Annotated in this window: 49 protein-coding genes and 1 pseudogene (1 of these 50 running past the window's edge); 13 read left to right on the forward strand and 37 right to left on the reverse strand. The window is 68.1% G+C overall.

Features of this window, described 5'->3' with window-relative positions; translation table 11 throughout:
* The 3 genes in view from AB0B45_RS30950 to AB0B45_RS30960 are tightly spaced (at most 52 nt apart) and all read left to right on the forward strand, a layout consistent with a single transcriptional unit that may run on beyond the window.
* Positions 1–630, forward strand: partial view of an acyltransferase gene (locus AB0B45_RS30950; protein ID WP_358137720.1) — the 3' portion only. It extends 453 nt beyond the left edge of the window; only the last 630 of its 1,083 coding nucleotides appear in the window; the start codon falls outside the window, past its left edge; it ends in the stop codon at positions 628–630.
* A gap of 52 nt (positions 631–682) precedes the next feature.
* Positions 683–883 (forward strand): hypothetical protein, encoded by a 201-nt coding sequence (locus tag AB0B45_RS30955; RefSeq protein ID WP_358137723.1) that lies wholly within the window; start codon positions 683–685, stop codon positions 881–883.
* A complete protein-coding gene (locus AB0B45_RS30960; RefSeq protein ID WP_358137726.1) occupies positions 823–1,197 on the forward strand; it encodes a type II toxin-antitoxin system PemK/MazF family toxin in 375 nt (124 codons plus the stop codon). Before AB0B45_RS30955 ends, AB0B45_RS30960 begins: the two co-directional genes overlap by 61 nt.
* Here the strand turns inward: AB0B45_RS30960 and AB0B45_RS30965 are convergent.
* The 11 genes from AB0B45_RS30965 to dacB all read right to left on the reverse strand — a co-directional run bounded on the left by AB0B45_RS30965 (position 1,182) and on the right by dacB (position 11,164).
* On the reverse strand, positions 1,182–1,643 hold the full coding sequence (locus AB0B45_RS30965; protein WP_358137729.1) for a DUF3180 domain-containing protein: 462 nt from the start codon (positions 1,641–1,643) through the stop codon (positions 1,182–1,184). The genes AB0B45_RS30960 and AB0B45_RS30965 overlap by 16 nt on opposite strands.
* Positions 1,640–2,143 (reverse strand): 2-amino-4-hydroxy-6-hydroxymethyldihydropteridine diphosphokinase, encoded by a 504-nt coding sequence (folK, locus tag AB0B45_RS30970; protein ID WP_358137731.1) that lies wholly within the window; start codon positions 2,141–2,143, stop codon positions 1,640–1,642. The genes AB0B45_RS30965 and folK overlap by 4 nt, the downstream gene beginning before the upstream one ends.
* Positions 2,140–2,505 (reverse strand): dihydroneopterin aldolase, encoded by a 366-nt coding sequence (folB, locus tag AB0B45_RS30975; protein ID WP_358137734.1) that lies wholly within the window; start codon positions 2,503–2,505, stop codon positions 2,140–2,142. The genes folK and folB overlap by 4 nt, the downstream gene beginning before the upstream one ends.
* The gene (locus tag AB0B45_RS30980) at positions 2,495–2,944 is read right to left on the reverse strand and encodes a nuclear transport factor 2 family protein (RefSeq protein ID WP_358137736.1); all 450 of its coding nucleotides are present in this window, start codon (positions 2,942–2,944) and stop codon (positions 2,495–2,497) included. The genes folB and AB0B45_RS30980 overlap by 11 nt, the downstream gene beginning before the upstream one ends.
* A complete protein-coding gene (gene folP / locus AB0B45_RS30985; protein WP_358137852.1) occupies positions 2,941–3,744 on the reverse strand; it encodes a dihydropteroate synthase in 804 nt (267 codons plus the stop codon). Before folP ends, AB0B45_RS30980 begins: the two co-directional genes overlap by 4 nt.
* 238 nt (positions 3,745–3,982) lie before the next feature.
* On the reverse strand, positions 3,983–4,561 hold the full coding sequence (gene folE, locus AB0B45_RS30990) for a GTP cyclohydrolase I FolE (RefSeq protein ID WP_358137738.1): 579 nt from the start codon (positions 4,559–4,561) through the stop codon (positions 3,983–3,985).
* Entirely contained in the window at positions 4,558–6,552 is a 1,995-nt protein-coding gene (gene ftsH, locus AB0B45_RS30995; RefSeq protein ID WP_358137741.1) for an ATP-dependent zinc metalloprotease FtsH, read from the reverse strand. The genes folE and ftsH overlap by 4 nt, the downstream gene beginning before the upstream one ends.
* 235 nt (positions 6,553–6,787) lie before the next feature.
* Positions 6,788–7,342 carry a hypoxanthine phosphoribosyltransferase gene (gene hpt / locus AB0B45_RS31000; RefSeq protein ID WP_358137743.1) on the reverse strand — a complete coding sequence of 185 codons (555 nt, stop codon included), beginning with the start codon at positions 7,340–7,342 and terminating at the stop codon, positions 6,788–6,790.
* 10 nt (positions 7,343–7,352) lie between these two features.
* Entirely contained in the window at positions 7,353–8,351 is a 999-nt protein-coding gene (gene tilS / locus AB0B45_RS31005; protein ID WP_358137746.1) for a tRNA lysidine(34) synthetase TilS, read from the reverse strand.
* 162 nt (positions 8,352–8,513) lie between these two features.
* Positions 8,514–9,620: a zinc-dependent metalloprotease gene (locus AB0B45_RS31010; RefSeq protein ID WP_358137749.1), complete on the reverse strand. Its 1,107-nt coding sequence runs from the start codon at positions 9,618–9,620 to the stop codon at positions 8,514–8,516.
* Between the two features lie 155 nt (positions 9,621–9,775).
* On the reverse strand, positions 9,776–11,164 hold the full coding sequence (gene dacB, locus AB0B45_RS31015; RefSeq protein ID WP_358137752.1) for a D-alanyl-D-alanine carboxypeptidase/D-alanyl-D-alanine-endopeptidase: 1,389 nt from the start codon (positions 11,162–11,164) through the stop codon (positions 9,776–9,778).
* An 83-nt stretch (positions 11,165–11,247) separates the two neighbouring features.
* Between dacB and AB0B45_RS31020 the strand changes: the two genes are divergently transcribed.
* Positions 11,248–11,745 carry an inorganic diphosphatase gene (locus AB0B45_RS31020; protein ID WP_358137755.1) on the forward strand — a complete coding sequence of 166 codons (498 nt, stop codon included), beginning with the start codon at positions 11,248–11,250 and terminating at the stop codon, positions 11,743–11,745.
* Positions 11,746–11,861: 116 nt separating this feature from the next.
* Here the strand turns inward: AB0B45_RS31020 and AB0B45_RS31025 are convergent, their stop codons facing one another.
* The 8 genes from AB0B45_RS31025 to AB0B45_RS31060 all read right to left on the reverse strand — a co-directional run bounded on the left by AB0B45_RS31025 (position 11,862) and on the right by AB0B45_RS31060 (position 19,453).
* On the reverse strand, positions 11,862–13,010 hold the full coding sequence (locus AB0B45_RS31025; RefSeq protein WP_358137757.1) for an NlpC/P60 family protein: 1,149 nt from the start codon (positions 13,008–13,010) through the stop codon (positions 11,862–11,864).
* Between the two features lie 87 nt (positions 13,011–13,097).
* Positions 13,098–13,739, reverse strand: coding sequence for a hypothetical protein (locus AB0B45_RS31030; RefSeq protein ID WP_358137760.1), 642 nt, complete (start codon positions 13,737–13,739; stop codon positions 13,098–13,100).
* Positions 13,740–13,744: 5 nt separating this feature from the next.
* Positions 13,745–15,415, reverse strand: coding sequence for a sigma-70 family RNA polymerase sigma factor (locus AB0B45_RS31035; RefSeq protein ID WP_358137762.1), 1,671 nt, complete (start codon positions 15,413–15,415; stop codon positions 13,745–13,747).
* 389 nt (positions 15,416–15,804) lie between these two features.
* A complete protein-coding gene (locus AB0B45_RS31040; protein WP_358137765.1) occupies positions 15,805–16,602 on the reverse strand; it encodes a hypothetical protein in 798 nt (265 codons plus the stop codon).
* 94 nt (positions 16,603–16,696) lie between these two features.
* A complete protein-coding gene (locus tag AB0B45_RS31045; RefSeq protein WP_358137767.1) occupies positions 16,697–18,307 on the reverse strand; it encodes an ATP-binding cassette domain-containing protein in 1,611 nt (536 codons plus the stop codon).
* A 99-nt stretch (positions 18,308–18,406) separates the two neighbouring features.
* Entirely contained in the window at positions 18,407–18,832 is a 426-nt protein-coding gene (locus AB0B45_RS31050; protein ID WP_358137770.1) for a PIN domain-containing protein, read from the reverse strand.
* Positions 18,829–19,053 (reverse strand): hypothetical protein, encoded by a 225-nt coding sequence (locus AB0B45_RS31055; protein WP_358137773.1) that lies wholly within the window; start codon positions 19,051–19,053, stop codon positions 18,829–18,831. Before AB0B45_RS31055 ends, AB0B45_RS31050 begins: the two co-directional genes overlap by 4 nt.
* 178 nt (positions 19,054–19,231) lie before the next feature.
* Positions 19,232–19,453, reverse strand: a complete 222-nt coding sequence (locus tag AB0B45_RS31060) for a PIN domain-containing protein (RefSeq protein ID WP_358137776.1) — start codon at positions 19,451–19,453, stop codon at positions 19,232–19,234.
* On the opposite strand from AB0B45_RS31060, the gene AB0B45_RS31065 reads away from it, so the two are divergent.
* Entirely contained in the window at positions 19,431–19,586 is a 156-nt protein-coding gene (locus AB0B45_RS31065) for a hypothetical protein (protein ID WP_358137857.1), read from the forward strand. The genes AB0B45_RS31060 and AB0B45_RS31065 overlap by 23 nt on opposite strands.
* A gap of 428 nt (positions 19,587–20,014) precedes the next feature.
* On the opposite strand, the gene AB0B45_RS31070 is transcribed toward AB0B45_RS31065, so the two are convergent.
* Positions 20,015–20,743 carry a hypothetical protein gene (locus tag AB0B45_RS31070; protein WP_358137778.1) on the reverse strand — a complete coding sequence of 243 codons (729 nt, stop codon included), beginning with the start codon at positions 20,741–20,743 and terminating at the stop codon, positions 20,015–20,017.
* Between the two features lie 84 nt (positions 20,744–20,827).
* Between AB0B45_RS31070 and AB0B45_RS31075 the strand changes: the two genes are divergently transcribed.
* The 3 genes from AB0B45_RS31075 to AB0B45_RS31085 are packed head-to-tail and all read left to right on the forward strand — an operon-like array spanning position 20,828 to position 23,639.
* Entirely contained in the window at positions 20,828–21,931 is a 1,104-nt protein-coding gene (locus tag AB0B45_RS31075) for a DUF4185 domain-containing protein (RefSeq protein ID WP_358137780.1), read from the forward strand.
* A complete protein-coding gene (locus AB0B45_RS31080; RefSeq protein WP_358137783.1) occupies positions 21,928–22,878 on the forward strand; it encodes a DUF4432 family protein in 951 nt (316 codons plus the stop codon). Before AB0B45_RS31075 ends, AB0B45_RS31080 begins: the two co-directional genes overlap by 4 nt.
* Positions 22,875–23,639 (forward strand): SDR family oxidoreductase, encoded by a 765-nt coding sequence (locus AB0B45_RS31085; protein ID WP_358137786.1) that lies wholly within the window; start codon positions 22,875–22,877, stop codon positions 23,637–23,639. The genes AB0B45_RS31080 and AB0B45_RS31085 overlap by 4 nt, the downstream gene beginning before the upstream one ends.
* Before the next feature lie 36 nt (positions 23,640–23,675).
* Here the strand turns inward: AB0B45_RS31085 and AB0B45_RS31090 are convergent, their stop codons facing one another.
* Positions 23,676–24,125: a MarR family transcriptional regulator gene (locus tag AB0B45_RS31090; RefSeq protein ID WP_358137789.1), complete on the reverse strand. Its 450-nt coding sequence runs from the start codon at positions 24,123–24,125 to the stop codon at positions 23,676–23,678.
* Positions 24,126–24,181: 56 nt separating this feature from the next.
* Between AB0B45_RS31090 and AB0B45_RS31095 the strand changes: the two genes are divergently transcribed.
* Positions 24,182–24,994 carry an alpha/beta hydrolase gene (locus AB0B45_RS31095; protein ID WP_358137791.1) on the forward strand — a complete coding sequence of 271 codons (813 nt, stop codon included), beginning with the start codon at positions 24,182–24,184 and terminating at the stop codon, positions 24,992–24,994.
* A gap of 2 nt (positions 24,995–24,996) precedes the next feature.
* On the opposite strand, the gene AB0B45_RS31100 is transcribed toward AB0B45_RS31095, so the two are convergent.
* From AB0B45_RS31100 to AB0B45_RS31125, 6 genes are read right to left on the reverse strand one after another with little or no spacing between them, the layout of a single operon-like run.
* Positions 24,997–26,217 carry an enolase C-terminal domain-like protein gene (locus AB0B45_RS31100; RefSeq protein WP_358137794.1) on the reverse strand — a complete coding sequence of 407 codons (1,221 nt, stop codon included), beginning with the start codon at positions 26,215–26,217 and terminating at the stop codon, positions 24,997–24,999.
* Complete coding sequence (locus AB0B45_RS31105; protein ID WP_358137797.1) at positions 26,204–29,158, reverse strand: glycoside hydrolase family 38 C-terminal domain-containing protein; 2,955 nt, start codon at positions 29,156–29,158, stop codon at positions 26,204–26,206. The genes AB0B45_RS31100 and AB0B45_RS31105 overlap by 14 nt, the downstream gene beginning before the upstream one ends.
* A complete protein-coding gene (locus AB0B45_RS31110; RefSeq protein ID WP_358137799.1) occupies positions 29,155–29,967 on the reverse strand; it encodes a carbohydrate ABC transporter permease in 813 nt (270 codons plus the stop codon). The genes AB0B45_RS31105 and AB0B45_RS31110 overlap by 4 nt, the downstream gene beginning before the upstream one ends.
* Positions 29,964–30,809, reverse strand: a complete 846-nt coding sequence (locus AB0B45_RS31115) for a sugar ABC transporter permease (RefSeq protein WP_358137802.1) — start codon at positions 30,807–30,809, stop codon at positions 29,964–29,966. Before AB0B45_RS31115 ends, AB0B45_RS31110 begins: the two co-directional genes overlap by 4 nt.
* Complete coding sequence (locus AB0B45_RS31120; protein ID WP_358137804.1) at positions 30,806–32,035, reverse strand: ABC transporter substrate-binding protein; 1,230 nt, start codon at positions 32,033–32,035, stop codon at positions 30,806–30,808. The genes AB0B45_RS31115 and AB0B45_RS31120 overlap by 4 nt, the downstream gene beginning before the upstream one ends.
* A gap of 15 nt (positions 32,036–32,050) precedes the next feature.
* Positions 32,051–32,728, reverse strand: a complete 678-nt coding sequence (locus AB0B45_RS31125) for an FCD domain-containing protein (protein ID WP_358137807.1) — start codon at positions 32,726–32,728, stop codon at positions 32,051–32,053.
* A gap of 38 nt (positions 32,729–32,766) precedes the next feature.
* Here AB0B45_RS31125 and AB0B45_RS31130 point away from each other — a divergent pair, with 38 nt between their 5' ends.
* Positions 32,767–33,867, forward strand: a complete 1,101-nt coding sequence (locus tag AB0B45_RS31130) for an alpha/beta hydrolase (protein WP_358137810.1) — start codon at positions 32,767–32,769, stop codon at positions 33,865–33,867.
* Between the two features lie 167 nt (positions 33,868–34,034).
* On the opposite strand, the gene AB0B45_RS31135 is transcribed toward AB0B45_RS31130, so the two are convergent.
* The 4 genes from AB0B45_RS31135 to AB0B45_RS31150 form a co-directional block, all read right to left on the reverse strand.
* Positions 34,035–34,550: a DUF305 domain-containing protein gene (locus AB0B45_RS31135; protein WP_358137813.1), complete on the reverse strand. Its 516-nt coding sequence runs from the start codon at positions 34,548–34,550 to the stop codon at positions 34,035–34,037.
* Positions 34,541–35,383 carry a lytic polysaccharide monooxygenase gene (locus AB0B45_RS31140; RefSeq protein ID WP_358137816.1) on the reverse strand — a complete coding sequence of 281 codons (843 nt, stop codon included), beginning with the start codon at positions 35,381–35,383 and terminating at the stop codon, positions 34,541–34,543. Before AB0B45_RS31140 ends, AB0B45_RS31135 begins: the two co-directional genes overlap by 10 nt.
* A 79-nt stretch (positions 35,384–35,462) precedes the next feature.
* Positions 35,463–35,636 carry a hypothetical protein gene (locus AB0B45_RS31145; protein ID WP_358137818.1) on the reverse strand — a complete coding sequence of 58 codons (174 nt, stop codon included), beginning with the start codon at positions 35,634–35,636 and terminating at the stop codon, positions 35,463–35,465.
* Positions 35,637–35,776: 140 nt separating this feature from the next.
* Positions 35,777–37,255, reverse strand: coding sequence for an MDR family MFS transporter (locus tag AB0B45_RS31150; protein WP_358137820.1), 1,479 nt, complete (start codon positions 37,253–37,255; stop codon positions 35,777–35,779).
* Positions 37,256–38,108: 853 nt separating this feature from the next.
* Here AB0B45_RS31150 and AB0B45_RS31155 point away from each other — a divergent pair.
* A complete protein-coding gene (locus AB0B45_RS31155; protein ID WP_358137823.1) occupies positions 38,109–39,152 on the forward strand; it encodes a methyltransferase in 1,044 nt (347 codons plus the stop codon).
* A 396-nt stretch (positions 39,153–39,548) separates the two neighbouring features.
* On the opposite strand, the gene AB0B45_RS31160 is transcribed toward AB0B45_RS31155, so the two are convergent.
* Positions 39,549–39,953: a hypothetical protein gene (locus AB0B45_RS31160; protein ID WP_358137825.1), complete on the reverse strand. Its 405-nt coding sequence runs from the start codon at positions 39,951–39,953 to the stop codon at positions 39,549–39,551.
* Between the two features lie 342 nt (positions 39,954–40,295).
* Between AB0B45_RS31160 and AB0B45_RS31165 the strand changes: the two genes are divergently transcribed.
* Positions 40,296–40,634: a tyrosine-type recombinase/integrase gene (locus AB0B45_RS31165; protein WP_358137827.1), complete on the forward strand. Its 339-nt coding sequence runs from the start codon at positions 40,296–40,298 to the stop codon at positions 40,632–40,634.
* Between the two features lie 135 nt (positions 40,635–40,769).
* On the opposite strand, the pseudogene AB0B45_RS31170 reads toward AB0B45_RS31165, so the two are convergent.
* From AB0B45_RS31170 to AB0B45_RS31190, 5 genes and pseudogenes are all read right to left on the reverse strand, one after another.
* Positions 40,770–41,150, reverse strand: a pseudogene (locus AB0B45_RS31170) (GNAT family N-acetyltransferase); the annotation flags it as partial.
* Positions 41,151–41,858: 708 nt separating this feature from the next.
* Complete coding sequence (locus AB0B45_RS31175) at positions 41,859–43,070, reverse strand: hypothetical protein (protein ID WP_358137830.1); 1,212 nt, start codon at positions 43,068–43,070, stop codon at positions 41,859–41,861.
* 259 nt (positions 43,071–43,329) lie between these two features.
* The gene (locus AB0B45_RS31180) at positions 43,330–43,725 is read right to left on the reverse strand and encodes a GntR family transcriptional regulator (RefSeq protein WP_358137831.1); all 396 of its coding nucleotides are present in this window, start codon (positions 43,723–43,725) and stop codon (positions 43,330–43,332) included.
* Between the two features lie 205 nt (positions 43,726–43,930).
* Positions 43,931–45,034, reverse strand: coding sequence for an alanine racemase (locus AB0B45_RS31185; RefSeq protein ID WP_358137833.1), 1,104 nt, complete (start codon positions 45,032–45,034; stop codon positions 43,931–43,933).
* 40 nt (positions 45,035–45,074) lie between these two features.
* Positions 45,075–45,839 carry a GntR family transcriptional regulator gene (locus AB0B45_RS31190; protein ID WP_358137835.1) on the reverse strand — a complete coding sequence of 255 codons (765 nt, stop codon included), beginning with the start codon at positions 45,837–45,839 and terminating at the stop codon, positions 45,075–45,077.
* Between the two features lie 385 nt (positions 45,840–46,224).
* Here AB0B45_RS31190 and AB0B45_RS31195 point away from each other — a divergent pair, with 385 nt between their 5' ends.
* Positions 46,225–46,485 carry a hypothetical protein gene (locus tag AB0B45_RS31195; protein WP_358137837.1) on the forward strand — a complete coding sequence of 87 codons (261 nt, stop codon included), beginning with the start codon at positions 46,225–46,227 and terminating at the stop codon, positions 46,483–46,485.
* The last annotated feature ends 172 nt before the right edge of the window (positions 46,486–46,657 follow it).

Here is a 46,657-nt window from a genome sequence, read left to right on the forward strand (position 1 = left end):
CGCTACGACGTGCTCGCCCTCATCTGGCTCGGCGGCGCCGCCCTGGTCGTCGACGTCATCCGGCTGCGCTACCACGTCGAGTGGGTCGGCTGGCTCAACATGATCCTGGTGTGGGGCCTGGCCCACCAGGCCGGCTTCTTCTACGACAGGGTCGTCATCCTGCCCCGCCGCTACGACTTCGCCGTCCTGTGGACCGGCCTGTTCGGCCTGTTCGGTCTGGTCTACTCGGGCCTGTACCCGGGGTCGATGGTCGGCGTGCCCGGCGACAAGCTGTCGAACATGGCCCCGCCCACCTTCGTCATCGTGGCGCTGCTCATCTTCCAGATCGGCCTGGTGGAGGTGCTCAGACCGACGATGGAGCGGGTGCTTGAGCGGCCCCGATGGAAACGGGCCAACGAGATCGTCAACCGGTTCGCGCTGCCGCTGTTCCTGTTCCACACCACGGGCATGGCGATCGCGCTGGGAGCGTGGTGGGGGCTGTTCGGCTTCCCCGCGGCCGATCCGCGGCCGAACCTGATGTGGTGGCTGGAGCGGCCCTTCGCCATCGTCGGCCCCCTGCTGTGCACCCTCCCGGTCATCTACCTCTTCTCCAGGGGAAAGCGCGTAGACCGCACCCCCACACCCACCTAGGGTGCACAACAAATGCATGACAGATGTTGAACGCCGAAGCTAAAATCAAGCCATGATGGCGAACATCGGGTTCCGGGCGACATCCGAGGACGAGGAAATCATCAGGGCGGCCATGCGGGAGGGCGAACGGACCAGCGACGTCATCCGCCGCGCGCTCCGCCTCCTCGAACGCGAGGTCTGGCGCGAGCGGGCATGGGCGGACATGGAACGGCTCGCCGACGAAGACCTTTCCGACGAAGAGGACGCCTGGTGATACGCGGCGCGGTCTACCGGGTCGACCTCGGAGAATCGAAACGCGGACACGAACAACGCGGCCGTCGATATGGGCTCGTGCTGAGCCATTCACCCGACGCCTGGAGCGTTGCCACCATCATCCCCACCTCCACCAAGGCACAGCCGACCGTGTTCCGCCCCCAGATCGAGCTCTGCGGGACGATGACGTGCTTCCTCGTCGACCAGATCCGGAGTGTGGACACCGCGTTCATCCATGGCGCGCCCGTCTGCTACCTGGGAAGAGATGAGATGGCCGAGATCGAGGACGCCGTCGGGCGCTACCTCGGCCTCTGAAGCTCGTCCTCGGGGTCCTTGGGGACGCGGCAGGAGTTCTCCAGGTAGAGGGCCGCGGCGATCAGCGCCACGAAGGACAGCAACGACCCCGTGGAGACGAAGAACTCCCCGCGCGGCGTCTCCCTGGTCAGCAGCTGGACCGTCGTCAGCGAGAACCCGGCGAAGATCCCCGCGAAGACCGCGCCGACGTACGCCGAGGCCTTCCCCAGCGCCGCGAGACGGGCCACGGCCAGCGGCTCCACCGGCTTGGTGTCGGGCTTGCGGGCGATGCGCGCACGCGTCATCCAGCCGCTGTAGAACTCGCCGACGGCCAGCAGCAGCACGGTGGGGATCGCCGTCCACGGCACCAGCGGCAGGCTGGCGTAGAACTGCTTGACGATCAGCCAGGACACCAGGGCGACGACGACCAGGACGCCGATCAGGACAGCGGGACGGGTGGGCTTCAATCCGGCCCCTGCAGCTTGAGGTCCTGGCGCAGCCGTACGCCCGACTGGTCGAGGGCCGCCAGCAGGTCGGCGACAGGGCCGCGACCGGGCACGACCGCCGAGGGGTCGGCGTTCGACCACGGCACCAGCACGAAGGCGCGCTCGTGGCAGCGGGGGTGCGGCAACGTCAGGTCCGGGTCATCGGAGACGACGTCGCCCGCGGCGATGATGTCGACGTCGAGCGTGCGCGGGCCCCAGCGCTCGGCGCGGATCCTGCCGAAGGCGTTCTCGACGCTCTGGGCGCGGTCGAGAAGCGTTTCGGGGGTGAGCTTGGACTCGGCGATGACGATCGCGTTGAGGTACGGCTTCTGGTCGTCAGGACCGCCGACAGGGTCGGTCTCGTAGACCGGCGAGACCGCGACGAAGCGCAGCCCCGGCGCGTCGAACAGGGAGTCGATCGCGCCCTGGAGGGTCTCGAACCGGCTTCCCAGGTTGCTGCCGAGAGCGAGGACCACTTTCATACACGGCTCCGCAGGATCGTGACGGCCACGTCGTCGAAGGGCAGCGGGATCGGGGCCGACGGCTTGTGCACCGTGATCTCGGCTGCCTGGACGGCCTCGTCGGCGAGGCAGAGCTCGGCCAGGCGTTCGGCGAGCGTCTCGATCAGGTTGACCGGCTCGCCCTCGACGATCTTCGTCAGGTCCTGGGCCAGCTCGCCGTAGTGAACGGTCCTGGTGACGTCGTCGGTGTCGGCGGCGGGCCTGGTGTCGAGGAAGAGCGTCGCGTCGATCACGAACTCCTGGCCGAGCTCGCGTTCGGCGGGCAGCACGCCGTGGCGGCCCCGCGCCCGCAGCCCCTTGAGAGTGATCCGGTCAGCGGTCACGTTCGGCTTCCTCCTCCTCGTCCTCGTCCTCGCTCTGCAGCACGGGCGAGCCGTGGTGCATCCACAGCCGCCAGCCCCTGCTCGACCTGACATAGACGTTGCTGGCCACGACCTTGCCCGCGGCGAAGCTGGCCTCACCCTCCTCGCCCGCGGTCAGGATGTTCTCCACGCAGGTGAGCACCGCCAGGTCGCCCAGCACGGTCGTCTGGACGTCGGTGAGCACGAACTGGATGTAGGTCGTGTTGGCCATGATGAGCGCCCACGAGCGCAGCACCTCGGCCCTGCCCGCCAGCATCGACCAGCCCGGATGCACGCACGAGACGCGGCCGTCTGCCGTGTCCTCGGCCCAGATCTCGGTCATCTTGTCGAGGTCGGCATCCTCGATCGCGGTGTAGAAGGCCTGGTTGACCGTCTCGATCGCAGCGGTGTCGACGCTCATCGGCCTCCTCCTCGCTTCCAGGCGGCCGCCACACGGACGGCGTCGGCGTTGGGACCCACCTCGTGCACCCGCACGCACCACGCGCCCGCCCGCGCGGCCAGCGCCGTGACCGCGGTCGTGGCGTGGTCGCTGCGGCTGAAGGAGCGCGGAGTGCCGTCGGGATCGGCCAGCAGCCTGCCGAGGAACCTCTTGCGCGAAGCCCCGACCAGCAGCGGGAAGCCCAGCTCGGCCAGCTTGTCGATGCCGGCCAGCAGCGCCCAGTTGTGCTCGGCGTTCTTCGCGAAACCCAGCCCGGGATCCAGCACGATCTGGCTCTCCGCGACGCCCTCCGCCATCACGAGCGCGACCCGCTTGGCCAGCTCCTCGCGCACCTCGGCGACGACGTCGGAGTAGACCGCCCTGCTCTCCATCTCGTGACTGTGGCCCCGCCAGTGCATCACGACGTACGGCACGCCCGTCGCGGCCACCACCCTCGACATGTCAGGGTCGGCCAGGCCGCCGCTCACGTCGTTGACGAGCGTGGCGCCCGCCTCGACCGCCGCCCGCGCCACCTCGGCCCGCATCGTGTCGACGCTCACCGTGACGCCCTCGGCCGTCAGCGCGCGGATCACGGGGACGACCCTGGCGAGCTCCTCCTCCTGCGACACCCGCGCCGCGCCGGGTCTGGTGGACTCGCCGCCGACGTCGACCAGGTCGGCGCCCTCCTGGACCAGCTCGAGACCGTGACGGACGGCAGCGCGCTCGTCGAACCACAGGCCGCCGTCGGAGAAGGAGTCAGGCGTCACGTTGACCACGCCCATGACGAGACAGCGCTCCTCAACTGGCAGCCCCATCTTCATGTCCCCAAGCCTAGGTGTATCACTCGTGTCGTCTCCCCGCCGGGTCTCCCCTTTGTGGATAACGATCTGGGTCCGTCGCCCACCCCGGCCACGCGCGCTCGGTGACGCGTATCCCTGGACAGACGCCGGCCACGTGCGGTGAGCGGCGCCTGTCCTGGCTTGCCGTACAGGGTGAGAAACGGACCGAGGGAAGAAAGGGTCAGCGAGCCATGATGAGGGCCATCGCCTCGGCGCGGGTCTTCTCGCTGGTACGGAAGTCACCCCGCACCGCGGACGTCAGGGTCTTCGCGCCAGGCTTGCGGACCCCTCGCATGGTCATGCACAGGTGCTCGCAATCCAGCACCACGATCACGCCGCGCGGCTCCAGCACCCGCATGAGCGCGTCGGCGATCTGCGAGGTCATCCGCTCCTGCACCTGCGGCCTTCTGGCGAAGACGTCGACCAGGCGGGCCAGCTTCGACAGCCCCGTGACCTGGCCCTTGTCGTTGGGGATGTAGCCGACGTGGGCCATCCCGAAGAAGGGGACCAGGTGGTGCTCGCACGTCGAGTAGACCTCGATGTCGCGGACGAGCACCATCTCGTCGTGGTCCACGTCGAACACCTTGTTCAGCACGTCCTCGGGGCGCTGGTTCAGCCCCGAGAACTGCTCGGCGTACGCGCGGGCCACCCTGGAGGGAGTGTCGAGCAGGCCGTCACGGTCCGGATCCTCGCCGATGGCGTAGAGGATCTCCCGGACGGCCTTCTCGATCCGAGCGTGGTCGACGTCGCGCGGCTTCACGCACCCTCGCCAGAGGGGAGAGCGTTGTCCGCGTGACCGGCGGTCAGAGCACCGTTGCCGGACTGCTCCTTCGGGGTCAGCACCGGCGGGCGGTCCGACGGGAGCCGCTTGCCGTAGCCCGCGTAGGACGGGCGGTGCTCCCTGACGACGACCGAGGAGAAGATCTCCACCACCTGCTGGCGGGAGAGGGTCTCCTTCTCCATCAGCTCGAGCACCAGGTTGTCGAGGACGTCGCGATACTCGACCAGGATGTCCCACGCCTGGTCGTGTGCCGTCTCGATCATCCGGCGGACTTCCTCGTCGATCGTGGAGGCGATCTTCTCGGAGTAGTCGCGCTCGTGGCCCATCTCGCGGCCGAGGAAGACCTCGGCGTTGCCGGTGCCGAACTTGCGGGCGCCGAGCTGCTCGCTCATGCCGTACTCGGTGACCATGCGGCGGGCGACGGCGGTGGCCTTCTCGATGTCGTTGGAGGCGCCGGTGGTGGGCTCGTGGAAGACGAGCTCCTCCGCCGCGCGGCCGCCGAGCAGCATCGCGAGCTGGTCCATCATCTCCGACCGCGTGGCGAGGAACTTGTCCTCCATCGGCAGGGTCATGGTGTAGCCGAGCGCGCGGCCACGGGAGAGAATCGTGATCTTGTGCACGGGGTCGCTGTTCGGCAACGCGTGCGCCACGAGCGCGTGACCGCCCTCGTGGTAGGCGATCATCTTCTTCTCCTTGTCGGACATGACCCGGGTCTTGCGCTCCGGGCCCGCCATGACGCGGTCGATCGACTCCTCGAGGATCTCCATCGTGATCAGCTTCTGGTCGGCGCGTGCGGTGAGCAGCGCGGCCTCGTTGATCACGTTGGCCAGGTCGGCGCCGGTGAAGCCGGGCGTGCGGCGCGCGATGACGTCCAGCTCGACGTCGGGCGCGAACGGCTTGCCGCGGCCGTGGACCTTGAGGATGCCCTTGCGGCCCTCGAGGTCGGGACGGTCGACGGTGACCTGGCGGTCGAACCGGCCAGGGCGCAGCAGCGCGGGGTCAAGGATGTCGGGCCTGTTCGTCGCGGCGATGAGGATCACGCCGCCCTTGACGTCGAAGCCGTCCATCTCGACGAGCAGCTGGTTCAGCGTCTGCTCGCGCTCGTCGTGACCACCGCCGAGGCCTGCGCCGCGGTGGCGGCCGACGGCGTCGATCTCGTCGATGAAGATGATCGCCGGGGCGTTCGCCTTGGCCTGCTCGAACAGGTCGCGAACACGGCTGGCGCCCACACCCACGAACATCTCGACGAAGTCGGAGCCGGAGATGGAGTAGAACGGCACGCCCGCCTCACCCGCGACCGCGCGGGCGAGCAGGGTCTTGCCGGTACCGGGCGGGCCGTACAGCAGCACGCCCTTGGGAATCTTGGCGCCGATCGCCTGGAACTTGGCCGGAGCCTGCAGGAACTCCTTGATCTCCTGCAGTTCCTCGATGGCCTCGTCCGCGCCGGCGACGTCGGCGAAAGTGGTCTTGGGAGTGTCCTTGGTGATCAGCTTCGCCTTGGACTTGCCGAAGTTCATCACCCGGCTGCCGCCGCCCTGCATCTGGTTCATGATGAACAGGAAGATGAGCACGATGATGACGATCGGCAGGAAGCTGACGAGGAGGCCGATCAGGAAGTTCTCCTGCGGCACCTCGACGTTGAAGCCGTTCTTGAGCTTGCCGGCCTGATCCTGCTTCTCCAGCTCGTCGACGAGCTGGACGCCCTGCCCCGCGACCCAGCTCGACTGGATGCGGTTGGTGGAGGCGTCGCCGACCGTGATCGGGCTGTTGAGAGTGAGCTCGATGCGCTGGTCCTTGTCGACGACCTTCGCGTTGGAGACATTGCCGTCGCGGATCTGCTTGAGCACCGTGGACGTGTCGGCAGTCTTGAAGTTGCCGTCACCGCTCCACATAGTGGTGACAAGCAGGAGCAGCACGACGATGCCCAGGATCCACAGCAGTGGCCCACGTGTAAATCGCTTGAGATCCATCCGATGCGGAACCCCTGCGGGCCCGTCCCTTCCTGACCATGGCCTGGAACCCCGGAGCTATCCGGGGCTGCGGCATCCGACACCGCTCCTACTGACTACCAGGGGGCGACACGCGGTCATCCCGTTGGTGTTCAGAAGGTACACCGGGGGAGGCGCAGGGTCACTGCCCGCTCCTCCGGCCTTGCCCTACCAACGTACGTCAGGTCGCTCGATGTTCCCGGCTATTCCCCCTCTGTCAACCGTTGTAGACGTGAGGAGCCAGTGTCCCGATGAAGGGAAGGTTGCGGTAGCGCTCGGCGTAGTCGAGGCCGTAGCCGATGACGAACTCGTTGGGAATGTCGAAACCGACGTACTTCACCTCGATCGGCACCTTGATGGCATCGGGCTTGCGCAGTGCCGTGCAGATCTCCAGCGAGGCGGGGTTGCGCGACTTCAGGTTGTCGAGCAGCCAGCTCAGCGTCAGGCCGGAGTCGATGATGTCCTCGACGATCAGCACGTGGCGGTTGGTGATGTCGGTGTCGAGGTCCTTCAGGATCCGCACCACACCCGACGACTTGGTGCCCGCGCCGTACGAGGACACCGCCATCCAGTCGGTCTGCACCGGCAGGTGCAGGGATCTTGCCAGGTCGGCCACCACCATCACCGCGCCCTTGAGCACGCCGACGAGCAGCAGGTCCTTGCCTGAGTAGTCTGCGTCGATCTGAGCCGCCAACTCCTTGATCTTGGCCTGGAGCTCGTCTTCGGAGATGAGGACCTTCTCGAGGTCCTTGCCCATGTCGGCTGCGTCCACCTGGGTGTCCTTACGCTTGGTTCTCGGGCGCGGGGGCGAACACAAGGGTGCCATACCGTCGAACCACACCAACTCCCCCGGGTAGGTCCGCCTTTCCCTGCCCTCTCCAGGCCGTGATCAGCCGTTCCGCGGCCATCACGTGGCCGGCCGACAGCGCTCCCGAGGGCGCGCCCGCGGCGATCGCCGCCCGCCGCAGCACCCGCCGCCTGACGGCGGCGGGAAGGCCTTCGAGCGCCGGTACGGCAAGCGTCACGGCTCCCCCGATATCGCTAAGAGCGCAATCGTCGAAGGCTCTCGCGGCCCATTCGTCAAGGGCGTCGGAGTCGTCCCTCGCCAGATCGGCGGTCCTCGCGAGCGCCCGGGCGACGCCGGGACCGAGCTCCTTCTCCAGCACGGGCAGGACCCGCGTGCGAACCCTCACCCGCGTGTAGCGGGTGTCGGCGTTGTGCGGGTCGTCCCAGAAGTCGAGCCCGAGCGCTTCGCAGGCGTTCTCGGTGGCGTCCCTGCCCAGGTGGAGGAACGGCCTGCGGTAGCGGCCCGCCCGTCGCGCCATCCCCGACAGCGACCTCGGCCCGCTGCCCCTCGCCAGGCCCAGCAGGACGGTTTCGGCCTGGTCGTCACGCGTGTGGGCGAGCAGGACCGCCTCGGCGCCCAACCGGTCGGCCGCCTCGGCCAGCGCGTGGTAGCGGGCGTCGCGGGCGGCGGCTTCGGGGCCGCCTGCCGTGCCGACGTGGACGGTGAGGACCTCGACGGGGTCCAGGCCCCACGCCTTCCCCGTCTCGGCGACCTTGTCGGCCCTGTCCTTCGAACCGTCCTGCAGCTGGTGGTCGACGGTGAGGAGACCGGCGCGGATGTTCGCCCTCGGCGCAACGAAAGCCAGGGCGGCGGCCAGCGCGAGCGAGTCCGCGCCGCCGCTGCACGCCGCCACGACGAGGTCGCCGGGGCTGAGGTCGGCCAGCGCCTCCCTGACGGCTCGCCGTACGTCCGCGACGGCGGGGTGTGGACCCATGCCCACCATTCTCGCGGCCCCGCCCGCCCACGACCACTCAGGTGAACGGCACCACCGCAGAACGCCGGTGAACCGCCGGCACGCGCCCGTACCACCGGACCTTCACCCGGTCACCTGGATCCCGAAAGACCGGCTCCCCTCGTGAAGGTCCGGGAGGAGAGGTCAGGCCTCAGGCTCAGGGGCCTGCGCCGGGATGGCGGGCGGGCCCTGCGGGACGACGCGCGCGATCCACCGGTCGGGCTGCGCGATCTCGTCCGACATCGGCAGCGTGTCAGGCGAGGTCCAGATGCGGTTGAACCCGTCCATCCCCACCTGGCCGACCACGTGACGGACGAACGCCGACCCCTCGGCGTACTGCTTCATCTTCATCTCGAGACCCAGCAGCTTGCGCACCGTGCGGTCGAGGCGGGAGGTCCCCTCGCGGCGCTGGCTGAACTTCGCCCTGATGTCGGCCACGGACGGCACCACGGCAGGGCCGACCGCGTCCATCACGAAGTCGCCGTGCCCCTCCAGCAGCGTCATCACCGCGGTGAGCCGGTCGAGGATCTCCTTCTGCTCCGGCGTCTGGATCACGTCGATGAGGTTGCCGTCGCCGGTGCCGCGCACCACGTCGGCCACGGTGTCGGCGGCGGCGCGCAGCCGTTCGAGCAGGGTGGTCAGGTCGAGGTCGGAGGCGAGCAGGAACTCGGTCATCTGCGACCTGACGTACTCGCGCAGCCACGGCACCCCGGTGAACTGCACCCTGTGGGTCTCCTCGTGCAGGCAGACCCACAGGCGGAAGTCACGCGGGTGGACGCCCATCTCGCGCTCGGCGTTGACGATGTTCGGCGCGACGAGGGTGAGGCGCCCGATCGGCTCGACTCCCGTCGGGTCCGGCGGGAGGAACAGCTCGTACTGCCCGAGCACGCGCGAGGCGAGGAACGCGAGCACGGCGCCCACCTCGACGCCGGTGATACGGGAGCCCACGGCGCTGACGATGGCGGGCGGCGGGTTGTCGCGGTTGGCCATCCGCTCGGTGAGCGGTTCGAGCACGACGCGGAACCCCTCGACGTTGGCCCTGATCCAGCCGGGCCTGTCGACGATGGTGGCGGGCTGCGGCGGAGTGGCCGCATCTATCTTGGTGAACTCGCGGACGTGGCCCTCCGCCTCTCGCGAGAGCGTGCGCAGTTCGGTGACGGCATGGCGGGCCTCCTCACGACTCACCTGTGGTCCGGGGCGCACGAGGCGCGTTCCGGTGGAGACGGCCAGATCCCAGTCGATCACCTGCATACCGTCCACCGTACGTGCTTCGCTCGTCGGCTGCGAAGAACTGACCCGTCGTCCTGTGCCGAGCGGGCCCCTGGCCGAAGTCGACGGCGGCTCACCTGCGGATTTCCGGGCGAGGACCGCGCGCGACGGGGCTCCGGCGGGCCGGGGTTCGCCGGTCAGGAACGGGCGACGATGGCGGCGAGGCGGTCGAGGATGGGTTCGGCGGTGTAGGGGACCTTGTCGGCCATGAACGCGAACGTGACCAGCCGCCCCGTGCGGGTGGTGGCGAAGCCCGCGAGCGTGTTGACGTTGTTGAGGGTGCCGGTCTTGCCGCGGACCAGGCCGACCTCCGTCTTGCTGTACGCGTCGGTGAAGCGGTGGCCGAGCGTGCCGGTGAACCCCGCGACCGGCATGCCGGACAGAAGGGGCCGCAGCGCCTCGTCCTTGGTCGCGATGGCCAGCAGGCGGGCCAGGGCGTCGGCGCTGATCCTGTTCCTGATGGACAGCCCCGACCCGTCGGTGACGACGACGCCCTTGTCGCCGCCCAACCGCTTGAGCACCGACAGGACCGCGCGGGAGGCCCCCTCGAAGGAGGCGGGCTGGCCCTCCTTGATGGCCACGTGCCTGGCCAGCGCCTCGGCGAGGTCGTTGTCGCTGCGCGTCAGCGTGCGTTCGACGAGCGCGTAGACGGGCGCGGACTCGACCGTGGCGAGCGCGTCCGCGCCGGGGGTCGCCTTCGCGGGGCGGATCGACTTGCCGACGCCGATGCCGTACTTGCCGAGGGTTCTCGCGAACGCGGAGGCCGCGGAGGCGGCCGGGTCGGCGGCGCGAGGGCTGGAGGAGGACGGGTTCTGACGGCCCTCGTCGATCTCCAGCGCGTGGACGGGAGCGACCTCGCCCTCGGGGATGTAGTTGGGCTTCCAGCCGGGCGCCGAGGAGCCGCCGGTGAAGAGGGAGGCGTCGTAGGACAGCGTGACCTTGGTGACGCCCGAGGCCTTGAGCGCGGCGGCGGTGCGGGAGGCGAGCTGGACCAGCGACGCCTGCTTGGGATAGGCGCCCGGCTTGGCGGAAGGGCCCGCGAGCGTCGGGTCGCCGCCGCCGACGAGGACGATCGAGTCGCGCTTCGCGCCCTGGACGACGGAGGTCTTCAGGCGGGCGTCGGGACCGAGGGAGGCGAGCGCCGCGACACAGGTCACCACCTTGGTGGTGGAAGCGGGGGTGATGCCGGTGGCCGCGTTCGAGGCGAAGATCTGCTGACCGGTCGCGGCGTCGATGACGACCGCGCCGACCCTGTCGCCGAGCGCTTCGTCACCCAGGGCGTCGGTGAGCCGCGCGGCCAAAGTACCCTTGGTGGGGAGAGGTCCGTCTCCACCTGTGGCCAGCACTGGCCCCGAGGTGACCACAGGGACGGGCGAAGGCTCAGCACGCTCGGTCGGAAGTGGCTCAGGCCTCGTCAGCGCGCCCAGGCTGAAGTCGTTCGTCATCGCATAAGCGCCGATGACGATCGTCACCGCCTGGAGCATGGCGAGTGTGGTCAACGCCACCCATCGCTCGCGCCGCACCACGTCGCCGACCTCTCTCTCAGTTCGCCTACGAGACATTAACGCCCAACCGGGGTTGCCCGGGGGGCTCGAGCGGAGGAACCGCGGTGGAGTTCGACGTTGTCGTTGAAATTCCGAAGGGACAACGGAACAAGTACGAAGTGGACCACGAGACCGGAAAGATCAGGCTTGACCGGCTCCTGTTCACCTCCACGCAGTACCCCGCCGACTACGGCTTCATCGAGCACACCCTCGGTGAGGACGGCGACCCGCTCGACGCACTGGTGCTGTTGCAGGAGCCGACCTTTCCCGGCTGCTACATCACCTGCCGCGCGGTCGGCATGTTCCGCATGACCGACGAGAAGGGCGGCGACGACAAGGTCCTGTGCGTGCCCGCCACCGACCCGCGGATGGAGCACATCCGTGACATCCACCACGTGGCCGAGTTCGACCGGCTGGAGATCCAGCACTTCTTCGAGGTGTACAAGGACCTCGAGCCCGGCAAGTCGGTCGAAGGCGCCAACTGGGTGGGTCGCGTCGAGGCCGAGGCCGAGATCGTGCGCTCGTTCCAGCGGGCCAAGGACCAGGGCTACACCGCTCACTGATCGTTCTCCCGTGGGACGCGGGGTTTCGTGACGACTCGCGTCTCACGGAACCTCCCGTCACGCGGGCCCCTCCGTCCGCGCAGGCCGTGCGCGGCTCCCTGTTCACCATGAGCGGGCTAGCGGGGACGGGTCGCGCCGACCAGGTCCCTGCGCCACATGGAGGCGACGCGGACCACGTCTCCCGTCTGCGGAGCGTGCACCATCATCCCGTCCCCGATGAAGAGCCCCACGTGGTGGATGTCGCCGGGATTGCTCGTGGCCCTGCCGTAGAACAGCAGGTCACCCCGCTTCAGCTGGTTCAGAGGGATGTGCGGCCCCGAGGTCCACTGGGTGCCGGTCCAGTGGTCTATCCGAACCCCGACCTTCTCCCACGCCCGCATCGTGAGCCCCGAGCAGTCGTAGCTCGCCGGCCCGTCCGCCGCCCACGCGTACGGCTTGCCGAGCTGCGAGAGCGCCCAGTTGGCCGCGATGTCCCCTGCCGACTCGCTTGAAGTCATCCACCTGGCCGCCACTCCGCCGGTGCCTGCCCGACCCAGCCTGGCCTGCTCCAGCGCCGCCGCCCGTTGCCTGTCCAGCCGTTCGGCCTGGGTGCGCGCCGCGTCGGCGCGTTCCTCCAGCTCCGCCTTCTCAGCCTTGATCAGCTCGGCCTCTCGCTGCTGCCTGGCCACCGCCGCCTCGGCCGCTGCCTTGGCCTGCTCGGCCTGCGCCGCGGCCTGTTGCTGTTCGGTGTAGGCGTCGGCGGCCTGCGCGCGCAGCACGGCAGCCACCTGTTGGGTGTCGCGCACCTGTTTCAGCTTCTCGCTCTGCTCGTGGCCGATGGATTCGAGCATGGCCGCCCTGTGCAGGTAGCCCTCGAATCCCCCGCCGCCGCTGAACAGGCTGACCATGGGATTGCTGAGATCCATGCCGCCGTAGGACTGGGCCGCAAGCATCGAGACGGCCGCCTTGGTCTCGTTCACCTTGGCCTCGGCGGCCTTCAGGCGTTCCATGGCGATGGCGTGACGCTGCTGCGCCTCCGCCAGCCGTACGAGCTGGCCGTTGTACGCCTCCACCAGCCGTCCCGCCTCGGCGTTCAGTTCGTCCAGGCGGGTGTTGGCGGCGGCCAGCCGTACGCTGGCGTCGCCGAGGGCCTTGGCCCTCGCCTGCACGGTGGCGCGCGCCCTCGCGACCTCCCCCGCGGATGGCGCGGGTTCGGCGGCGGCCGGCGGGCACATCGTCACCACCAAGTAGCAGGCGATCGTCAGCCGGGTCTTGACGGTGTGCATAAGGTTCCCCCTTGCGCATGCGTCGTCACTCTATGCACACAATTCCCAGTGGTAACACTCCGCACACATGAAACTCACGTAACGTAATCATCGCAGGCGAAACAGGCGTTCCATCCACGGCCGAAGTCCTGTTGGGGCAGGTATCGCACCCCTCGGATAGGCGAAAACGGGAGCCTCGCTCCCATACGCAGCGTGAAGTTCGGCGGCCTTGCACCAGTCGGCGGTGACGCGGGCGGCGGCCCACGCCGCGGCGATCGCGGGCCGCGCGTCGGGGTGGCGGTCGTAGGTCTGGTAGAGGGTCATCGTGGCGTGGGCGGCCTGGTGGCCGACGCGGGGATAGGCCGCTCCCGCGAGGTAGGGGGCGGTGACCCTGCCGCCGTAGGTGGTGCCGAGCACCCAGGTCCAGTCGGCGACGACGAGCGCGAGGACGGGGTCGGGGACGAGGGCGGCGGCGCCGTACATGCGCTCCTGGCGGGGACCCGTCAGCCTGCGCCTGGTCCACAGCCAGTCGAGGTCGGCGGGCTGATCGCCGAGGGCCAGCCACGAGAGCGTGGCCAGCGAGCGCGCGGTGAGCAGGCGGGACAGGTCGAGCACGTCCCGCAGCATGCGGGGGCCAGGGTCGAGCCAGGTCGGCCAGTCGATCTCATGGACGCGGGGCACCAGGTCGGCCAGTTCCCCTGGGACGGGGAGAGGGCAGACCCGGTGCCCCTTGACGGTGAAGCGCTCCACCGGGCTTACGCGTTCTCCTGCGTGGACGACTCGTTGAGGACCTGGGGCTCCCCTGCGGCCGTGACGACGGGCGCGCTACCACCGCCGGACCCGTCCGAGCCGCCGGACCCGCCCTGGCCCGCGGAGCCGCCGGAGCCGGAGCCTGAGCCGCCCGATCCTCCGGAGGCCCCCGAGGCCGAGCCGGAGCCGCCCGAGCTCTGCTGCGGGTCCTTCGTCGCCGGTGGGTCGCTCGGTGCGGGCGTCGGTGTGGGGTCGGGGTTGGGGGGCTCCGTCGGCACCCGCGGGGCCGTCGGCCCCGTTGTGGGCGTCACGATCGGCGGGGGCGGAGGTGTCGGCGTCGGGGTGGAGGGAGGCGTCGGCCGGGGGGTCGGCGTTCTCGAGGGGCACGGTGTCCTGGTCGGCCTGCCGTGGTGGTCACGCGGCGGGTACGGCGAAGGCGACTCCCCCGGCGACAGCGTCGGCGGCGGCTCGCCCGGCCCCGTCGGCCGGGGCCCTGTCGGCGCTGGCCCCGGCCCGGTGCGGGTCGGCCAGGGCACGGGGTTGTCGCGGGGCGGCGCGGGCACGGGGTCCGGTGTCGTCACGGTCATCGGCGCCGTCGACCGGTACGCCCCGATCGGGTAGGTCGCCGAGCTGTCGAGGATGGGCTCCACCATGATCGGCGTCTCCTGCGGCTCGGGCATCCACGGCAGCCTGATCCCCGGCGGCTGACCGGTCGCGGGAAACGCCCCCGAGGCGATGCCCGTGATCCCGTCGCCCTCCTTGCCGAAGTAGCTGAAGATCATCCCGATGGCGGCGACGGTGGCGACCGCCGCGAGCGCACCCGCCAGCGCCTGCGACCAGCGGCGCCCCCTCCCCTCTCCGGTCTGGGGAAATCCGGCCGCGTCCAGCGCCGCCGACCTGCGCGCCACATAGCTCCTGTACGGCAGCAGCTCAGGGTCGACGAAGCAGCTCATCACCCTGACCCTGAGCGTCTCCGGCAGCACCACGGTCGGCAACAGCTCGAAGACCTTCGCGATCGCGACCTGCCTGGACCTGTGCGGCGCGCAGATCTCGCACCTGCCCAGGTGGAGGACCACCTGCTCACGCATCTCCGCGGTCAGCTCGCCGGAGAAGCCGGTGAGGATGGCGGCCCGCTGGGCGCAGTCGTAGAGCTCCTTCCGCGCGAGGACCTCGGCGGTGATCGCGTCGCCGAGCCTTTCGCGCGCACTCTCGTGGGCGACCTCGATCTGGCGCGGCGTGACCCCGAGAACCGCCGCCACATCGGAGGTGGACAGACCGTGCCTGGCGGTCAGTTCGAGCAGTTCGGTCTCTGCCGCCGTCAGGCTGCGGACGGCGTTCCACGCCATGAAGCGCAGGTCGGCGTCGGCGGGGTCGGCGACGGGAGGAACCGCGACCAGCGTCTCGGTCACGTCCTCGACCGCGGCGGTGCGTCGTCGCAGGCATTCCTGCCTGGCCAGCGCGTAGAGCCAGCCGCGCAGCCTGTCGGGCTCGGCCAGCGCGCCGACGTGGGCGTCGGCGGCGATCAGGGTGTCGCGCAGGGCGACCTGGGCGCTGTCGGGACTGTTGAGGAGGGTCCAGCAATATCGGTAGATGCTCTCGGCATGCGAGTCGTAGAGCGCTGCGAGGGCACCTGGGTCGCGGGCGCGGAGAGCCTCGACCAGGACACGGTCGTTCATCTGTTGTGTGGCGCGAAGCCCATGACGTCAGGGCAGGGGGAAGCGCCACCCTCCTTTCGACGCTCTTGCGGCAGGTGTGGTTTCCCGGCGGGCCTGCCGTACAGGCCCTGGTGCGGCGCCACGGACGCGCACACGTGACCGGCCTCCCTTCAGCCAGAGGGACCGCGAAGGCAAGTTGCCGACGTGACCGAAGGTAATGGATTGGTAACTTGTAGTTCTACCCTTTCATTCGTGTCCGCAAAGAAAACCCTTCCCGCATGACCGATTTATCGGCTTATCGGCGAGCGGACCACGAAAGAAAACCAATCCGGAAATTTCCTGAGCGAAGGCGCAAAAATATGGCCCGCGGAAAACCGCGGGCCATCGTCGTGAGGTCAGTCACGGAGTCTTCACGGCTTGCTCCCGCCCGGCAGCACCTGGCGACCCCTGTCCTTCGCGAACGGCGCGGTGGTCGGCTTGACCGTGTGCACGGGCACCGCCCCGCCCAGCGCCAGCTCCTCGTAAGGCCGCCCGGTCGAACCCCAGGTCCTGGCCACCACCTCCGTCTTCGCCACCTGGGCCGAGGTCGGCAGCCCCTCGACGGTCAGGATGAAGCGCGGATTCTTGCCCTGCTTCACGTCATCGACGAACGTGCTCGCGCCGCCCAACAGCTTGCCCGCCTTGTCGCGCAGCAGCGCGCTGACGACGAGGCTGCTCGCGGGCAGCACGTACGGATTGCCGACCTCACCGGTGATCAGGTACGTGCCGTCCTTCTGCTTGAAGGTCTGCACCCTGGTCACGGGGAACTTGCGCAGTGACGACGGAACACGCGCCACCTGCCGCCACTGCGTCGAGCGGTACTGGATCGTCACGTTCACCGGCTTGGCCGAGGCCAGCGCCTGCCCGGTGAACGCCAGCGTCCCCGCGGGCGGCACCGCGTCGAGCGGCTGGTCCATGTGGACCACCTCGGCCCCCTTGGCGTCGCGCCCGACGACGGTCGCGACGACGTGCTCGCCGAAGTGCCACGGGTTGCTGTTGGACAGTACGCCCGCCCAGTTCACGACGTACCCGTCGGCACTCTTGGCGACCGTCGAAGCCTGCTCCTTGAGAACGAGCGGCTTCATCTGGACGGGCGGCTTCTCCGCCGCGGAGCAACCCGTCACGAGGACCAGGGCAAGGGCGGCGATGGTACGGATACGCGGGATCACTGTGCCGTGATAACCGGTTTCATGGGTACGGCAAGCGCGGACACGCGCCTGCCGTACCAACTCTTTAATGTGCCCGCACTAGCGCCCTATAACGTCAGCGCTGACGGACCACGCGAGTTTCGTCCCATACCGGCTCGGGCGATTCGTACACATTTCCATCGGAGCCGAACACCAGAAACCTATCGAAATCATCGGCGAACCAGCGGTCGTGCGTGACCGCGACCACGGTGCCGTCGAAAGCGTTCAGCCCGTCCTGGAGCGCCTCGGCGCTGGCCAGGTCGAGGTTGTCGGTCGGCTCGTCGAGCAGCAGCAGCGTCGCGCCCGACAGTTCGAGCAGCAGGATTTGCAACCGCGCCTGCTGCCCTCCCGACAGCGTCTCGAAGCGCTGGTCGGCGATGAGCCCGGCGAGCTCGTAGCGGGCCAGGATCTTCATGGCCTCGTTCTTGAGCCTGGCGTGCTCCGTCATGACGATCTCGCACGGCGTGCGGCCGTGCAGCTCGGGGCGGGCGTGCGTCTGCGCGAAGTGACCGGGGACGACGCGCGCGCCGAGCCTGGCCACGCCCGTGTGCCTGACCTTGTCCTCGGCGAGCAGGCGGAGGAAATGCGACTTTCCCGATCCGTTCGAGCCGAGGACGGCGACGCGCTCGCCGTACCAGACCTCCAGGTCGAACGGCTTCATCAGCCCGGTCAGCTCCAGGCTCTCGCAGATCACCGCGCGCTTGCCCGTGCGGCCACCGCGCAGGCGCATGTTGATCTTCTGGTCGCCCGGCGCCGACTCGGGCGGCCCCGCCTCCTCGAACCTGCGCAGCCGCGTCTGCGCCGCGTGGTAGGCGGGCGCCATGCCGTCGTTGTACCTGGCCTTGTTCTTGAGCATGTTGACCAGGGCCTTGAGCTTGGCGTGCTCTTCGTCCCACCGCTTGCGCAGCTCGTCGAGGCGCTCGTTGCGGGCTCTGCGAGCCTCGGCGTAGGTGCCGAACCCGCCACCATGGATCCAGATGTTTCCTGACTCGACGGTGACGATGCGGTCGGCGGAGTTCGCCAGCAGCCGCCGGTCGTGGCTGACCAGCACCACGGTCTTGGGCGTCTCCTTGAGCTGCTGCTCCAGCCAGATCTTGCCGGGCACGTCGAGGTAGTTGTCCGGCTCGTCCAGCAGCAGCGTCTGGTCGGGCCCGCGCAGCAGCGCCTCCAGGACCAGCCGCTTCTGCTCGCCGCCCGACAGCGTGGACGTCTCCCGATACTTCACCCTGTCGTACGGCACGCCGAGCGCCGCGATCGTGCAGGTGTCCCAGAGCACCTCGATCTCGTAGCCCCCGGCGTCGGTGTAGTCCGTGATCGCCTGGGCGTAGCGCATCTGGGTCTTCTCGTCGTCGCGCTCCATCATCGCCAGCTCGGCCTTGTCGAGCTTGTCCGCCGCCTGCCGTACCGCGGGAGGGGCGACGCTGAGCAGCAGGTCGTGCACCGTGCTGCCGTCGCGGATGCTGCCGATGAACTGGCGCATCACGCCCAGCCCTCCCGAGCCGGCCACGCTGCCCTCGACCGGCTGCAGATCGCCGGCGATCAGGCGCATCAGCGTGGTCTTGCCCGCGCCGTTCGGCCCGACGAGCGCGGCCTTGACGCCCTCGCCGATCCGGAAGGACACGTCGTTGAGCAGCGGCCGCCCGTCGGGCAGGACGTAGGTGAGGTGTCCTACCTCGACGTGTCCCATGGCGATTCCCTCCTGAGGTCCTCGCGCAGGGTATCTGCCGGTTTCAGGGTTCGGCATCCGAATATCCAGCGGGACGGCAGCGCTGCTCGCTACACGACCTCAGAAACCAGGCAGAAGCGTGAGCGCCGGCACGTGTGATGGACGAACCACGGAGAAATCCCTCGTGTCGAGGGTGAGCACGGCTGCGATGTGGAAGCGCTCCGCCACAGCCACGACCGAAGCATCCGCGGCGCCGAGTGGCAGGTTGGGATACCGCTCCACAAGCGTCGCAATCCGCGCCAGGTCTCCCCGGGTCAGATCGATCTGGGTGAACCAGCCCGACTCCAGAGAACGCAGAAAATCTGCTTCTGCCTCTGGCCCGCCAAGCTTGGCGAGCATGTAACACACTTCACCGGCTACGAAGCTCGGCACGAACAGGGGAGAGCGCGCCTTTCTCAGCCGTGCGAACTCGGCGACGCAACGCTCATGATCATTGTCGTCGCCAAAGGCGGCCGCAACAATGGGACCGGTATCGACAACGATCAACGCTCCTGCCCGTACCCCTCGCGAAGGATTTCTTCCGTTGCCCGAGCGGCATCCGTGCGACCCGCCCGGTAGCGACCGAACCACAAGGGAAGATCATTCTCATCGGCTTCCATCTGAGACCGGACCATGCTCAGAACCTGAGCGTGCGCGACCCGCAACTGGTCCGGCGTCAGCTCGTCGACCAGCCGGTGCATGTCTTCATAATCCGGAGCGGCGGTCATGTGTCTGAGTGTACGTGCCGCATGTCCACGGCCAGGAGAAGAACGACCTTATCGATGGCAGGAGTTTCATGAGGGTCATAGCTTGCACGTGGGGTCCTACCTCGACGTGTCCAATGACGATTTCCTCCTGAGTCCTCGCGCAGGCTACAGGGGCGAATCGCGGGTGGGCATCCGATTTTCAGCTCCTGCGATCGACCACACCTCGGAGAAGTTCGGTCTTCACGACTCCCTCGACCGCGTGGCAGAGCTTGGCATCGGTTGTGAGCAACGGAATAGCTCTGTCGAGCGCCAGTTGGGCGAAGATCGCGTCATACATGCGGAGGGTGAGCCGCACCGCCAGAGCGGCGGCTCTCTCGAGCCTGTCTACGTCGACCTTGGTGGACGCGAACCCCGAACTCATCAATGACCCGAACGGCCGCGACGAACTCCTCAGCCGTCAGGCGATCGGCGAGAAGCCCCTTCTTCCCCAAGACGCCCGCGACTTCGATGCGTCCGGGCATCCCGATTTCCGCCGAGTACGGCACAGCCGGTGAGGCGCTTTCGACAAGATCGACGCGACGGTAAGCCGGAGCCTATGTGTCGACCCTGTCACCCAACGTAGCGAACTTGCGAATCTTGCATGATATCTATGAGGGCAACCCCGCCGGCGCTGCTGCCCCTGCTACGATCCAACACTGTTGGCGAGATGCTCGCCTGGCTGTACCTCCATCCGGAGAGCGGATACTCCACGACCGACCTCGCCACGCACGTGGGCGCGTCGCAGTCGACAGTGAGCCGCGAGGCGGATCGGCTCTCCGGCGCCGGGCTGACCGTTGAGAGACGGCATGGCAACCTGCGTCTCATCCGCGCCGACATGGACACCATCGTCGCGAAACCACTCACGGACCTCCTGGCGGTGACGTACGGCCCGGCAGCCGTCCTCCCGCCTCTTCTCGAGGGCCGGCGCCATCAGTGGCGGCACTTACCGGGGCTGTCCGGAGCGGAGTTGGCCGAGCGGGACCAGGGCCGCCGCCACCAGGTACGGCAGCGCCCCCCACGAAAGCCCGCACAGGACCGCGGGCACCAGCAGCACGAGCCCCGAGAGCACGCCGGCCACGCGGCGGCCGGTGAAGTGGCACGCGGCCACCATCACCGGGAGCACGGCGGCCCAGAAGAAGCCCGTCTCGATCAGGATGTTTCGCCAGGTGAGCTCCAGAATGATGCCGTCACCGGGGGCAGCGAGGATGCCACTGGGCGGGATCGCGGGGTAGAGGTTCGCGAGCGGCGGCCACAGCACGGCGAGGTAGGCGACCGCCCAGGCGGCAATGGCCGCGAGTCCGGGCGGCTGGGTGACGAGGGGCCGTCGCCACAGCACCACCAGGGCCGCCAGCGCCGCCGCGTGGCAGGCGATCGTCGGCCAGTTGAGAGCGCCCGATGTCCCCAGGACCGGTGTAAGGATCTCCAGTGCCAGCGCCACGGCGGTCACGGGGGCGCCGAGGGGGCCGAGCCATCGAGGTCGCCCGATCGCCAGGGCCGCGAGGAGGGCGGGCAGCACCCGTTCCAGCCACGACAGCGCTTCCCACGCGATCGACTCCCAGACCGGGGGCTCCGGCATGGGGACGTAGGCGAACCACCCAACCTGCACGACGAGGAACGGCCCGATCAACACGGGGGCGGCGGACAGGAAGATCGCGGCCAGGGCTAACGGCATAAGCCGTTTTACCAGAACTCCTGGACAATAAGTGATCTGATGACTAGAACTATGAGGACATCCCCCAGCCGATAGGGGCCTGTGATGCGGCGACTCCTGCTCTCCCTCGTCCTCGTCCTCACCACTCTGACCAGCACCCCCGCAGCAGCACTCGCGACGACCTGCGACCTGCCCACCTTCCAGGGCGCGGGCACCGACGCCAGGCTGACCTCCCTCTTCACCGCGTACGGCAACGACAACGGCCGGCTCGACGACTGGACGGGCGCCGACGGCACCTACTCCGTCAGGCTCCCTGACGGCAAGGAGCTGTGGGTGTTCTCCGACACCTTCCTCGGCCAGGTCAATCCCGACGGCTCCAGGCCGCCGGTCAGGGAGGAGGGCGGTACGACCGTCTTCCTCAACAACACCTTCGCCGTGGAGAAGAGCGGCAGGCTGTCGACGATCTACGGCGGCACCCCCGAAGACCCCAAGGCCGTGATGCCGCCCCGCGACAAGGACCACTGGTACTGGGCGGGCGACGCCACCCTCGCCGGCGGCGTCGTCGAGGTGACCTACCAGGAGTACGAGCGGTACGGCACCGGTCCATGGGACTGGCGCTGGCACCGCAACGTGGTCGCCCGCTTCGCCCCCGGGCGGCTCGACCGGCCGATCAGCGTGCACGACCTGCCCTCGGACCACAAGGTGGCGTGGGCGTCCGGCATCCACAGGGACGCCCGCTTCACCTACGTCTACGGGGTGGAGGACCTGGGCTCGCCCAAGTACATGCATCTCGCCAGGGTCAGGGGCAGCAGCCTGCTCGGCACGTGGGAGTACCTGAAGGCAGACGGCACCTGGTCGAGGAACCAGGCCGACTCCGCCCGCGTGATGGAGGGGGTGGCCAACGAGTACTCGGTCAGCCGCGTCGGGAGCGGGTACGTCCTGATCACGCATGACACGACGGAGGTCCTGAGCTCCAGGATCGTCGCCTACACCGCCTGCACGCCGTACGGGCCGTTCGGGAACAAGACCACCGTGTACACCACCCCCGAGACCGGCGGGAACATCTTCACCTACAACGCCCACGCGCACCCCGAGGTCGCCGGGCCAGGGCTCGTGGTCTCCTACAACGTCAACAGCTTCGTCAACACCGACCACTACCGCGATGTGACGATCTACCGGCCGCGATTCCTGGACCTGACGTTCGGGTGACGCGCAACTGGGCCGCCAGGCTGCGGGAGATCACGATCGAGGGCATGCGCGCGCTCGTCCTTGAGAACGAGCGGCTGCGGGTGACCGTGCTGGCCGACAAGGGCGGCGACGTCGTGGAGTTCCTGCACAAGCCGACCGACACCGACCTGGTGTGGCTCTCGCCGCAGGGGCTGCGCAGGCCGCTCCCGCAGCAGGCGGCCGATGACGTGGGCGCGTTCCTCGACCACTACGAGGGCGGCTGGCAGGAGGTGTTCCCCAACGGCGGCGCGCCCAGCGTCTACCGGGGCGCGCGGCTGGCCCAGCACGGGGAGGTCGCCGGGCTGCCGTGGTCGGTCGAGGTGCTGTCCGACTCGCCCGACGAGGTGGCGGTACGGCTGGCGGTGCGCACGCGGCGCCTGCCGTACCGGGTGGAGAAGGTCTTCAGGATCGCCTCGGGAACGGCCGCGCTAGAGGTCGAGGGGCGGGTGACGAACGAGGCGGGGGTGGCGCTGCACGCGATGTGGGGCCACCATCTCGTCTACGGCAGGCCGTTCCTGCGGCCGGGCGCGCGGATCAGGGTGCCCGAGGGGGTGACGGTGATCCCGCACGCCTCCTCCATCGACCCGCTCGGGCGACGGGCGGCGGAGCTGTTCGTGGCGCCGCCCGAGGGCGCGCCGAGTGAGATCGTCTATCTGACGGGCTTCGACGACGGCTGGTACGAGGTGCTCGCCGACATCGGGGTGCGGGTGGAGTGGGACGCGGACGTCATGCCGTACCTGTGGCTGTGGCAGGAGGTCGGCGCGTCGAAGGACTGGCCGTGGTGGGGCAGGGCGTACGTGCTCGGGCTCGAGCCGTTCTCCAGCATGCCGACCGACGGCCTGTCCACCGCTGTGGACAACGGGACCGCGATGCTCCTCGGGCCCGGCGAGTCGAGAACCGCGCGGTTGCGGGCAGAGGTGATCACATGAGCGAGTTCGACGGCAAGGTGGCCCTGGTGACGGGCGGGTCGCTGGGCATCGGGAAGGCGGTCGTCGACCGGCTGGCCTCGGCCGGCGCGTCCGTCGTCTACTGCGGGATGGAGGCGCCCTTCGAGGGCGAGCGCGTCACGGGCGTCGTGGCGGACGTGCGCGACGCCGGGCGGATGCGCGACCTGGTGGACCTGGCCGAGACCAGGTACGGCGGGCTCGACATCGTGGCGACCTGCGCGGGCGTTCAGCGCTACGGCACCGTGGAGGACACGCCCGTCGAGGTGTGGGACGAGGTGCTCGACATCAACCTCAAGGGCGTGTTCCTGACGTGCAAGGCGGCCGTGCCCGCGCTGCGCAGGCGCGGCGGCGGGTCGATCGTCGTCATGTCGTCCGTGCAGGCCTTCGCCTCCCAGGCGCAGGTGGCCGCCTACACCGCCAGCAAGGCCGCGCTGAACGGCCTGACCAGGGCGATGGCGCTCGACCACGCTCCCGACGGGATCAGGGTGAACGTCGTCTGCCCCGGCTCGGTGGACACGCCGATGCTGCGCTGGGCCGCCGACCTGTGGCGGGGGCCGATGTCGCAGGAGGAGCAGATCGAGCAGTGGGGCCGCGCCCACCCGCTGGGCAGGGTGGCCAAGCCCGAGGAGGTGGCCGAACTGGTCGCCTTCCTCGCCGGACCGCGCTCGTCGTTCATCACCGGCGCCGAGCACCGCGTCGACGGCGGCCTGCTCGCCCGCAACCCCGCCGCCCTGCCCGACTGATCTCGGCGCCCGACTGACGTCACCGCCTGCCTGCCCTCACCGCAGCCTCGCCACCGAGCCGGGCGTCAGCCGGTGGGCGAGCTTGTCCAGAAGCGCGATCACCTCGCCGATCTCGTCGGGGTCCGTGGTGCCCAGCGCCGTGGCGAGCGGGCCCTCGATCGGCGCGGATCGCACCTCCGCCACCCTGGCGGACAGCTCGGGGGCGTGCTTGATCACCTGACGCCGCCGGTCGGCGGGATCGGGTTCGGTCACGATCGAGCCCGCCTCCTTCAGCCTGGCGACGGCCGCCGACACCGCGCTCTGCGGCAGCCCCGTGCGGGCCGCGACCTCGCCGACCGTGGTCTCGGGGTGGGCGCGCAGGTCGCTGACGACGATCAGCACCGTGCGCACGCTCGTGGTCCGGGGGCCGATCCCTTCGGTCGGCATGCTCTCCTCGCCGATCTTCATCAGCGTGCGGCCCAGCAGGAACAGCTCCACTCCATCCATGTCTCCATATTACATCAGGCTTGATGCATCAGGTTTGATGCTTTATGGTGAGACTCATGACGAACCACACGATGCGGGTGCCGGGCGCGGAGATCTACTACGAGGTCAGGGGCCAAGGGCCCGTGCTGCTGCTCGGGCAGAGCGGCGAAGGCGACGCCGACAGGGGCAAGGATTTGGCCGACCGCCTGGTGGCCGACTTCACCGTCGTCACCTACGACCGCAGGGGGCTCTCGCGCAGCACGCTCGACGACCCCGCGGTCACCATGGCGGTCCACGCCGACGACGTGCGCAGGCTCCTCGCGGAGGTGACCGACGAGCCCGCGGCCATGCTCGGCTGCAGCTTCGGCGCCGCGCTCGGGCTCCACGTGGCCGCCAGGTACCCGGGGCTGCTGCACACGCTCATCGCGCACGAACCCGTCGCGCCCTGGCTGCTGCCCGACGCCGCGAGGGAGCTCCACGTGCGGGAGCTGGCCGAGGTGCAGGAGGTCTTCGAGCGCGAGGGGCTGGCACCCGCGATCAAGCAGGTGGCCGAGATCCTCGGCATCGACCCTCACAGCACCGACAAGGAGCCTGGGCTCTCCGCGTTCCCCATGACGCCACAGCGGGTCGCCAACTTCGCGTTCTTCCTGCGCCACGACCTCACCGCGATCAGGGAGGACATGCTCGACCCCGAGGCGGTGCGGGCGACCTCAACGCGGATCGTCCCCGTCGCCGGCCGTACGACGCCTCGGGGGGTGTTCGACTACCTGTGCGCCGTGGAACTGGCCGGACTGGTCGGCGCCGAGCTGGAGGAACTACCCGGCGGCCACAACGGCAACCTGACCCATCCGCGGGCGTACGCGGACGGGATCAGGCGGCTGCTCGGCTGAGCTCAGGGCCCCGCCTCGGGGTCGGCGAAACGCTCGTTGGGCACCTGGGCGTACCAGCCTGGCCTGCCGGGATCGCGGTCGTACGGGTATCCGCCCAGCTCCCTGTAGAGCTCGGCGTAGCGCTCCAGCCGCTCCCTGTCCAGGCGCACTCCGAGACCGGGCCCGTCCGGTACGGCGATGCGCCCGTCCCTGTAGGCCAACTTCCCTCCTGTGATGACGTCGTCGACGAGATGGTGGTAGTGGGCGTCGGCCGCGTAGGTGAGGTTGGGCAACACGGCGCCCAGGTGGAGCATGGTCGCCAGCTGGATGCCCAGCTCGCCCGAGGAGTGCACGGCCACGCCGAGCTGGAACGTCTCGCACACCGCCGCCGCCTTGACGCACGGCCTGATGCCGCCCCAGAAGGTGGTGTCGAGCAGCACGACGTCGGCGCCCCTCCGCAGCACGTTGGCGGCCAGCTGCTCGAAGTTCACCACGACGGTGTTCGTCGCGAGAGGCACGTTGACCCGCTCGCGGATCAGCCGCAGCCCTTCGAGCCCGAGGACCGGATCCTCCAGGTAGTCGTTGTCGAGGTCCTCGATCGCCCTGCCGAAGCGCAGCCCCTCGGCCATGGACAGCACCGCGTTCGGGTCGAAGCGCAGCCGGTCGCCGGGGAAGGCGGCGGCCAGCGCCTTGTAGCACTCCAGCTCGTAGTCGGGCGGGAACACCCCGCCCTTGAGCTTGTGGACGGTGAAGCCGTGCACCCGCTTCAGCGCCCTCGCGTGCTCGACGAGCTGGTCGGGCGTGCGCACCTCGGCCGCCCCTTCGCTCTGGTAGCGGAAGAAGAGATAGGAGGCGAACGGCACCGACTCCCTGATCTTCCCGCCGAGCAGGTCGTGCACGGGCACGCCGAGGTGCTGCCCGATCAGGTCGAGGCAGGCGAACTCCAGCGCGGCCAGCAACTGGGTCCGGTTGTTGTACAGCGAGGCCGTCGGATTGGCGATCTTGAAGCGGAGCGCTTCGAGCTGGAAGGGGTCGTGGCCCGCCAGGTAGTCGAGCAGCCCGCGGAACGCGGCGGAGGCGCCCTCTCCCCCGCCGCCCATCTCGCCGAGCCCCACCAGGCCGTTGTCCGTCTCGACCTCGACGATGGTCCTGACGAATCTGCCCCAGTGGGCGCCGTTGCTGTGCCGCAGCGGCGCTTCGAGCGGGACGGCCACCGTGGTGGCCCTGATGTCAACGATCTTCACAAGCCCCCCAAACGGCGGCCACCCCGCAGGCGGGCAGCCGTACCTTGACCTGTTCCTCGTGGACCTCCAGCGGCGTCCCGCCGACCACGGCGGACCGCAGCCCGCGCAGCCCGACCGTGACCTCCACCTCGGTAGCGGCCAGCGACTGGAGCCGCACGACGATCCCCTCGTTCGTACGGCCGAGCGAGGTGATCTGGACCTCGGGGTGGTCCACGGTCGCGAAGACGCCCTCCTTGCTGGGTTCGGCGGTCCCCGTCGCGAGGATGCCGAGAAAGGGATCGGTGATCCCGGAGGCCGCCAGCGGGCCGAGCACCCTGCTCTTCATGGTCGAGGAGGAGGTGACCGCGTAGCGGAAGGTCGTCTCCCCCTGCTGCTGGGTGGGGAAGTTGGTGTCCCAGATGTTGTTGAGCGCCCAGGAGTAGATCGTCCCAGGCTCCTCGTCGAGCGTGGCGGGGAAGGGCGCGTAGGGCATGTGGATGGTGCCGAGCTGCACCAGCGGCGCTTCGAGCGTCGCCCACGCCACCGAGAGCTCGGGGTCGTCGAAGGCGATCCAGTGCCTGATCGGCAGCATGTAGGCGGCCGAGCCTGGCACGCTGGGGCCGCCGCCCACCCCTCCGGTGAGCTCCCACGCCGTGGGCGGCCCCGCGCAGGCGAACGGGAAGGCCAGGAAGACCGCCTCCTTGGCGGGAGTGCCCTGCTTGGCCAGCTGGTAGGTCAGGTCGACCCTGGGCACCCCGTCGTAGAGCTCGATCGTCGTGCGCACCCAGTCGACGCCCTTGGCCTGCAGCTCCACGACCAGCTTCTCGCCGATGGCGGTCCGTTCGGCCTTGACGACCGCGGCGTGGCGGCCGATCGCCCGGTCGCCGAGCAGGGTCCTGTCGTGCGCGCCGACGTGCCCCGACATGTGGTTGAAGTGGGGCGCGGTGGCGTAGCGGTCGTAGACGTACTGCCCGAACCCCGCGGCGGCGTCGGCGTTGACCAGGTCCCTGCCCGCCGCCTTGTCGAAGATCGAGCGGATGTAGCCCTCCTTGACGTCGTAGACGACGCGGTAGAACTCGTTCTCGATCGTCTCCTCGATGTCGCTGGTCGTGACGGCCTCGCCGGGCCTGATCGACACGAACGCGTAGCCGTACCCGGGAAGGTCGCGGATGACCGCGCTGACGTGGCGGCCGATGGGCCGCGTGGGCCAGTCGACGGGGTGCACGACCTCCTCGTGGTGCGGGACCCGCTCGCCCGTCCGCTCGTCCACCAGCGAGATCGGCTCATCCAGCGGCACCACGTCACGCGGCAGGAAGGCCCGCACCACGTCCGTGCGCCGCTGCGTGCCGGGGTTGACGACGACGAAGCCCGTGCCGCCGAAGCGCCGGCCGAACCTGCGCATGCCCGCCTGCAGCAGGTCGGCGGAGTCGTCCTGCGCGTCGTAGGCGCCGGCCGACTTGCGCGTCCACTGCAGCCCGCCCGAGTCGCCCGCCTCCTCGGCGTCCTCCCACGGGTTGGCCGCGCCCCAGGTGTGCTCGTTGAACAGCGCCACCTTGTCGTAGGCCAGGTTGATCGGCTCGGTCGCGTCCGCGCCGGCCAGCGTGTGCAGCGTCTCGGCGGCGCGCAGCGCGCTCTGCGCCCTGCGGACGTAGCCGAGCGGGCGCGCGCCCGAACCGAGCCCGTCGGCCCACCAGTCGGTCCAGTCGCCCTCGTGTACGGCCAGGCGGTCGTGGTAGCGCTCCTCGACGTGCGCGAAGAAGTCGCTGTTGATCGCCGAGCGCAGACGGGGATAGGCCCACTTGGCGTTCCACTCGCGCACGATCGAGGCGGGCACGATCGAGGGCCCCGCGTTGTCCGCGTGCGCCCCCTGCACCCGCAGGTGCAGCGCGTCCAGCGCGTACGGCTCCCGCTCCGCGTCCGGCCCCTGCCAGCCGAACGTGCCGGGGCCGTACGGATAGCCCCTGCCCGCCAGCGCGCACAGGTAGCGCGGCAGCAGGTCGTCGGCCAGCTCGAAGGAGTCGGCGAGACCGACCGTGTTGCCCTCCATGTAGGCCATGCCGTGCGGCGTGTCGGTGAACCAGACCAGCAGCTCGTTCCCGCTGGGCGCCCGCCACCTGAACGGCCTGGTCAGCTTGTCCCCGCCGTGCAGGTACGGCACCGACCGCCCCGCCCAGTTGTGCGCCGCCGCGAGGTAGCGCACCCCCACCGAGTTCAGCGCGTCGACCAGCCCGACGACCGCGCCGGGCACGTCGGTGTGCATCGCCGAACGGGCGGGCAGCTCCTCGGTGAAGCGCAGCTGCCGGTAGAGCTCCTCGGTCGAACAGGCCTCGGTGTGCAGCTGGAACGGCAGCGCGGTCACCTCGATCAGCCCCTCGCGCACCCGCTCCTTGAACGCCTCCACCAGGTCGCGGGGCCGCAGCTCGAGCCAGCGCAACGCGGGCATCGACGACTCCACGGTCCACCGGAACTTCGCGTCGTCGGGCCAGTCCGCGCTCTCCTCGGTCAGCCGCAGCGCCGCGTCCAGATAGTCGAGGTGGTGGCGCAGCACGGTGCCCTGCGGATCGGTGTAGCCGATGTCGAGATGGGAGTGGTGGACGACGAAGACGTCCCAGTGGCGCTGCGGCATGACGGTGATCACCGCCTCGCCGATCAACCCTTCACCGTCGCGCAACTCCAGCGTGAAGTCCTGCGGCTGCGACACCTCGGGCACGAGCAGCGTCACGTCGGCGCCCTCGGCCCTGTCCACCCCGACCAGGACGTGTTCCAGGTACGCGGGCACCAGGCCGGTCACCGACACCCTGACCGCCTGACGGCCGTCATGGGTGATCAAAGGCAGCACCGAGGCCCTCGCCTCCAGGCCCCTGACGGAGATCACCGGAGTCGAGGTGTCCTCGCGCAACGCCTGCCGTATGCCGTCGTAGTCGGGGGAACCAAGGCTCGGCTGCAGCAGCCGACTCGTCATGACAGACCTCCAAGGGCGAGTCCACGGGCGAACATCCGCTGGGTGGCCACGAACAGCACCACCGTGGGCAGTGACACGACCAGCCCCGCCGCCAGGCCGACAGGCACGGGCGTACCCGCGTAGACGTCGGTCAGCAGCCCGGCCAGCGCGGTCATCACCGGCCGGACCTCGGCGGTCTGCGACAGCGTCAGCCCGAAGAGCAGGTCGTTCCAGATGAAGGTGAAGTTGAGGATGAAGACGGCGGCCAGCGCGCTGACGGCCAGCGGCAGGTAGACGCGGAAGAAGATGCGCAGGGTGGACGCGCCGTCCATCCTGGCCGCCTCGAAGATCGAGAAGGCCACTCCGGTGAAGAAGTTGCGCAGCACGAAGGCCGACAGCGGCACGCTGATCGCCGTGTACACGATGATCATCCCAAGGCGCGTGTCGTACAGCCCCGCGTCGCTGTAGCCGACGAAGAGCGGGACGAGCAGCATCTGGGACGGGAAGACCGTGCCGCCGAAGATGACCATGAACCAGAAGAAGCCGTGGCGCAGCCGCAGCACCACGATCGTGTACCCGGCCAGCGCGCCGATCAGCACGCCGATCGCCGGGGAGACGACGCTGTAGAGGGCGGTGCTGGCCAGGCTCTGCGAGAGATCGGCCGCGTCCCATGCCCGGAAGAAGTTCTCGATCAGCGCGAAGTCGGGCGAGGGGACCCAGGCCCGCGAGGGGTCGTAGGTGTCGGCGGGCCGCGCGGCGTTGACGAGCAGCAGGTACGTGGGGCCGAGCCAGATCAGTCCCAGCACGACGAGGACGAACCGCCTGATCATGCGCGCCTCCGCAGATACAGGTAAGAGGCGAGGCCCGTGACGACCGTCAGCACGACGGCGACGGCTGAGCCGTACCCGTATTCGCTGGCCACGAACGTGTCGCGGTACATCGTGACGGCCAGCGTCTCCGAGCTGCGCCCTGGACCGCCCTGCGTCATCACCCACACGATGTCGAAGCTCTTCAGGCTCGCCACCAGCGCCAGGCCCACGACCACGGCCGTGAGCGGCGCCAACAGCGGCCAGATGACGTGCCGGAACAGCCGCCATCCCGACGCCCCGTCGAGCCGCGCCGCCTCGATCGGCTCCTTGGGTATCGACTGCAGCCCGACCGCGAACAGCAGCGTGTTGACGCCGAGCTGCTGCCACGTCCAGACCAGCAGCATGGCGATCGTGTTCTGCGGCGCGTCCTGCAGGAAGGCGGTGTCCACGCCGAGCAGGTTGTTGGCGATGCCGTCATGGGACAGGATCGGGCTCCACACCAGTCCGAGCCCGGCCCCGCTCAGCGCGTAGGGCAGCATGAACGGCACGCGGAACCACGCGCCGCCCTTGATGTCGTACGACAGCACCGCCACCAGCAGGCCGAGTCCGACGGGGAGCACCATCGTCCCCACGACCCACAGCAGCGTGTTGCGGGTCGCGGTGAGCAGCGCGGGGTCGTCGAGCAGCTTGACGAAGTTCGCGAAGCCCACCCACTCAGGCGGGGCCAGACCGTCGTAGCGGGTGAGGCTGAGGTAGGCCGTCCAGACGAAGGGCGCGTACAGCAGGCCCGCCACCAGCAGGACCGCGGGGGAGACGTATCCCGCGCGGAACCTGCCGAGCAGCGGCGCCGTTCTTCCTCTCACTGGTGCGTGCTCCAGTACTCGTCCGCCTTCTTCTGGATGTCCTCCAGCACCTGCCGGTAGGTGTCCGGCTTGGTCACGAACAGCCCGAACCCGTCGAGCGCGGCCGTCAGGATCGGCGGCGGCGTCGCCTCGAAGTAGCGGTTGACCAGGCGGTACTTCCCGCTGCCCGCGTCCTTGGTGACCTGCCCGAGTACCTCGCTCTTGATGGTCACCCTGGGGTTGGCGCTGACGTCGCCCCGGGCGGTCGACCACTTCTCCTGCGCCTGGGTGCCCGTCCACCACTTGAGGTACTTCATGCTCGCCTCGGGGTCGGGCGCCTTGGCCAGCGAGCAGAGCGGCCCGCTCTCGAAGATCATCGAGGTCTTGGGCAGCGAGGCGTTGACGTTGGGGATGGGGAAGAACCCGGCGTCCAGGTTGCGCTGGGTCATGCTCGTGTTGAACCAGGTGCCGAACGACACCATGGCGACCTTCTCGTTCTTCAACGCGTCGGCCGGATCTGTCTTGTCACCCGGGTGGCTGAAGTACCCCGCGTCGATGAGCGACTTCCACTTCTCCATCACCTGGACCACTCCGGGGTCGGTGTACTTCGCCTTCCCCGTCGACAGCCGGTCGTAGAGGTCGGGGTCGGTCCCGGCAAGGAGCTGCTCGAACCAGACGAAGGAGAACAGGACCGAGGTGTGGTAGAAGGCCTTGATGTTGGCCTTCTTGAGGGTCTCGGCGACGGTGACGAGCTCGTCCCAGGTGGTGGGGGGCTTCAGGCCGTGCTCGTCGAAGATCTTCTTGTTGTAGAACATCCCCCAGTAGGCGACGTTCAGCGGCACGCAGTACTGCTTGCCGTCCACGGTGTAGTAGGTGGCCACGTCCTTCGACAGGTCGCCGTTCTTGATCGCTTCCTGCCAGATGGCGCTGGTGTCCGCCACCTGCTTCTGGCCCACGATCTCCTTCAGCAGCCCCCCTGTCTGCCACGTGAAGAGGTCGGGCTTGACGTTGGTGCGGAACGAGGCCTTGATGAACGCCTGGTAGGTCGGTTCGTCGGTGTAGCCGACCGGCTTCATGCTCAGGCCGATCTGCTGCTTGGACAGGGCGCCCATCTCGGTGAAGTACGAGCTCCACGCGCCCTTGTCGTTGTAGAGGGTCAGCTCCGTCTTGGCCTGGCGGGCGGGAGTGCTCCCACACGCGGCCAGAAGGAGGAAGGCGGTCATCAGGATGGGGGTTCGCCGGATCATGACCGGCCTCCTGTTCTACACGAGCCTGTGCTGGATCACCGTTTTCACGTCAATCAGGTGGGCGCGCATGAGCTCCTCCGCCGACCCGGCGTCACCTGCCTCGATGGCCTCGAGGATCGCCAGGTGCTCGTCGTAGTCACGGCGCCGGTCGTCGAAGAGCCGCAGGATCTCCTGCTGCTCGGAGGCGTGCACGCGCAGCAGCGAGTCGACGACCTCGCCGAGCACGCTGTTGCCCGCCAGCCTGGCCGCCACCCTGTGGAAGGTCATGTTCGCCTCGTGCAGCTCGGCGTCGTCGCCGCGCAGGTGCGTGGCCGCCTGGCCGAGCACCTCACGTAGCTCCTGCACGCCTGGCCGCCCCGCCGCCATCCCTGCCAGCGGCGGTTCGATGAGGATGCGCGCGTCGAGCAGGTCGAGCAGCTGCCCGCCCGGCATCGTGCGCATGTTGGGGTTGGGCAGCACGACTCGCTCGATGTCCGCGCCGACATAGAGGCCTGAGCCGTGCCGCATCTCGATCGCGCCCGTCGCCTCCAGGCGGCGGAGCGCTTCGCGCAGCGTGGGCGTGGTCACGGCGAACCGCTGCGCCAGCTCACGCGTGGTGGGGAGCCGGTCGCCCGGCTGCAGCCCGCTCTCAGCGATCAGGCCGAGTACCTGCTCGGTGAGTACGCCGGAGAGGGAAGGCCGGACAACCATCATCTAATGATTAGATCACTTATCTGCTGTATTTTCACGTCATGAAGAGAATCGCCTGGGTGGCCGCGGTTTTAGCGCTGCTCGCCGCGGCCGGTGTCGGGGGCGCGGGCTGGTACTACTCCGGCATGGTCATCGACCCCTCCCACGGCGATTCGTATCCGCTGGAGGTGGTCTCCTACGACGGCTCCCAGGTGACCCTCCGAGGCGGCGGCGACACCGACGCCCCCGGCAGCTACGGGCTGACCTGGGCCTCCGGCAACGCGATCCTCGGCGACGTGGTCGCGCGCGGGCCCGGCACCGTCACCCGCAAGGTCGATGCCGTACGGCGGGGCACGCTCGGGCCCGGCGTCCACGCCTACCTGGACAGGTGGATGTGGGGGCACGAGGATCCGCGGTCGGCGGTCGGCGTGCCGTACAGGGCGGTCCGGATCAGATCGGAGTTGGGCGACTTCCCCGCCTGGCGGACCGAGGGGAACGGCAGGACCTGGGTGATCGCCGTCCACGGACGCAACGCGCACCCCGCCGAGGCGCTGCGGGTGCTCCCGCTCTTCCACAGGCTGGGGATGCCGGTGCTGAGCATCACCTACCGCAACGACGAGGGCGCGCCCGCGAGCCAGGACGGCAAGCTCCACCTCGGAGCCACGGAATGGAAGGAGGTCGCGGCCGCGATCGCGTACGCGCGTTCCTCAGGTGCGACCGGGGTCTACCTGTACGGGTGGTCGATGGGCGGCGCGATCGTGCCGATGGCGGCGCGGATGCTGCCGGACGAGCCGATCAAGGGGCTCATCCTCGACAGCCCCGTCATGGACTGGCGGGCCCCGATCGAGCTGGGGGCTCGGCAGAAGGGGGTGCCGTCGTGGCTGGCTTCGGTGGGGATGTTCGTGGTCGAGCGGCGGACCGGGCTGTCGTTCGAGGAGTTGGACCACGTGGCGCATGCCGGGGATTTCAGGGTGCCCGTGCTGCTGTTCGTCGACACAGCTGATCAGACGGTGCCGGTGGGGCCTGCGGTGGAGTTCGCCCGCCTTCGACCCGACATCACCCGATTTTTCAGGACATCGGGGGCTGGGCACACGGGCTCCTGGAACGTCTCCCCCACCGCCTACGAGAAGGCCCTGACCGCCTTCGTCACCCCCCACCCCTGACCCTCGAGCCGCCCCCACCCCTCAGGGATCCGATCCCTCGCACACTCAACCGGCACCAGCCCGCAGAGATCCTTCAGGTCTTCGCCCTCCACCAGCCCGCCGCGCCGCACACGCCACCAGCACCCGCCGCCCGGCAGAGATCCCTCAAGCCCTCGCCCCCGCCCGCCCTAGGGGTTGGGGTCGAGGAAGGTGAGCATCTGGTCGATCTGCGCCTCGCGCGACCGCTCGACCTGCCCTGCCCACTCCTTCACCTTGGGGTTCAACCCGTTGTAGACCTCCACCCTGGCCATCTGGATCGCGTCGTCCTGGTGCGCGATCAGCAGGTTCACCAGGTCACTCTCGTTCTTGACCGCGGCGATCCGCTCCCTGTCGGTCTCCGGCAGGCCGCCGTGCCCCGCATGGGCGTCCGAGGGGGCGGTCAGCGGCTGGTCCCACTCGGTCAGCCACTTGGTCATCGTGTTGACCTCGACCGCCTGGGTGCTCTCGATCGCCGCCGCGAGGGTCTTCATCTCGGCGGTGGTGGCCTTGCCGCCCGCCAGCCGTACGATCTCGATGCCCTGCTTGTGGTGCGGGATCATCATCTGCAGGAACATCACGTCGTCGGCGTTGACCTGCTCCCGCGGCTGCTCGCCGCAGCCCGCTCCGAGGAGCAGGACCGCGGCGAGGGCTGCGATCAGACGCACTTCCACAGCGCAGGGACGTTGGGCGGCTCCCAGCCGGCGATGGCCGTGTGCGGCTGCAGGCACTCGTAGGACAGACCGGCGTAGGTCACGCGGTCACCTCCCTTGTAGGCCTTGCCAGCCTGCCAGGTGCCCGCGGGGACTGTCGAGGTCGGCGTGGGCGTCGGCGTGGGAGTGGGCGTCGGGGTCGGCGTGGGAGTGGGGGTCGGGGTGCCGCCGCCTCCGCCGAAGTCGACGTCCGAGCAGGTGTAGAAGGCCTCGTTGCTGCCGACGACGCGCTGCCAGATCGAGTAGAGGATGTGCCGCCCCGAACGCTGCGGCAGGTTGATCGTCCAGTTGGTGAACGTCGTGGGGTTCTGGTTGTTGAACGTCTTGATGTGCACGAGGTCCAACCACTTCAGGGGCATGGTCGGGTTCCACCCGTCACGGGTGATGTAGAACTCAAAGTTGCTGTTGGCGTGCGGCGCCGTGGCGTGGTACGTGAGCGTGAAGCTGCCCGGCCGTACCGAGGTGGCGGGCCAGTCGGCGCGCTGCAGATCGAGTCCCCTGTACTTGTCGCGTGCCGCGCTGCACAGCTTCCCGTCGGGAATGATCTCGCGGTGCTGGCCTCCCGCTTCGAGCAGGGAGACCTCGTTCCAGTCATAGAACGCCTGGGTTCCCGCGGCGGCGACGGCGGCCTTGCAGGCGGCCGACTTGGGCGCTTCGGGGCCTTCGTTCTTACAGACGTAGACGCGGCTCGGCGGGTTGGACATCGTGCCGTGGGCGTTGGCGGCGCCTGCGGGGAGGAGGACGAGTGCGGCTGTTCCTGCGGCTAAGGCGGCGGTCTTCTTGTTCACGGAAGCTCCTGGGGGTGTTAACTAACAGGAAACCTTCCTAAGGATTAACTCTGCGAGGGTGCGCGCGCAAGGGCCCCTGTCAGCCACGTTTCAGATAGGAGAGCGCCCGCTCGGCATTGAACCGCTCCACATCCGTCAGCACCTCATGCCTGGGTAAATCGCCCCCGAGCAACCGCAGCCGCGGGCTGATCACAGTCTCACCCGCCGGCCGGCCGAGCGCCGGCCCCGCAACGGGGAAGGCGTGGTCCGGCATGGCGAGAAGGTCGCTGACCTCCTCGCCCCGATCGCGGACCGAGCCGACCGGCACCCTCTGCCGGCTGGATCAAGGAAGAGCACGCCAAGAAAGCGCGGCCTGAGGCACGGCTCGGCCGTACCCCGTGCGGCGACCGCGACTCACTCGTGAGGAGTCAGGTCGACCTGACCGGTTCCCTCGAGCTCGCCGGCGTTGTCCGCCCGGGCCGGCAGGAGCAGGGCGGTGACGACCACCGCCACGGACAGCACCGCGCCGATGATGAAGGCCAGCCGCATGCCGTCGAGGTTGGCGAGCGCCTCGGGGACTCCCGCGGATTTCAGGGAATCGGATCGCGCGCTCATCACGGTGATCACGAGCGCGGTGCCGAAGGCCGCGGCGACCTGCTGCAGCGTGCTCAGGATCGAGCTGCCGTGGGAGTAGAGCGGTGGGGGAACCGCTCCGAGCCCGAGAGTGAACACGGGGGTGAAGGTCGCGGCCAGACTCACCATCAGCAGCGCGTGCAGACCGAGAAGCTGCCAGAACGGCATGGTCATCGTGACCTGAGTGAAGCCGACGAGCGCGAGCATGATCCCGATCGCGCCGGGGATGACCAGAACCCGGCCGCCGAACCGGTCGAACAGGCGGCCGACGGTCGGACCGAGCAGCCCCATCGCGAGGCCGCCCGGCATCACGAGGAGCCCGGTCTGCAGGGCGCTGAGCTCGCGGACGTTCTGCAGGTACAGCGGCAGCAAGATCATCGAGCCGAGCATCGCCATGAAGGACACCGACATCAGGATCAGTGCGACCGTGTAGGTGCGGTGGCGCAAGGTACGCAGGTCCATCAGCGGGACGCCGCGCTTCTGCAACCGGAGCTGGCGGACGACGAAGACGGCGATGGCGACCAGGCCGGCCGCCACGAACGCGGCGGCGACGCGGGCGTCACCGCCCTCGAACCGGCTGAGCCCGTAGACCAGGCCGCCGAAGCCGGCGGCGGCGGTCACCACGCTCAACCAGTCGATGGTGCTGAACTGGGGCTCTCCGACGTTCTTGAGCTGCTTCAGGCCCCGCCATGCGATCACGGCGGCGATGGGGAACACCACGGCGAACAGCAGCCGCCAGGACCCGAATTGGAGGATGACCCCCGAGATCGCCGGACCCATTGCGGGAGCGACCGAGATGGCCAGCGTGACGTTGCCCATCACCCGGCCCCGGTCCGACTCGGGCACCACCTGCATCAGCGTGGTCATCAGCAGCGGCATCATCACGGCCGTCCCGGACGCCTGGATGATGCGGGCGCCCAGCAGCACCTCGAACGACGGCGCGATGGCGGCCAACGCCGTGCCGAGCAGGAACAAGCTCATCGCGGTGGTGTATGCGCGGCGGGTGGACACCCGCTGCAGGAACCACCCGGTGATCGGGATGACCGCGGCCATGGTCAGCATGAAGGCGGTCGAGAGCCACTGCGCGGTCTGCTCGGTGATGTGCAGCGCGCCCATCAGCCGAGGGATCGCGTTGATCATGATCGTCTCGTTGAGGATGACCACGAATGTGGCGAGCACCAGCAGCCGGATCACGGCCGGGGTGCGGCCTGAAGCTGTGGCCGCGGATTTGGCAGGTGAGTCGAGCAGTGGGCTGGACACGGCACCTCAATCGGGGTTGGCGGGCATAACGTGGTCGTGGCTGGCGCCCCAGCCTTCGGTCTCTCAAGCAGGCGTGGTCATGCAAGCCTGACGGACGCCACCGACAAAAACTCATCGACCGCGCCCCACACTGCGGCAAGCGAGCTGCGATGTCACCCGGTTTTCGTCGGCGGCGAACGACGATGTCCAGGTCGTGGGCCTGTTTCGCTCCAGGGACTGGGTGAACACCTCGCACACCACATGCCCAGAGGGTGGGCCCCCACGGTAGCGAACACCAAACCGGGAACGGTTATCGATCCGGGGTGACCAGCTCGCACTCCGGCCTCGGCTAGGCAGACCCCGCCTGCATCGGCGCATCCTCTGCCAGCGACGATACGTGCGGCGATGCCGCTGGGCTTGCCTCTCGAGTGCCGTTACGGGACAGCCCCCGGTTCTGTGGATTCAGCCCCCGGCAGAAACGCGAGTGTGAACGGCAGCAGCCGTACCGGGCCCAGCCGGCCAGGCTGGAACACTGGGCGGTGGGACGTGAGCGGGCGCACTCGACGATCCACGTGGCGTCCAGCCACAGGTAGGTGTCGGCGGCCGGCCATCGGATGACCGTGTCCCCTCCCAGCTCCACTACGTAGTCCAACACCTCACAGAATCAGGATCCGCAGCCCGTTCCCACAGGATCTTGGATCGGCCGCCCGGCCTTACCGTCGGGCCGATGGACCTCGATCAGTGCCATGGCTTGACGGTGCAGGAAATGGGCCAGTCCGGTGCCCTTGGGCGATGGCGATGAGTTTGGGTACCGCTGATCTCGTCGCGATGGGAGTATGGCGCTGCTACTCCGTGCGAGGAGGGGGTCGCGGCCGTGACCAGCGCCGAAGACGATCACGACGAGCAAGGCCGGCCATCGGCATGGGATTTGCTGGCGCCGGTGATGGACCTGGTCACGCCGATGGCGGTGCGGGTCGCGGCCTCGCTGAGGCTGGCCGATCTGATGGCCGACGACGCGGTGCCCGTCGAGGAGCTGGCACGCCGGTCTGACACCGACGCGGACGCGCTGGGCCGGCTGCTGCGTCACTTGGTCTGCCGGGGTGTCTTCGCCGAACGGGAGCCGGGCAGGTTCGCCGTCAACGAGCTTGCCGCGCTGCTGGCATCCGACCATCCTTCCGGGATGCGGGCGCGGCTCGACTTGGGTGGCTTCGGCGGGCAGATGGACCTGGCGTTCACCGGTCTGCTGCACACGGTCCACACCGGGCAACCGGCATGGGAGACGGTCTTCGGCGCCCCGTTCTGGCGCTATCTCGCTGCGAACCCAGAGATGAGCGTGTCGTTCGATGCGGTGATGGCGACCGCAGGAGACCAAGTCGCCGACGCGGCCGGGGGATACGACTGGTCCGGTGTGCGGCATGTGGTCGACGTCGGCGGTGGCACCGGCGCCCTGCTCGCCGAAGTGCTGCGCGCCAACCCTGACCTCCGGGCCACGCTCGTAGATCTGCCGGACACAGTGGACCGAGGTCGGCAGTACCTGGCCGAGCGCGGGTTGGAAACGCGGTGCGAGTTCGTCGGCCAAAGTTTCTTCGATCCGCTGCCCACCGGGGGTGATGCGTACGTGCTCAGGCGGGTGGTGCACGACTGGGGCGACGACGACGCCCTGCTGATCCTGCGTCGGTGCGCTGACGCGGCCGGGCAGTACGGACGGGTCATCGTGATCGAGTCACACGGCGGTTCCGGTGACGATCCGGCCATGTTCGCCGAGATGAACCTGCGCATGCTCGTGCTCAGCGGCGGTCGCGAACGCACCGTCGAGGACTACATCGCCATCGCCGCCGAAGCCGGGCTCCACCTCGCCGACGTTCACAGCACCCCGCTCGGACACGTCGTCCTCGACTGCACTCCGCTGGGCCCTTGACACAGATCAAGAACCTGGCCGCCGATCCATCCACCTGCGTGAGATCGACATGGCTCCCAAGCTCGATCGCTGATTGGGACGCCTGTTCAACCCGTCGAACATCGATCGGACCTTGGACCTACTGGAGGCTGCACGCGAAGCACCGCCCCCGGAACCGCACGAGAGCGCGGCAGCCGACCTCGGGCCGATGGGATCGTGGACCGGTTGTGCCTGCCAGCCCCGGTGTCCGCGCATGTGGACCGGGCAAGCCGAGCTCAGCGAACTCGGCGTGGCGCGGTTCGCGCTCTGCCTGATGCACGACCGCAAGGAGTCCACCTTCAAGGCGTACGGGTCCGAGGTGCTCAGCCTGTCTACTGAGCCGGCTCGGCCGCGTCAACTGCGCAGGTCGGCATCCCATCAAGCGGCGTCGAGGGCCTCGGTGAGCTTGCGGGCCATCTCCGCCATGGCGGGGCTGGGCTCACCCTGGTGGGTCCGAGCGCCTGCTTCGATGGCGACGATGACAGTGCCGCGGAAGTTGTCGGCCTCTGCCGGGGCCTGCTTCTTCAGCAGGCTCATGGCTGCCGTCAGGGCCGGCAGCACCTGGTCGGCGAGTTCGGCCACGGTCTTGCCGTACTTCACGCCCTTGGGCGCCTTGGCGAGCACGTGCCCGACCAGGCCGGTCGCGGAGGTCAGGGCGATGGAGCCGTGGGTGGCGACCTTGTGGGCCGAGCCGGCGGCACCAGCGGCGGACATCAGTGAGACGGCGCCCCACGCGGCGGTCCGCAGGGTGAGCTTGTCCTGGTCGGTAAGGGTGATGGACATGGTGGTGTGCTCCTTTAGATCTGTTACGAAAGTCAATGGAACGGACGGATGGTGGAGTGCGGCCCTGTTGGTGCCCGGGGGTCTGGATTGCTCAGGTCGGGTCGCCCGAGGGGAGCTCACCCGGCCTTGAGGCCGCAATCGCTGAACCGTTCATGACATTCACGATCGCCGACCGCTCTGATACCGGGCCGTTGCCGTCCTGACGCGGCCGCTGACACGACACCGCATGGTCGACGGCAAGCGCGTGGGTCGAGGACGTCGGTGAGGGGTTCAGTGGCGGGCTGGAGGAGCGGAAGGAGTGGATGCCGGCCCACGTCCTCGGCGCACCCTGCCGGCATCCGGATGCAAGACATCGGCCACTTCTTCCAGCACGTCCGCCAGGCCGTGATCAAAGCAGCCGAGGAACGGCGCCAGGCCCATGCCGCAGGTCAGCGCCGCGCTCGCCCTGCCGGAACGCTGTGTGACGTCAAGAGAGCGGGCCTCGACCCGTCCGACTGGTCACCCCGGGAGCTGCGGCACAGCTTCGTGTCGCTGCTCTCTGACAACGGCATCCCGATCGACGAGATCTCCCGGCTGGTCGGTCACAGCAGCACCGCCGTGACCGAGCTGGTCTACCGCAAGCAGATCCGCCCGGTACTCCGGAGCGGTGCGGTCGCCATGAATCGGATCTTCAGGACATGAGTCGATTACCCACGGAAGCCTGGGTCGCCTACAACCTCTGTTCCAGCCGATGCTGTATCCGGCCAAGGCCCTGACCTTCGAAGAAGGCCAGAGCCTTGGTGTTGAAATCCCACACGTCCGTGAGCGGCTGGCGCAGCCGGCTTCCAGAGCCGCCGCGCGAACCGACTCGACCAAGGCCGAACCTACGCCCATGCGAGCCACCCGTGGATCTACGGCGACGTGGTTGACGTAGACGAACCTTTGCGGATGCATGAGGGCATCGGCAGAGCGGTTCTGGATGGTCGCCGTGATGTATCCAACTGGGCCGTGCTCCGATGACTCCGCGATGTAAGCCATGGCCCCTTCCCGCGCCAGGAACGCGGCAAAGTGCGGTGCCGGCTCGCCAGTGGCGTGGGCCAGATGGAAGATATCCGGTCTTGCATCGACATGGAGATCATGCACGAAACGATTCAACTGCGCCAAGATCACGACGTCGTCAGGGGTAGCTCGACGTATCTGCACCGAAGGTGGCGTCATGAAGGGAAATGATGGCCATGACCACCCCGAAGACCAAGAGGTTTTCAACCCCGACCGGGACTCGTAGTCACTCGCTTGGACACGCAGAAGCCCCCCGTGATCACACGGGGGGCTTCTGAGCTGGAGCCGCCTTCGGGATTCGAACCCGAGACCCCTTCATTACGAGTCAATTCGAACATGTGTTTTACAACGTCTGTGTGTCCTCCTGGCTGCATAGGACCGTCCGCCGACGTCCACTCACGTCTGTGATCGACTTTCGCCGTTGTCGCCCAGTTGGACACCCAGGCTCGAAGGTAACAAGGCGCTTCGCGCGATCTTTAGGCTGTAACACTGGGGGCTGCCCCGACGTTCGCCGCGAACCAATTGGCCCGCAACAGCGTCAACCTCATAGCGATACGTGAGCGCGGCATCACTAGAGCAAGCGGGGGGCGGCAGGCCGGTAGCGATCAAGGGCTTCTGTGCGCGGTTCGGCGACTTCCGACACCGATACTGCCGTGTGCTCCTTGACGGTCGCCCCCCAATGTTGCAGCTCAATCGTGCGAAGCACGTAGAAGACGCGCGAAGCGCCTTTCATGCTGCCACTCCGACGGTCCGGGGATAGCGGGGACAACGTGTCCCCGGCACTGTCCCGGGTGATTCATGGCGTTTCCCTTGGTCAGAGTATGAACGGGGACACCGGGGACACGAGGGACACCTACTTCAGCCAAATCATCCTGGCCACATACCCATCAGGGCTTCAGCTACAAGACTCCCACTCGCCTCCGTGAGGACCTCCTTGAGAGTATTCCCAAGCCGCTTCAGACGCCCAGGATTCGATTCGGGCTCGGCCGCTGCCTCCTCTATCTCGCGAATAGTCGTCTGCACTAACTCCTGCTTCTCGACTGAGAGCCCGAGAGCGGGCATCCCCTGCTGCACTGCCAGCGCAAAACGGAGAAGCTTCTCTGTATCGACGCCCTCATTGTAATTCTGAACTACCGGCCCCTGAGGATCAAACGCAACATTGCTGCGCTCCACCTTGATTTGATGACCGATTCTCCGCTCTTCGTCTTCCATCTTCATAACGTCTCCCTCGTACTTCCTGACACAGTAGAGCCCACGAGCAGTTATTCTACAGGCGTCTGTTACATGCGCCTTCGCCCATCCACTTCGAATGAGCTTATTATCGACTAGAATCCCCAGGGCGCGATCGACCACATACTCCTCTTCAACAATGAAGATGGAGTCTTTCTTGTATGCTCCCAGAATTTCATGGCGGTCGAAATTTTCTTCGCCAGTTACGCGCTGCCGCACGTCGGCAAGCCAATTGAGGACGTATCTCGCCGTCTCATAATCGCTGGGAGAATGGGATTGCTTGAATCGAATTGGCAGGCATACGAAACGCACGCCATCCGGTCGTAAATTGGGCAGGACTATGCTAAGTGGAAGAAAGTGCTCTTCAGCCTCCGCCACCGCCCCGAGGATCTTCGCGAACTCGCACTCGGCAGACAAGCAAGCCAAACCCGAATCGCTATCCTTGTGCCGAAATGGCGTTATCTGGAAGTCAACCGCCATGCCGAGAAGCTCTCGCTCTAGGTCTATGACCTCTTCGATCAAAAGACTCTGATCAGCGAATTCGCGACATGGTATTACAGTCCTGCGACGCTTCTCACCTGCCGCAAACAGTAGCTCTTCCATGTTTGCGGCAAGAGCTGCCGTTCGCCACTCGTGGGTGAGCAGCAGGCGCTCCTCTGCCTCTTTACGGCGCTTCTTTACCTGAGCCGCAATGCTCGCTTTCCGCTCGCTCTCTACACGCTCCGCCTCCAGAGCCTTGGAACGCTCAAGAGCGAGCTGCTGGAACGCAAGGTGGTAAATGCGTGATTGCCTGGCCAGATCCATGCAGGTGACAACAAAGATGGCAACAACCCATAAAGCGGCGCTCACGGCGGCAGGATACCCGATCGTCCACACCCCGGAAGCGGGATACCAGAACCCGGGCACGGGCCCCCAGCTCAAACCAGGTTCAGGGACACCGGGACACGAGGGACACTCTCGCGCGCTCCTTGAGGGTCAGTAGCCCCGCCGGGGACAGCGGGGACAGCACGTCCCCGACAGTGTCCCCGCTCGTGTTCGCATGTTTCCCCTGGTCAAACCTCATTCGGGGACAGCGGGGACAGCGGGGACACATTGTCCCCGGACGGCGCTATGACTTTCGACCGTCGGCGGCGCGAAGAATCCTCAGGATCTCGGCCAGCTTCGCACCGTGGTCACGTTCAATCTCGGCGACCCGCGCCTGTATGTTAGCGATCTCCAGAGCAACGGCACCGAGTGCTGTATCTGGCTCCTTCGCTAATGCATGCGCAGGTGGTTCCGTCCGACGCTCGGGTCCCTCGGAAACAAAGACTCCGCGTCGCCGAACAGATTGGACAAGCCCTTGACTCTTGAGTAGATCGAGGGCTCTGCGCACTACGATCTCCGAGACACCGTTCTCTTCAGCGATCTCTTTGTAGCTCGGCAGCTGTACACCAGGTGACAGTTCCCCGCTGCGAATACGGTGCGCATAGTCGCCTGCGATGCGGACAAAAGCCGGTTCCGACATTCGATGATCAGCCCCTCTGATGAAGCCCGTAGCCCGAAGCTACGTAGATACCGGCCATCCCGAAAGAGGTCCCATGGCTTGCCAGGGACAGCGAGGACAGCCTGTCCACCATCGCTCCTCACGTTTCCCTTGGTCAACACCCGGCCGGGGACAGCGGGGGCAAGAAAGCCCTGGAAAACGCGTCCGGCTCCCCAGGGCTCCAAGCTCAGGGTCGGGCTCGGCCGACGTAGTGGAAGGTCGGCTTCGGGTGCATCAGGAAGTCGTGATGCGAAATGTTCCATGCGTAGGCACCAGCCATGAGGAACTCGACTACATCGCCCGTCGCCAGGCTCACGGGCACATGCTTCGCCATGGTGTCCTTCGGCGTGCAGAGCTGGCCAACAATCGTGGTCGGCTCCCCTGGCAGGTCAATAACCATGGGCTGGCTGTGCCCCTTGGTCGCCGGAGTCCGAATGTGGTGTGTCCCGCCCGCCACCACGGCGAACAGCTCACCATGGACGCGCTTCACGTCCATGACCCGAGTGACGTACCGCCCGCAGTAGACCGAGATGGACCGGCCCGGCTCGATGCGTAGCGTCTCGCCAGGGCGTCGGAGAGCGGCCAGGCCCGCGCCGTACGTCTCCCAGTCAAACCGGGATTCCGGGTCGGCGTAGGAGACGGCCATGCCACCACCGATATTGATCTCCGTGACGCCAAGGCCACGGGCGTAGTCGAGAATGGCGCTGGCCAGCTCCAGCATGGTACGAGCGTCCAAGCCGCTGGCCAGGTGAGCGTGGATGCCGCGAAGGCGTACGGCGTCCTGACCGGCCAGCATTTCCATGCACTCGGCAACGCCGTCGGGGTCCATCCCGAAGGGCGTCGCGCCACCCCCCATTGCCAGCGACGCGCCCTTGATGGGGATGTCGAGATTGACGCGAAGCAGCACGTCAGCAGACCGGCCCGCCGCGAACAGCCGCCGGATTTCGCTGGGACTCTCGATGTGGAGCCGGTAGACGTCCGCGAACAGTTCGGCATCGGTCTTGCCGGGGCCGCCGATTGCGATGCGCGAGTCCGGGAAGTGCTCGCGCACGTGCGCCAACTCTCCCCCGGACGCGATCTCGAAGCCGTCTACATAGGGCGCGATGACCCGCATGAGGTTGGAGTCAGGGTTGGCCTTGACGGCGTAATACACCTCGATGTCGCCCATGGCTGCTCGGACGGCTGCCATGTGGGCGTCCAGGTCGGCAAGGTCGTACACGTACGCGGGCAGTTGGCCGGCGTCGGCAAGCTCCAGCGCCTTGGCACGGATCGGCAGGGTTGTAGCTGTCATCGCGTCGTCCCCCTTCAGGTGATAGCTGGCTGACCGGGCATCAGGTGAGCGGGAAGGTGTGCTCAATCACGAGGTAGTGCGCGGGCGTGACCGTGGTGGTCACCTCGACAGCCTGCCCGCTCACGGTCCTGCCGACATGGAAGATGTCGAGGACCGTGCGCTCGGGGCTGATCTCCAGGGCGTCGGCTTCTTCGTCCGTGGGCGGGCGTACGACGATGCGCTCGCTCGCTTCGGTCTGGGCGTAGCCGAGTTCGGCCAGGGCCGACTTGACGCCGCCCTGGATGTTCGGCCCATCGGCTTCAAGGTCGGTGCCGTCCGCGATCGAGAGCGGGAACCATGAGGCGTTGAGCCGTACCGGGATGCCGGACGCCAAGAGTCGGCGACGCCGTACGAGGGCGTTCTCCTCTCCGCGCGGCAGTCCAAGGGCATCAGCCACGTCGTCCGGGGGTGTGGCGCGCTCCACGGTGATCTCATGTTGCGGTTCGAGGCCGAGTTCGCGCACCTCAGCGTCGAACGCGCCGCGCGCCTGGCCGCTCTCGCGCGCCACCCGCGAGTAACGGGCAGCGGAGTGGAGCATCGGCGGGATGTAGGTCACGATCGTTCCTCTCCCTTGCTTGGGGCGAATCATGCCCTCTGCTGCGAGTACCTGCATGGCTCGGTTAACGAGGCTTCGAGACGCGCCGTACTTCTCCGCAAGGACCGGCTCAGGTGGGAGCACCGAAGCCGTCGGGTAGACGCCTTCGACGATCTCCTGCCGGATCTGCACGGCGATCTGTCGGAAGCCCAGCTTGTTTGGGGTGCCCATTTCTCCCTCTTTTGTCGCTCGACCGAAACGCCAAACGTTTGATGTTTGTTGACAGCGACCCCTGGCGGGCTCATTATCAAATCAGTCGACAAACGTTTGACGTTTCGCAGGCAGCATACCTGCACCGTCAGACCAAGTCGAGCAACCGAGGTGAGGCATGCCTCACCTCACTGCACAACCGAAGGCACTTGGAAGGCGGTCCGACGGGACCGCGCGCCGACGCCGACGGACCGCTCTGGCCGACGGGCCAGACGCGATTGCTGCCGCTCGATCAACTCAACAGCGACGACCAAGGGCCACCGCCTCCCGACAAAAGGCGGCCCGACCGGGGCAACGGCCCCGGCCACTACCCGTTCCCACCTTCCATCCAAGGGAGATCTTCACCATGGACACCGCCACCAACGGCGCACCTCAGAACGCCAGTGACACCGGCCAGACCCACCGCTACATGTGGGTGATCACCGTGCAGTGGCCCACCGGCGGCGGCTTCGGCAACGCCACCTTCGCCAGCACGGTCGACGTCCCGCCCGGTGCCTCCCGTATGGACGTCTACATGGAGATCTTCGAGCTGGCCAAGCGCGAGACCCGCGTGGACAAGCTCATGGTCCTGTTCTTCGCGCTGGAGCCCGACCGGCTGGCCGCCTAGCCATTCCAACCGCCCCGATGGTCGCAGGCAGGGTTCGACTCCCCGCCGGGGCACGCCCCAGACCCACACCGAACCGAAGGAATCTCAATGACCATGTCAAGCGGCAGCAGCCGTGACCTGCTGCGGTGGGACCGGGGAGAAGACTCGGTTGTCGCGCAGCAAGGCCCACAGC

It is taken from the genome of Nonomuraea sp. NPDC049152 (assembly GCF_040648355.1).
In the GTDB taxonomy this organism is placed as follows: domain Bacteria; phylum Actinomycetota; class Actinomycetes; order Streptosporangiales; family Streptosporangiaceae; genus Nonomuraea.

Excerpts from the sequence above, each read along its gene's own strand:
- AB0B45_RS30955 (WP_358137723.1), top strand. The coding sequence starts at position 683 with ATGATGGCGAACATCGGGTTCCGGGCGACATCCGAGGACGAGGAAATC.
- AB0B45_RS30960 (WP_358137726.1), top strand. The coding sequence starts at position 823 with ATGGGCGGACATGGAACGGCTCGCCGACGAAGACCTTTCCGACGAAGA.
- folK (WP_358137731.1), bottom strand. The coding sequence starts at position 2,143 with ATGAAAGTGGTCCTCGCTCTCGGCAGCAACCTGGGAAGCCGGTTCGAG.
- AB0B45_RS30980 (WP_358137736.1), bottom strand. The coding sequence starts at position 2,944 with ATGAGCGTCGACACCGCTGCGATCGAGACGGTCAACCAGGCCTTCTAC.
- folP (WP_358137852.1), bottom strand. The coding sequence starts at position 3,744 with ATGGGCGTGGTCAACGTGACGCCTGACTCCTTCTCCGACGGCGGCCTG.
- ftsH (WP_358137741.1), bottom strand. The coding sequence starts at position 6,552 with ATGGATCTCAAGCGATTTACACGTGGGCCACTGCTGTGGATCCTGGGC.
- tilS (WP_358137746.1), bottom strand. The coding sequence starts at position 8,351 with ATGGGTCCACACCCCGCCGTCGCGGACGTACGGCGAGCCGTCAGGGAG.
- AB0B45_RS31010 (WP_358137749.1), bottom strand. The coding sequence starts at position 9,620 with ATGCAGGTGATCGACTGGGATCTGGCCGTCTCCACCGGAACGCGCCTC.
- AB0B45_RS31025 (WP_358137757.1), bottom strand. The coding sequence starts at position 13,010 with ATGCACACCGTCAAGACCCGGCTGACGATCGCCTGCTACTTGGTGGTG.
- AB0B45_RS31035 (WP_358137762.1), bottom strand. The coding sequence starts at position 15,415 with ATGAACGACCGTGTCCTGGTCGAGGCTCTCCGCGCCCGCGACCCAGGT.
- AB0B45_RS31045 (WP_358137767.1), bottom strand. The coding sequence starts at position 18,307 with ATGGGACACGTCGAGGTAGGACACCTCACCTACGTCCTGCCCGACGGG.
- AB0B45_RS31055 (WP_358137773.1), bottom strand. The coding sequence starts at position 19,053 with ATGACCGCCGCTCCGGATTATGAAGACATGCACCGGCTGGTCGACGAG.
- AB0B45_RS31060 (WP_358137776.1), bottom strand. The coding sequence starts at position 19,453 with ATGAGTTCGGGGTTCGCGTCCACCAAGGTCGACGTAGACAGGCTCGAG.
- AB0B45_RS31070 (WP_358137778.1), bottom strand. The coding sequence starts at position 20,743 with ATGCCGTTAGCCCTGGCCGCGATCTTCCTGTCCGCCGCCCCCGTGTTG.
- AB0B45_RS31075 (WP_358137780.1), top strand. The coding sequence starts at position 20,828 with ATGCGGCGACTCCTGCTCTCCCTCGTCCTCGTCCTCACCACTCTGACC.
- AB0B45_RS31085 (WP_358137786.1), top strand. The coding sequence starts at position 22,875 with ATGAGCGAGTTCGACGGCAAGGTGGCCCTGGTGACGGGCGGGTCGCTG.
- AB0B45_RS31090 (WP_358137789.1), bottom strand. The coding sequence starts at position 24,125 with ATGGATGGAGTGGAGCTGTTCCTGCTGGGCCGCACGCTGATGAAGATC.
- AB0B45_RS31095 (WP_358137791.1), top strand. The coding sequence starts at position 24,182 with ATGACGAACCACACGATGCGGGTGCCGGGCGCGGAGATCTACTACGAG.
- AB0B45_RS31105 (WP_358137797.1), bottom strand. The coding sequence starts at position 29,158 with ATGACGAGTCGGCTGCTGCAGCCGAGCCTTGGTTCCCCCGACTACGAC.
- AB0B45_RS31110 (WP_358137799.1), bottom strand. The coding sequence starts at position 29,967 with ATGATCAGGCGGTTCGTCCTCGTCGTGCTGGGACTGATCTGGCTCGGC.
- AB0B45_RS31120 (WP_358137804.1), bottom strand. The coding sequence starts at position 32,035 with ATGATCCGGCGAACCCCCATCCTGATGACCGCCTTCCTCCTTCTGGCC.
- AB0B45_RS31125 (WP_358137807.1), bottom strand. The coding sequence starts at position 32,728 with ATGATGGTTGTCCGGCCTTCCCTCTCCGGCGTACTCACCGAGCAGGTA.
- AB0B45_RS31130 (WP_358137810.1), top strand. The coding sequence starts at position 32,767 with ATGAAGAGAATCGCCTGGGTGGCCGCGGTTTTAGCGCTGCTCGCCGCG.
- AB0B45_RS31145 (WP_358137818.1), bottom strand. The coding sequence starts at position 35,636 with ATGCCGGACCACGCCTTCCCCGTTGCGGGGCCGGCGCTCGGCCGGCCG.
- AB0B45_RS31160 (WP_358137825.1), bottom strand. The coding sequence starts at position 39,953 with ATGTCCATCACCCTTACCGACCAGGACAAGCTCACCCTGCGGACCGCC.
- AB0B45_RS31165 (WP_358137827.1), top strand. The coding sequence starts at position 40,296 with ATGCAAGACATCGGCCACTTCTTCCAGCACGTCCGCCAGGCCGTGATC.
- AB0B45_RS31180 (WP_358137831.1), bottom strand. The coding sequence starts at position 43,725 with ATGTCGGAACCGGCTTTTGTCCGCATCGCAGGCGACTATGCGCACCGT.
- AB0B45_RS31185 (WP_358137833.1), bottom strand. The coding sequence starts at position 45,034 with ATGACAGCTACAACCCTGCCGATCCGTGCCAAGGCGCTGGAGCTTGCC.
- AB0B45_RS31190 (WP_358137835.1), bottom strand. The coding sequence starts at position 45,839 with ATGGGCACCCCAAACAAGCTGGGCTTCCGACAGATCGCCGTGCAGATC.
- AB0B45_RS31195 (WP_358137837.1), top strand. The coding sequence starts at position 46,225 with ATGGACACCGCCACCAACGGCGCACCTCAGAACGCCAGTGACACCGGC.